Source organism: Streptomyces sp. CNQ329 (assembly GCF_000482585.1).
This window is the reverse complement of sequence record NZ_AXVU01000028.1, coordinates 57,004-98,831: the sequence shown is the minus strand read 5'-3', so window position 1 is coordinate 98,831 and position 41,828 is coordinate 57,004. Positions and strand designations below refer to the sequence as shown.

The following is a 41,828-nucleotide window of genomic DNA, read 5'->3' as shown; positions in this document are numbered from 1 at the left end:
TGGAGCCGGGCGCAGGCGTTCTTCACCAGCACCGGGATCACCATCGAACGAGTCCTGACCGACAACGGCGCCTGCTACAAGTCCCACGCCTGGCGCGACGCCCTGGCCCAGGCCGGGATCGCCCACAAGCGAACCCGGCCCTACCGACCCCAGACCAACGGCAAAGTCGAACGCCTGAACCGCACGATGCTGGACGAGTGGGCCTACGCCCGCCCCTACCACTCAGAACAAGAACGACGTGACACCTTCCCTGCCTGGCTACACACCTACAATCACCACCGCGGACACACCGCACTGAAAGGCCAGCCACCCGCCAGCCGCGTCCCCAACCTCACAGGGCAATACACCTAGGCCCCGGCGCCTCCGCCGTCACCGGCATCGCTGCCGCCTCCGCCGTCGCCGCCGTCGGCTCCGCCGTCACCGGATCCCTGTCCGGCTCCGTCGTCGCCGTTCGATCCGGCCTGCTGCTCGGCGTCCTCGATCCGCTGGAGGGCCTCCTCCAGCGCATCCTGCGCCTCGCCGTACGCCTCCCAGTCCTGGTCCTGGAGCGCCTGCTGACCGTCCTCGTAGGCCTTCTGGGCGTCCTCCACGGCGTCCTGGAGGCTGCCCCCGGCCGGCGGTTCCTCTTCCGGCGGTGGCTCTTCGCCCGTGTCCTCGGGCGGTGTCGCTTCCTCCACCCCGAAGACGACGTTCAGCGCCTTGGGCAACGTGTCCTCGAAGGCCGTCTGATCGCCGTAGGTGACCAGTACCTTGCGCAGCAAGGGGTAGCCGGTGCCGGTGCCTTGCACGTACACCGGCTCGATGTAGATCAGTCCGCCCTCCAGCGGCACCGTCAGCAGGTTGCCGTAGATGACTTCCGAATCGCCTCTCTGCAGGATGTTGATCTGGTCGGCGATCGCGGCGTTGGAGTTGAATCTGGACTGGACGAGCTTCGGTCCCGGCACGGGACTGTTGGGTGGCAGCTTCAGGATTCTGATCTGCCCGAAGTCGTCGGTGCGCGCGTCCGCGCCCACGGCCATGTACGCGCCCAGGTTGTTGCGGTTGCGCGGCGTGAACGTGGTCGTCAGCGAGAACGTCCGCGAGTCCTGGTCCGGCATCTTCATGCTGAGGTAGTAGGGCGGCACGGAGGACTCGACCTTGGTGGTCGGGTCGTCCGGGATCTCCCACTGCTCGCTGCCGGAGTAGAACTGCTTGGGGCTGGTGACGTGGTACTGCGTCAGCAGCTCGCGCTGGACCTTGAACAGGTCCTGCGGGTAGCGCAGATGGTCCATCAGCGCGTCGCTGATCTCCGCACGCGGCTTGACCGTGTCGGGGAACGCCTTCATCCAGGTCTTGAGGACCGGGTCCTCGGTGTCCCACTCGTAGAGGTTGACGCTGCCGTCATAGGCGTCGACGGTGGCCTTCACCGAGTTGCGGATGTAGTTGACCTGGTTCTGCTGCGCGATCACCGAACGCTGGTCGTCCGTCAGCGAGTCGGCCGTCGTGTCGCCCAGGGTGGTCCTGGTCGAGTACGGATAGCCGTTGCTGGTGGTGTAGGCGTCGACGATCCACTGGACGCGGCCGTCGACCACCGCCGGATACGGGTCGCCGTCGATGGTGAGCCAGGGCGCGACGGCCTCCACCCGCTCCTTCGGGGTGCGGTTGTAGATGATCTGCGAGCCGTCGCCGATCGCACCGGAGTACATGATCTGCGGCTCGCTGAACGTCAGCGCGTAGGCGGCCCTGTTGATCGGGTTGGACAGGTCGACGCCGCTGTCGCCCTTGTAGCGGTACGTCTTCTCGCCGGCGCCGTCGGCGTAGTCGACCTCGTCCTGCGGACCGCCCACGATCGCATAGTCCCGGGTCTGCTCGCCGTAGTAGACACGCGGCTCGTAGTCGCCCAGCTCACCCTCGGGCGGCAGGTCCTTCTCCGTGTAGGACGGGTCGCCGTCCTCGGTGACCTCGGTGCCCTTGGCCGCGACGACGCCGTAACCGTGGGTGTACCGGAAGTGACTGTTGATCCAGCCCTTCTCCGGGATGCCGGCCACGTTGATCTCACGCAGGCCGACCACGGTGTCCTGCGAGTTGCCGTCCTCGTCCTCGTACCGGTCGACGTCCAGGGTGCCCGGGAACTGGTAGTAGCCGCGCACCTGCTGTTGCTGCTGGTACGTCGGCGAGACCACGCTGGGGTCGAGCAGCCGGACGCTCGCCGTGCTGTCGACGGCGTTGCGCAACTGCTCGTTGGTGGTGTCCTTGGGGGCCTGGCCCGTGTACTCCGTCACCTGGGAATCGTCGATGTCGTACGCCTTGCGCGTCGCCTCGATGTTCTTCTTGATGAACGGCGTCTCCTTGGCCTGCTCGTTCGGCTGCACCTGGAACTTCTGCACGATCGCCGGGTAGAGCCCGCCGATCAGGATCGCCGAGAGGACCATGAGGCCGAGGCCGATGAGCGGCAACTGCCAGGTACGCCGCCACAGCGTGGCGAAGAACAGCACCGCGCAGATGATCGCGATGACGAAGAGGATCGTCTTCGCCGGCAGATAGGCGTTCGCGTCGACATAGCGCAGACCGGTCCAGCCGTCCGTGGTCTTCAGACCACTGGTCTTGGTCGCCAGGCTGTAGCGGTCGAACCAGTACGCCACCGCCTTGAGCGCCACAAAGGTGCCGAGCAGTACCGCGAGATGCCCGGTCGCCGCGGACGTGGCACGCGCTCCCGGGCTGGAGATCCGCAGGCCGCCGTAGAGGTAATGCGTGAGCGCGGCGGCGATCGTGCACAACACCACCGCCGCGAAGCCGAAGCCGAGCAGGAAGCGATACCACGGCAGGTCGAACGCGAAGAAGGAGATGTCCTTGTGGAACTGCGGGTCCTTCTCGCCGAACGACTGGCCGTTGACCCACAGCAGCCACGTGCGCCACTGCCCGGTCGCGGAGGCACCGGCGATCAGACCCACCAGCGTGGCGACACCGAGCAGGACCCACTTCTTGTAGGGCGCCAGGTTCATCCGGTAGCGGTCGAGGTTCTCCTGCTCCAGCGACATCGCGCTGAGCGGCGGGCGCAGCCGGTGGGCCAGCCACATGTTGAACCCCACGGCCACCGCCATCAGCAGGCCGAAGACGAAGAAGAGCCCCACCTTCGTCCACAACCGGGTGGTGAAGACCGACGAATATCCGACGGAGCGATACCACAGCCAGTCCGTCCAGAAGCCGGCGAACATGACGAAGACGATGCCCAGGACGGCGAGCGCGCCCAGGGTCATCAGCAGCGTCCGTACTCGCCGGGACGGGCGGCCCACACTGATCCGTGGCCCGGTGGGGCCTCCGCCGCGGTCCGGCATCTGGAAAGCCAAGGTGGCACCTCGATCGAGACGTGAACGTCATGTCATACGGCCCCCGCGGCACAGGGGCTCAATGTGGCAACTTACTAAAGCTTTACTCAGTTCCCGCCGGGGGGTGGCAGAGTGCGATGAGGCAGGATGACGAGCATGTCCAACTCTCCCACCGGCGGTCCACCCCTGGCAGCCGACCCGCTTACTCGCGCGGTCCTGGAACTTGACGAGTACGCGGCAGGCTTCGGCTGGGACCGGCCGCCGCGGCTCTTCGCCCTCGTCGACACCGCGCAGTTGCGCGCGCAGGAGCCGGGTCTCGCCCAGCGGCTGGAACTCGGCGCCGGAGACGACGGTGCCGGGCAGCCGGCAGGACCGGCCGCGCAGGTCTCGTACACGCCCATCGAGCAGCAGGAACTGCCCGACGGGCAGCCGCTCGACGAGTTCCTGGGCACCATCGCCTGGCCGGACGCGGTCGGCGGCTGCGCGCTCACCGTCGAGCGGCTGATGCTCCCGCCGGCGGCGGAGGCCGAGGTGCCCGACGGCCTCGACGAGGCGGGGCTCGCCGCCTGGGTCGCCGAGCACCCGCGGCGCGAGGAGGTCCGCATGACCGTGGGCGTCCTGCGCGACGGCAGCCGGGAGGCGGCGCTGCGGCTGCGCTCGAAGGACACCCCCACCGAGGTGCTCACCGGACCGGATCTGGTGCCGGGGCTCGCCCAGGCGCTGGCGGCGACGTTCGACTGATTGCGCCGTCACGGCCGGCCGCCCCCGCGGGAGTGGCCGGCCCGCGCCTGTCCCACGCGTACCGTGCCCGCGCGGCTACTCCGTGCACTCGTCGAGCTTGTCCACCTCGTTGTCGCGGATGTGCTTCAGCGCGTCCATGGCGTCGGACATCGTCCGGACCTTGATGAGCGTGAGCCCGTCGGGTACGTCCCGGGCGGCCGTGGCGCAGTTCGCCGCGGGGGTGAGGAAGAACTTCGCGCCCTGCTCGCGGGCGCCGATGGTCTTCATGTGAATGCCGCCGATCGGCCCGACCTGGCTCTCGGTGTTGATCGTGCCGGTACCGGCGACGAACTCGCCGCCGGTGAGGTCGCCCTTGGTGAGCTTGTCGACGATGCCGAGCGCGAACATCAGCCCGGCGCTGGGGCCACCGACGTCGGCGAGCTTGATGTCGATCTCGAACGGGAAGGTGTGCGCGGTGCCGGCCGTGATGCCGACCATCGCCTTGCCAGGCTCCTGGTCGGACTCCCGGGTGGTGACGGTGAGGTCCTCGCCCGGCAGCTCGCGAGGGTCCTCGCCGTTCTTCTCGGCCTTCTCCGCCTTGTCCGCGGGGACGATCCGGAACGTGACCTTCTCCCCCGGCTTGCGGCTGGTGACCAACTCGACCACGTCGCCGGGCCCGTCGACGGGGGTGCCGTCGACCGCCTTGATCACGTCACCGGCGTGCAGCGTGCCCTGCGCGGCGCCGCCCGCGACCACGGAGGCCACGATCACGCGGGTGGTGAAGTCGATGCCCAGTTCGTCGAGCGCGGCGACCTTGGCGCTCTCCTGCGAGGCGGTGAACTGCTCGGCGTTCTGCTGGTCGACTTCCTCGGCGGTGCTGCCGTCGGGGTACAGCGACTCGTGCGGCACCACCGCGTCATCGGGTGAGAGCCAGCCGTAGACGGCCTCGACGAGGTTCATCTTGTAGTCGGCGCCAGTGACGCGCACCGTCGTCATGTTGAGGTTGCCGCTCGTCGGATACGTCTTGCGGTCCTCGATCTGCAGCACGGGCTCGCCGTCGTGGTCCCCCAGGGTGTTCACCGTGGGCCCGGGCGACATCTCCGCGTAGGGCACGGGGATGAAGACCCCGGCGACGAGGATGGCGAGCAGCGTCACGGTGGAGGCGAGCAGCGTCGCCGTGCGGCGTGGCATAGAACGACAGTACGGGACGCTCAAGCGGCCCCGGAACGGGAGTGGCTACGCTCCATCGCTTCCCGGAATCGGGCGTACCCCGCCAGCTCCGTGCTGTCGCCCACCTTGCGGGTGCGCGTCGCCCAGCCCGCCCATATCGCGGCCGCCCCGGCCGACGCGAGGGGTATGACCAACCAGGCTATCGCTGCCATCCCGTGCTCCTAGCTGACGTGACTTCTTTCCGATAAGCCAACGCTCACGCGGGCCCGGAAGTTACGCAACTCGACAACCTCAGCCAGCGCCTACCCACTCCTCGGACCCGTCCGTGAATTTCTGGTGTTTCCAGATGGGAACGTCGCGCTTGAGGGTGTCGACCAGGCTACGGCAGGCGTCGAACGCCTCGGCGCGGTGGGGGCAGGAAACGGCGACGACGACGGCGAGATCCCCCACGGCCAGTTCGCCCACGCGGTGGACGGCGGCCAGGGCCCGCACCGGATAGCCGGCCGCGACCTTCTCCGCGATACGCCGCATTTCGGCCTCGGCGGTGGGATGACTCGAATACGCCAGCGCGGTCACGTCCTGCACGCGCTCGGACGCCGCCTGCCGGTCGTGGTCACGGACCGTGCCGACGAAGAGCGCCGTGCCGCCCGCGGCGGGGTCGCCGACGGCGGCGAAGACCTCGTCGAGCGACAGCGGCTCCTCGCGGACGGCGATGAGCCGCACGGGGTCGGCGGCGGCCTGCTCGCCCGGGTGCTGCGGGGTGTCTGCCATCCGTCCATCCTGCCGCACCGCGCCGACAGGGCCCCGGGCGGCCGCGCCTGCGGGCCGGGGTGCGGCCCGCGGGCGGCGCTCCGGCCCGCAGGCGGGGCGGCTCAGATCTTGCCGCGCCGCGCCTTGCGCACCCGGCGTACCACCGCGGCCGTACCCAGCAGGGCGACGGTCGCCCCGGCCGCGCCCGCGGCACCCGCGGCGGCGGCGTCCTTGCGGCCCAGCCGGCGGCCCGCGACCGTGTGCCGGCCGGAGACCTCCTCCAGCAGCTCGGCGAGCACTTCCTCGTTGGTGTGCTGCGGACGCCAGCCCGCGTCGTGCAGCCGGCTGCCGCTGACGACCCACGGGTACATGGTGTAGGCGAGGTCGCCGGCCGGCGACGGGGTGAGCCCGAGGCGGTGCAGCCGGGACGCGGCGCCGAGCGCGACGGCGGACGGCAGCTCCATGCGCCGGATGCCGGTCAGCTCCTCGACCTCCTCCTGCTCCAGCCAGCCGTCGCAGCCGACCGCCAGCTCCCCCTCGGCCTTCTCCAGCGCCGCGAACTCCAGCGCGGTGGCCAGGTCGTCGACGTGGCAGAACTGCCAGCACGGCCGGGTGCCCTTGACGACCAGCAGCCGGGGCGACTCGAAGTAACGGGTCAGCGGGGTGTCGACGCCCCCGACGACGGCCGCCGGGCGCACCACGGTGACGTTCAGCCCGGGGTGCGCGCGGGGCGCGCGGCGGCCCAGGCGCTCCATCTCCAGCAGGTCGCCGACCCCGGTGGCCTCCTCGGTGGCGCGCAGCTCGGCGTCCTCGGCCAGCGGGACGGGGTTGTCGGGCAGCGCCCCGTAGACCATGGCGGAGGTGCACAGGACGACGCGGCGCACTCCGGCCGCGGCGGCGGCGGTGAGCACCGTCTGCGTACCCCGTACGTTGTACGCCGTACGGGCCGTGGCGTCGGTCTCCAGGTCCAGGTCGAGGGCGAGGTGCACGACGACGTCCGTGCCGCGCAGCTTGTCGGCGATCGCGGGGTCCCGCACGTCCAGCACGTGCCAGTGGGCCTCGGGCAGCTCGCCGCGCCGCTCGTCGATGGCGACGACCTGCTTGACCTCGTCGGAGGCCGCCAGCCGCTCCGTGACCAGGGCGCCGATGCCGGCCGCCGCCCCGGTGACGGCGACGACGGGGCGCCACGCACCCGGGACGGGCTCGTCGGCCGCGGCCCCATCGGCGGCCTTTCGCGCTGCGCGAACGTTCGGTTCCGGGGAACTCACCGGGCGGCTCCAGCTGTTGTGTGCAGTAGTTCCATCCATCCTGCCCCAGCCGCACCCGCGGCGGTGGAGGCAGGCGCCAGGACATCGTGCACGCATACGAAGCGGCATAGGGTGGAGGTAGTGGAGGGCGTACGCCGCCGGCCCGGTGCAGGCGGCCCGACGAGCCGAGGAAACCGTGAGTGACACCCCATTCGGATTCGGCCCCCCGAAGGAGCCGGACGACGACGGCGAGGGCGACGACAAGGATGCCCGCAAGGGGGACGGCGGTCGGAGCGGCCGGGACCCGTTCGGCTTCGGAGGCGCCGGCGGCGACCCGCAGAACCCGTTCGCTGCCATCTTCGGATCTCTCGGGGGCCAGGGCGGCGCCATGGGCCCGCAGGACCTGGGCGCGGCCTTCCAGCAGCTCGGCCAGATGCTGAGTTACGAGGGCGGGCCGGTCAACTGGGACATGGCCAAGGACATCGCCCGGCAGACCGTGTCGCAGGGCGCGGCCGACAAGTCGAAGGACGCCAGCGTCGGGGACGCCGAGCGCAAGGCGGTCGAGGAGTCCGTACGGCTGGCGGACCTGTGGCTGGACGGGGCGACATCGCTGCCCTCCGGCTCGGGCGCCGCGCTCGCCTGGAGCCGCGCGGAGTGGGTCGAGGCGACGCTTCCGGTGTGGAAGGAGCTGGTCGACCCGGTCGCCGAGCGCGTGGGCTCCGCCATGGGCGGCGTGCTGCCGGAGGAGATGCAGGCCATGGCCGGCCCGCTCATCGGCATGATGCGCTCGATGGGCGGAGCCATGTTCGGCACCCAGATCGGGCACGCGGTGGGGGTACTGGCCGGCGAGGTCGTCGGCTCCACCGACATCGGGCTGCCGCTGGGCCCGGCGGGCAAGGCGGCGCTGCTGCCGGTGAACATCAAGCGGTTCAGCGAGGGCCTGGGCGTACCGCTGGACGAGGTCCGGCTGTACCTGGCGCTGCGGGAGGCGGCGCACCAGCGGCTCTTCGCCCACGTGCCGTGGCTGCGCTCGCACCTCTTCGGCGCCGTCGAGGGCTACGCGCGCGGCATCAAGGTGGACACGTCCAAGCTGGAGGACCTGGTCGGCCAGGTCGACATCGAGCGCCCCGAGCAGTTGCAGGAGGCGCTGCAGCAGGGCATGTTCCAGCCGGAGGACACCCCGGAGCAGAAGGCCGCGCTGGCCCGGCTGGAGACGGCGCTGGCGCTGGTCGAGGGCTGGGTGGACGCGGTCGTGCACGCCGCCGCGGAGCCCCACCTGGACGCCCCCTCGCTGAACTCGCTGCGCGAGGCGCTGCGCCGCAGGCGCGCCACCGGCGGTCCGGCGGAGCAGACGTTCGCGACCCTCATCGGGCTGGAGCTGCGCCCGCGGCGGCTGCGGGACGCCTCGCGGCTGTGGGCGTCGCTGGCGGATGCGCGCGGGGTCGACGGACGGGACGCGCTGTGGGCGCACCCCGACATGCTGCCGACCGCGGGCGACCTGGACGACCCCGACGGGTTCGTGCACAGCGAGCAGGCGGACTTCTCGGAGCTGGAGAAGCTGCTGGGCTCGGCGGGCGACGGGAAGGCCGCGCCGGAGGAGAAGGGCGGCCCGGAGGAGAAGGGCGGCCCGGAGGAGAAGGGCGAGCAGGACGGCCGGGACGGCGGCGAGGGCGACACGGAGAAGTGACGCTGCGGGACGACGCCGAGCGGGTGCTGAGGCACTGGAGCGCGCCGGACGGCGGTCAGGACGCGCTCCGGACCGCGTATCTGGAGCATCTGGCGGCCCATCCCGACGCGATGTACAAACCGTGCGGGGCCGGGCATGTGACGGCCAGCGCACTGATCGTCGACGTGGCGCGTGAGCGGGTGCTGCTGACCCTCCACCGCAAGATGGGCATGTGGCTGCAGACCGGCGGCCACTGCGAGCCGGAGGACGCGACGCTGGCCGCGGCGGCACTGCGGGAGGCGGGCGAGGAGTCCGGTATGACGGGCCTGACGCTCCTGCCCGGCGGGCCGATCGGCCTCGACCGGCACCACACGCCGTGCGCCTGGCACCTGGACGTGCAGTACGCGGCGCTGGCCCCCGACGGTGCGGTGCCGTCGATCAGCGAGGAGTCGCTGGATCTGCGCTGGTACGGGTACGAGCAGGTGGCCGGCGTCGCCGACGCGTCCGTGGCGATGCTGATGGAACGTACGCGGGCACGCCTGGCCTGAGGGCCGGCCGGGGCGCCGGAGCAGCTAGTCGTCCGCGGACGGCGGGCTGGCCGGCGCCGGGCGCGGGATGAACGGCAGGCTCTCACCGGCGACCACGCCCTCCAGGTAGCCCCGGGCGCGCTCGGTGCGGGGGTAGGCGCCGACGAGGTCCCAGAAGCCGGGGCCGTGGCCCGGCACGAGCAGGTGCGCCAGCTCGTGGATCAGCACGTAGTCGATGACGTACTCGGGCATGCCCTTCAGCCGGTGCGAAAGGCGGATCGTGCCCTCGGCGGGGGTGCAGGAGCCCCAGCGGGTGTTCTGGTTGGTGACCCAGCGCACGCTGCTGGGCCGGGCCCGGCCGTCGAGGTACTGCGCGGACAGCCGCTGGGCGCGGTCGGCCAGCTCGGCGTCGCCCGGCATCCGCCGGTTCTCCTGGGCCTGCAGCTTGTCGAGCATGACCGTCACCCAGCGCTGCTCCTCCGCCTCGCTCATGCGGGCGGGGATCAGCACGACGGTGCGGTCGCCCTCGCGATATGCGGAAACGGTCCTGCGTCTGCGCGCACTGCGTCTGACCTCCACCGCTCGCGACGGTTTCGGCCGTCCTGGGCTGTGCTCCGGGTCAGCCTGCACGGCTCGACGTTACCTGCTCAGGGTGAGGAAAGTCCCGGCCAGGAGCAGGTGTACGACGCCATCGCGGGCGTCGCGGCCAATTCGTAATACTTTTTCCGGCACCTGTGGATAACTCATGACGCGAGGCGGGAGCAGGCTGGCAGGGTGGCGGAGGAACAAGGGGGGCGCGATGCATCCGATGATCAAGCCGGCGCTGCGGCGGAGCTGGCGCGGCAGGCACACCATGCAGATGGGCGTGACCAGGGCACATGCGGTGTCGATCCAGCCGGTGGACGACGCGACGGGGTTGTTCCTGCGCCGGCTGGACGGCACTCGCGGGCTGGATGCGCTGCGCCGGGAGGCGCATGCGTTCGGCCTCTCCCCCCGGGCCGTGGACGTGCTCGTCGCCCGATTGACGCGAGCCGGGCTGATCGACGAGGGGCCGCCCCCGCCGAATGACACCGGAACTCCCCGGGACGGCCACCCGACCTCCACCGCTCTTCCACGCCGTATCCACCGTTGTCCACGCCCCGGTCCACCGGCGCCGCACCGCCCGGCGCCGTCCGATGCCGCGCCGTCCGAACCGCCGCCGTCCCCCGCAGCGCGGGCCGGGGCAGGGCGGGCCGGGGCAGGGCGGGCCGATGCGGCGGCGTCCCCTTCACCACCGGCGGGGGCCGGGCGGCGGGGCGGGGCGATACCGGCGCGGCTGCGGGGTGACCAGGCTTCGCTGTCCGTCGTCCACCCCGAGCCCGGGGCCGCCGCGGACCGGCTGAGGGCGCGAAGGGGGCTGCGGGTGGTGGTGCGCGGCGCCGGGCGCGTGGGCGCCCCGGTGGCGGCGCTTCTCTCCGCCGCTGGGGTCGGCGGAGTGGAGGTCCTCGACGGCGGCTGCGTCGAGCCGTGGGACGTGGCGCCCGGCGGCGTGGCCGCGGCGGACGTGGGCCGGCGGCGCAAGGACGCCGCCCTGGGCGCCGTGCGGCGGGCCCGGCCGTGGCCGGTGGCGCGTGGCGGGTGCCCGGACGGTGCGGTGGCGCTTGTGGTGCTGGCGCCGCGCGACGGCCTGGGTGCGTACGCGCCGGACCCGGAGGTCGCGCGCCCTTACCGCGAAGCGGGCATTCCGCACGTGTACGCGGGAGTGCTGGAGGGCACGGGGGTGGTGGGACCGCTCGTGCTGCCGGGTGGTTCGGCCTGTGCGGGCTGCCTCGCGGCGGCCCGGGCGGAGCAGGAGCCGGAGTGGCCGCGGATGCTCGCCCAGTGGCGGGCCGGAGATGATCGGGAGGGGGTCGCCGCATGCGATGTGGCGTTGGCGACAATGGTGGCGGGGCTGACGGCCGCCCACGCGCTGACTTTTCTCGACGGACGGCTGCCGGCCTGCACGGGGGCCCGGCTGGAGTGTGCGTTGCCGGGCCTGGCCTGGGAGTTGACGAAGCTCGATCCACACCCGAGGTGCGGGTGCGGTGCGGCGGCAGCCGCTGACCGGGATACGGGAGTGGCCCATGTCTGACCTTCCGCGCAAGGCGATCACGCGTACCGCCAGGCTGGCCTCGCTGCCGGTGGGCTTCGCCGGGCGGGCCACCTGGGGGCTCGGCAAGCGTCTCGGCGGCCGGCCGGCGGAGCTGGTCGCCCGCGAGCTCCAGCAGCGCACCGCCGAGCAGTTGTTCAGGACGCTGGGCGAGCTGAAGGGCGGGGCGATGAAGTTCGGGCAGGCGCTGTCCGTCTTCGAATCCGCGCTGCCGGAGGAGATCGCGGGTCCCTATCGCGCCGCCCTGACCAAGCTGCAGGAGGCGGCGCCGCCGATGCCGGTGCGCACGGTGCACGGCGCGCTGGCGGAGCGGCTGGGCCCGGACTGGCGCGATCTCTTCCTGGAGTTCGAGGACACGCCCGCGGCGGCGGCGTCGATCGGGCAGGTCCACCGGGCGGTGTGGCACGACGGCCGGCAGGTGGCGGTCAAGGTGCAGTACCCGGGCGCGGGCAAGGCACTACTGTCCGACCTGGCGCAGTTGGGCAGGTTCGCGCGGCTGCTGGGGCCGCTGGTGCCGGGGCTGGACATCAAGCCGCTGATCGAGGAGCTGCGGGACCGGGTCTCGGAGGAACTGGACTACGAGCTGGAGGCCGAGTCCCAGAGCACATACGCGGAGGAGTTCGCGGACGACCCGGATGTGCTCGTGCCGGACGTGGTGCACCAGGCGGACCAGGTGCTGGTCACCGAGTGGCTGGACGGGGTGCCGGTCTCGGAGCTGATAGCGAACGGCTCGCGGACGGAACGGGACCGGGTGGGTCAGTTGCTGGCGCGGTTCCTCTTCGCCGGCACGGCGCGCACGGGCCTGCTGCACGCCGATCCGCACCCGGGCAACTTCCGGCTGGTGAAGGAGGGAGAGCCGGAGGAGTGGCGGCTCGGGGTGATGGACTTCGGCACGGTGGACCGGCTGCCGGGCGGGCTGCCGGAGGAGATCGGCGTCGCGCTCGGGATGACGCTCGACGGCCAGGCGGACGACGTCTACGAGCTGCTGCGTGAGCAGGGCTTCGTCAAGCCGGACGTCGAGCTGGACCCGGAGGCGGTGATGGACTATCTGCTGCCGATCATCGAACCGGCGGCGGTGCCGGAGTTCGCCTTCAGCCGGGAGTGGATGCGCACACAGGCGGCCCGGATCGCCGACCCCCGCAACCCCGCGCACCAGTTGGGCCGGCAGCTCAACCTGCCGCCGTCGTACCTGCTGATACACCGGGTGACGCTCAGCACCATCGGGGTGCTCTGCCAGCTCGGCGCCCAGGTGCGGATGCGCGAGGAACTGACGGAGTGGCTGCCGGGCTTCGCCGGGTACGCCGAAGGGGGCCGTCCGGAGGACGACCCCCACGAGGGTTCGGCGACGGAGGACCCGGCGCCGGCGCCGGCCTGACCGGCGCCTTCCGGTGGCGACCGGCTGAGGCCGCCGCCACCGGCAGCCGGTCACCGCGCACCGAGGGCGGCGTGACCGGCCGCCGGCGGCCGGAGCCGTGGCCGCCGCCGGCCGATCACCAGCGGTGCCGGCCCGGGACCGTTACTGCATGACGGCCATGGCCAGCGCGCGCCGGGCGCGCATGTGCGCGCGCTCGGCCCGTCGCTGCATCCGTCGCGCAGCGATGAGGCGCATGGCCCTGCGTTCCTGTTCCGCGGCCTCCACCCGGTCCCGATACTGGGCCCGGGCGAGGGCTTCTGGCATGAGTTGCATCTGGAGGTTCCTGTTCTGGCGCTCGTCGTAGGCGCCTGCTTCGTGACGTGCTGCGGGGTAGTCGGTGGACGGGCTCATCGTCGTTTCCTGCTCTGCCGGTGCGTGCGCGCGTGGACGGTCGATCGTGCCGTGGGCGTTCATGCCACGACCGGGTTCTTCCGCGGGCGCCCACGCGGCCGCTTGCGCGGCACGACCACGCCCTGGACGAACAGCTCGCCGCCCCAGACGCCCCAGGGCTCGCGGCGCTCCTTCGCCCCCGCGAGGCAGGCCTCACGGACGGGACAGGTCTGGCAGAGGGACTTGGCGTACTCGACGTCCGCCGGAGTCTCCGCGAAGAACACCTCGGGGTCGTAGCTCCGGCAGGGCACGAGGTCGCCGAGCGCGTCGATGCGCTCGTCGAGCTCGGTGAGAGCGGTCAACTGGGTCAAGGGGACCTCCAGGTCGGTGGTGCCGGGCACGGGGTCGGGCGTGGGCCTGTGCGGGGTGTGCACGGGGAGGGACACGGTTCCGTCCTTGCTCGTCGTCTTGATCAACTTCTGCGTTGGGCAAATCAAAAGGGCCGCGGATCCCGGTTCGGGTTCCGCGGCCCTGGAAGGTGCCGTCTCGATCTTGTCGATCAAGATGGTTCTTTCCAGGGATCAGGCCCGCGGAAGGCCCGCATGTGCTGCGTCGTGGCCGCAATGCCGCCTGCGAAGGCGCCATTGGCCCACTCCTGCTGGAGGTCGGCACCCGCTGCCGCCGCCGCATAGGCCGGAGCCTGCGCCGCTGCTACCAGGAGTGCCTTGGTCGGTCGCTCGTCACGGATGTCGGCACCAAGACCGCCACGGACACCGGACACACCGGTGGCGGGGACCTGGAGCCGGGAGACCGCGAGCAGGCAGGAGGAGACGACCTCGTGACCGTCGGCAGCACGAGCTTCGAGTTTCGTGATGCTGATCATGGTTTTCTCCTCCTCTCTGGTCTCGTCGGACCGGCGGACCGGTCCAAGGTCTCCTAGTACAACACGGAATCACCGGCTCCGTGAAGAGCTGTTCTTCCGTGCCGGAAGGCTATGAGGCTACTCCCGGCGATCGCAAACCATTTTTCGGGGACTTTTTTTCGCGGCCCCGTCACGACTCCCCGGCGGACCCCCCGGACGGCTCGCGGCCCGCGCACAGATCCAGGACATCGGCGCCGAATCGGTCGAGCTTGCGCTTACCCACACCCGAAATGACCGACAGCTCCTGCTCGTTGCCCGGCATGGCCTCCGCAATGGCGATCAGCGTCTTGTCGGTGAAGACGCAGTACGCGGGCTGCCCCAGATGCCGTGCCTGGACCGCGCGCCAATCCCGCAGCCGCTCGTACACGCCCTCGTCCATGTCCGACGGACAGTCCTCGCAGCGCATCAGTTTGATCTCGCCGGCGTCCGTGAGCGTCCGCCCGCAGACCCGGCAGCGCACGGGACCGCGCCGCCGGCGCCGGGCGGCCACGCCCCGTTCCGCACCCCCGCGCTCCACTCCGCCCTGCGACACCACCCCGGCGCCGCCCACGCGCCCGGACCCCGGCCGCAGCCCGGTCAGGAAGCGGCTCGGGCTCCGCGAGGCCCGCCCGCCCGGCGACCGGGACAGCGCCCAGGACAGCGACAGGTGCACCCTGGCCCGGGTGATGCCGACGTAGAGCAGCCGGCGCTCCTCCTCGATCTGCTCGGGCGACTTGGCGTACGTGATCGGCAGCATGCCCTCGGTGAGCCCCACCAGGAACACCGCGTCCCACTCCAGGCCCTTCGCCGCGTGCACCGAGGCGAGCGTCACACCCTCGACCGTCGGCGCGTGCTGCGCCGCAGCGCGCTCCGCCAGCTCCGCGACCAGGTCCCCCAGCGCCGCTCCCGGACGGGCCCGCGCGAAGTCCCCGGCCAGCCGCACCAGGGCGGCCAGCGACTCCCAGCGGTCCCGCACCGCGCCCGAGCCGGCCGGCGCCTCCGGGGACCAGCCCATCGTGCCCAGCACGGCCCGCACCTGTGCCGCCAGGTCGCCGTCCCGCCCGGCCTCGTCCAGCATCGCGTCGTTCTTGCCGGCCACCGCCGCACCGCGCAGCTTGACCCCCGCCTCGCGCACCTCGGGCCGCTCGAAGAACCTCTCGGCACCACGCATCTGGTACGGCACGGAGCGGTCGGCGAGGGCCTGCTCGTAGACCTCCGACTGGGCGTTGATGCGGTAGAGCACGGCGATGGAGCTGGGCGCCACCCCCGCGTCGATGAGCCGGCGGATGTGCCGGGCGGTGCCCTCGGCCTCGGCGGGCTCGTCCCCGTACTCCGTGAAGACGGGCTCCGGTCCCGTCTCGCGCTGGGCGACCAGCTCCAGCCGGGCGGCGGCTGCCCGTCCGGTGGCCTGGGCCAGGACACCGTTGGCCAGGTGGACGACCTGGGGGGTGGACCGGTAGTCCCGGACGAGCTTGACGACCGTGGCGCCGGGATACCGGGTGCGGAAGTCCAGCAGGTGGTCGGGGGTGGCCCCGGTGAAGGAGTAGATCGTCTGGCTGGCGTCGCCGACGACGCACAGGCTGTCCCGGCCGCCGAGCCACAGCTCCAGCAGCCGCTGCTGGAGCGGGCTGACGTCCTGGTACTCGTCGACGACGAAGTGCTGATACTGCCGGTGCACCTGCTCGGCGATGTCCGGCCGGTCCTGGAGCACTCCGACGGTGAGCAGCAGCACGTCCTCGAAGTCGATGACGCCGCGGTCGCGCTTGAGCTGCTCGTACCCCCGGTAGATGCCGGTGATCTCCGCCGGGTCACGCGGGGCGTCACGGCCGGCCTTGGCCAGGGCCGCGGCGTAGTCCTCGGGGACGGTCTGCGTGACCTTCGCCCACTCCAGCTCGCCGGTGACGTCCCGCAACTCGTTGCGGTCGAGCCGGACTCCGGAACGCGCCGCGGCCTCCGCGACCACCTGGACCTTGCGCTCCAGCAGCCGCGGCAGCTCGCCGCCGACGGCCCGCGGCCAGAAATACTGCAACTGCCGCAGCGCGGCCGAGTGGAACGTCCGCGCCTGCACGCCGGGGGCGCCGAGCTGGCGAAGCCGGCCGCGCATCTCACCGGCCGCCCGATTGGTGAACGTGACGGCCAGCACGCTCGCGGGCTGGAGCACGCCGGCCCGCACGCCGTACGCGATGCGGTGCGTGATGGCGCGCGTCTTGCCCGTGCCCGCGCCGGCCAGCACGCACACCGGGCCCCGCAGCGCCGTCGCCACCTCGCGCTGCTCCGGGTCGAGCCCGGCCAGCACCTCGTCCGCGGAGCCCGGGACGGCGGGGAACTCCGTGGGCTCCGTGGACAGGGAGGGCTGCGAGGACGGCGGGGGCTGCGGTGCTGCTGTCACACCGCCATGCTGCCAGGTCCCCCGTGACCGGTGTGCCGGTTGTCCACAGGCCCCGCGAGAGCGCCCGGTTGTCCACAGACAGCGGACGGGGCTTCGGGAATGGCCGCGTCCCCCGGTACGTTCACCCTCCGGAACAGACCACGCCGCGACCCGGCCGACCCCCAAAGGAGCGCAGCGACATGGCGGGCACCGTCACGATGTACAGCACCACCTGGTGCGGCTACTGCCGTCGGCTCAAGAGCCAGATGGACCGCGAGGGCATTCCGTTCGAGGAGGTCAACATCGAGCAGGACCCCGAGTCCGCCGCCTACGTCGAGAGCGTGAACAACGGCAACCAGCTCGTGCCCACCGTGGTCGTGGTGCCGCGGCAGGGCGGCGAGTCCGTCGCCATGCCGAACCCCTCCCTGGCCCAGGTCAAGGCCGCCCTCGGCGCCTGACCGCAGCCCCCGGCGCCGGCCCGCGTCCGGCGCCCCGGCAGCGGTCCGCGGGACCCGCGGCGGCCGTCACCCCGGCCGCCGCGGCAGGTCCGAGCCGTACCACAGCTCGATCAGCCGTCCCGCGATGGAGATCCCGAACGGCGGCAGCACCTCGCCCGTCTCGTACGCCGCACCCAGCTCCTCGCGCGAGAACCAGCGCGCCTCGTGCAGCTCCTCGCCGTCCACCTTGATCCGCGCGCCCTCGGCGTCCCTCGTGCGCGCGAGGAAGCCCACCATCAGGCTCGACGGGAAGGGCCACGGCTGGCTGCCCATGTACTCCACATCGCCGACGACCACCCCGGCCTCCTCGAAGACCTCGCGCCGCACCGCGTGCTCCAGCGACTCGCCGGGCTCGACGAAGCCCGCGAGCGTCGAGAAGCGCCCCTCCGGCCAGTGCACCTGGCGGCCCAGCAGGATCCGGTCCTCCGGGTCCGTCACGGCCATGATCACGGCGGGGTCGGTACGCGGGTAGTGCTCGGCGCCGCACGCCGGGCAGCGGCGGATGTGACCCGCGGCGGCGATCACCGTACGTTCACCGCAGCGCGAGCAGAAGCGGTGCAGCCGCTGCCAGTTCTCCAGCGCCACGGCGTGCACCATGAGCCCGGCGTCCCGGTCGGACAGCAGCAGCCCCGCCTCACGCAGTCCTGCCGGGCGCGCGGTGTCGTCCATGCGGCCGGGCAGTGAGTCCTTCTGCAGCGCGAAGTACCGCACGCCGGCGGAGTCGGTGCCGAGGAAGTAGCGGTGCTGCTCGGTCGGCGGGGCCTCGAAGGCCGGTGTGGTGACCAGCTCGGTGCCGCCGTCGGCGGTGTCGTCGATGAGCACCTGCCCCTCGCAGACCACGAAGACGCGGGTGGTCGGATGGCTCCAGGCCGCCGCCAGCCACGCCTCGTCGATGCGGTGGTGGGCGGCGCGGTCGACGCCGCTGTCCGCCGTGAAGGAGACCGGCCGAGAGGCCGCCCGGTCGATGCCCGTGGTCACTGCTGCTCCCCTTCCGCCGCGCCGCACACGGCCCCCGCGCGCTCGTCCCGCAGGTACGCCGAAGGGTCGGCGACGCTGCCGGGGGTGGTCCTCATGCCCCCGAGCCTAATCCGTCCGGCCGGACAGCAGTGCCTCGAGCTCCTCTCTGCCCGGCAGTGTGGCCGGACGCACGATCTCCCCGGTGCGTACGTAGAGGAAGGCGGCGGTGACGTCGGACGGCGGCAGCCGCTCCTGCTCGGCCCAGGCGAGGCGGTAGACGGCGAGCTGCAGGGGGTCGGCGCTGCCGCTGCGGCCGGTCTTCCAGTCGACGATCTCGTAGCCTCCGCCGGGTTCGCGGTACACGGCGTCGATGCGGCCGCGGATGAGGCGGCCGGCGAGGCTGAGCTGGAAGGGGGCCTCCAGGCGGTACGGGGTGCGCTGGGCGTACGCGGACCGCTCGAACGCCTCCTTGAGGGCGGCCAGGTCACGCTCATCGGCGATCTCCGGTTCGTCCTCCTCACCGCCGGGCAGCTCGTCGGGGCCGAGCATGGGGAGCGGCAGCGCCTCGAACCGCGATTCGACCCAGGCGTGGAACCGCGTCCCGCGCCGTGCGGCGGGCATCGGCGGGCGGGGCATGGGCCGGGCCAGCTCCCGCGTGAACTCCTCCTCGTCGGCGGCGAGCCGGAGGAGCTGCGAGGCGGTGAGGGAGGCGGGCAGCGTGACGTCGCGGACGGGCTGCCGGGCGGCGAGCAGTTCCGCTTCGAGGGCGTCGATGTCCCGGTCCCAGGACTCGACGACCCGCACGTCCGCGGGCCCGAGGGCACCCGGGTGCCCTGCCCGGGGGGCCGGGTTCCCTTCCGGGGTGCGCAGGTGCCCGGTGACGGGGTGGGCGGCCCCGGTGGCGGCGTGACCGGCCGCCGCCCCGGCGGCCGGGCCGGTGTCCGCAGCGCCCGCGGGCGCGCCCGGCCCCTCCGGCGCGGGCCTGGAGGCACCGGTCGGCTGTGGCCCGGCCGTCTCCGCGGCGGCAGGCGGCCCGCTTCCGGCGGCGGTCGCCGTCCTCTCGGCCGACGGGCCGGTACGGACCCGTGGCTCGGCCGGGCCCGGGGTCGTGGGTGCAGCTCCGCCTGCGCCCGCGTCCTCGGCGGCGTTCGCCGCCCGGCGGTCCAGGGCCGCCCTCACCGCCGCCGCCGCCTCGCGGCGGCGGGCCGTTGCCGCCGGGTCCAGGGGAAGCGGCCACGTGCGTTCCGCCGCGTGCTCCGCGAGGGCGGGGTTCTCCGCCTCCTTCGGGGGTTCCGGGGCCCATGCCTCGACCTCCCCGCCGCCGCGTTCGCAGTGCTCCCGCAGCGCGTGCAGGAACGCCGACGGGCCCCGCGTGTCCTTCTGGGTCGGGCCCCACCAGTGCCCCGAGCCCAGGAGCAGCGAGCGGGGGCGCGTCACGGTGACGTAGCCGAGGCGCAGCTCCTCCACCTCCTGGTGCTCCCGCATCGCCGTCTTGAAGTCCTTCAGCCCCCGCGCCGTCCACTCCCCCACGTCCGGCAGCGTCTTCGCGTCGCCCCGGAGCGCGTGCGGCAGCACCTTGCCCTGGGTGACCCACGACTCGCGCGGCTGCCGGCTCGGGAAGTGCTTCTCCACCAGCCCCGGCACCACGACGACGTCCCACTCCAGGCCCTTCGCCTTGTGCGCCGTGAGCACTTTGACCGTGTCCCGCCCGTCGCCCGGCAGCGAGCTGTCGAGCCCTTTCTCGTACTGCGCCGCGGTCCGCAGGAAGCCCAGGAACGCCAGCAGCGTGGCCTCACCGTCGAGCGCGGCCGACGAGGCGTAGTCGGCGGCGACGTCGAGGAAGCGCGCCAGCGTCTCGCGCCTCCGCGCCGCCAGCGCGTGCGGCGACGCGGACAGCTCGACCTCCAGGCCCGTCACCCCGAGCACCCGGTGCAGCACGTCCATCAGCGGGTCCGCCAGCGACCGCCGCAGCTCCCGCAGCTCCGTCGCCAGCCGGGCGAACCGCTGCTGCGCCGCCGCGCTGAACGGCAGTCCGTCGGCGGGCTGCCGGGCCTCCAGGAACGTGTCCAGCGCATCGGCCAGCGACGCGACCTCCGCCGGGTCGACGCCCTCGACGGCCTGCGCGAGCCGCTCGTCGGCGTCCGGCTCGCCGTCCGTGCGCGCCGTGGCCACCAGCATCCGCGCGCGCCTGCCCAGGAGGGCCAGGTCGCGGGCGCCGACGCGCCACCGCGGGCCGGTCAGGAGGCGTACGAGTGCGGCGTTGGCGGTCGGGTCCTGGAGCACCTCGCACATCGCCACCAGGTCCGCGACCTCCGGCAGGTCCAGCAGCCCGGCCAGACCCACGACCTCCACGGGGACGTCCCGGGCGACCAGCGCCGCCTGGATGTCGCCGAAGTCGCCCGCGGTGCGGCACAGGACGGCGATGTCGCCGGGGGCCGTGCCCGTGCGCACCAGATGGGCCACCGAGTCCGCCAGCCACTCCAGCTCCGCCCCGTACGTCGGCAGCAGCGCGCAACGCACCGTGCCGTGCCGCTCGGCACCGGCGGCGGGGCGCAGCGCCTCGACGCCGACGTGGCGCTCCCGCAGGGGGGCGGCGAGGCCGTTGGCGAGCGCGAGCAGGCGCCCGCCGCTGCGCCTGTTCTCGCTGAGCGCCTGGCGGCGCGCGGGAGTGCCGTCGGCGTGCGGGAAGTGGGCGGGGAAGTCGTCGAGGTTGGCGACGGACGCGCCGCGCCAGCCGTAGATCGCCTGGCAGGGGTCGCCGACGGCGGTCACCGCGTGACCCGTGCCACCGCCGAACAGCCCGGCCAGCAGCCGCCGCTGGGCCACGGAGGTGTCCTGGTACTCGTCGAGGAGCACCACCCGGAACTCCTCGCGCAGCAGCCGCCCCACCGCCGGGTGGTTCTCGGCCAGCCGCGCGGAGTGGGCGATCTGGTCGCCGAAGTCGAGCAGGTCGCGGCGCCGCTTCTCACGCCGGTAGGCCCGTACGAGGTCCAGCAGCTCCAGCCGGGCCCGCGCCGCCCTGGGGGCCTTGCGCAGCTCGTCGTTGGTCAGCCGGACCCGCTCCAGCCCGGCGAGCTGCGCGGCGCCGAAGTCCGCCAGCGCGTCGGGCTCGACGAGGTGTTCCGCCAGCTCGGCGTCGAGCGCGAGGAGTTCACTGACGAGCGTCGGCAGGGACTTCGTCAGCGCGGGATACGGGCCGGGGGCGGTGCGCAGGACGTGGGCGGCGAGCTGGTAGCGCGTGGCGTCGGCGAGGAGGCGGGCGGACGGTTCGAGGCCGACGCGCAGGCCGTGGTCCTTGAGCAGTTGGCCGGCGAAGGCGTGGTACGTGGAGATCCGCGGCTCGCCGGGCTCGGCGGAGCCGTCGCCGGGCACCGCGTCGCCGAACGGCCCTTCGCCGTACGCCTCGTCCGCCGGCGTGACGCCCGCTTCCGCCAGGGCCCGGCGCACCCGCTCCGCCAGCTCCGCCGCCGCCTTGTTCGTGAACGTCAGCCCCAGCACCTGCTCCGGCGCCACCTGCCCGGTACCGACCAGCCACACCACCCGGGCCGCCATCACCGTCGTCTTGCCGGACCCCGCCCCCGCCACGATGACCTGCGGGGCGGGCGGTGCGGTGATGCACGCCGTCTGCTCCGCGGTGAAGGGGATCCCCAGGAGCTCCCTGAGCTGATCGGGGTGGGTGATACGGGCCGGCATTCCAGCGAGCGTAGCGGCGCCCGCCGACAGCCGGGGTAGACGGCTGCCGGCGGGCACAGGGGACGGCGGGCTCAGCCGCCCAGTTCGTCGAGGCTGACCGCGTCGGCGGGCGCCGTGACGTCCACCTTCTCGTTGAAGTCCGAGAACTCGGCCGCGCCCGGCTCGTCCCCGCCCTCGATGTCCATCTTGAGGATGTACGGCTCGCCCTCCGTGGCGATGTGGACGGTCGTGGTCTCGCCGTCCTCCTTCGTGATCAGCGTGATGGTCGGGGTGCCCCGCACCTCGCCCTCGTCACCCTTCTCGGTGTTGTCCTTCTTGTCGCCCTTGTCCTCGTCCATGCCCTTGAGGACCGTGTCGAGGTCGCAGAAGGACGCGAAGTCGTCCTGCCCGGTACCCGTCTGCACCCAGCGGTCACCCACCGTCGCCTCGATGAGCTGCGCCTGCTCCGGGCTGCCGGCGTTCATCTCCCAGAACTTCGTGTCCGGCTTCATGTACGACGTGCCGTCGACGCGGCGGATCTCCGCGGTGGCGCCCTCGGTGGTGACGGTGCCGGTGCACTCGCCGCCCTTGGTCACCGACAGCTTCATCGCCGTATCCGCGGCCCCGGTCTGCCGGAAGTCCAGGGTCATGGACTTGGCGGAGCGCATGGCCGCCACCGTCTCGTCCTGGATCTCCTCGGCCGACTTGCCGGCGAGACCACTGTCCTCGCTGCCGCAGGCCGACAGGGCCGTCACACCCAGGGCCGAGACCAGGGCCGCCGCCACCACGCTTTTCCGCACAGTACATCCTTACTTGTTGCTTACACCTGACCGGCTGGTCATACGACCACATACAAGGCCGCGGTGTCACACCGGGGTCTCACACTGTGGGCTCACTCCACGACGTGCCGCCCCTCCGGGCGGGCGCTGCACGAGCTGCGGAACGCGCACGGGGCGCAGTGGTCACCGGGCGTCGGACCGAAGCGCTCGTCCAGGACCCGGGCGGCGGCGGTGGCCAGCAGCCGGGGCACCCAGTCGCCCTCCGGCGGCGGCTGCCTCTGCACCTTCGGGAGCGCGTCGCCACCCTCCCGGGCGGGCGCCCCGATCCGCAGGTGGACCAGTTCGGCGCCGCCGGACACCGTGCGCTCCGCACCGGCCGCCCCTTCGGCGACGGCTGCCTGGTAGACGGCGAGCTGCGCGTGCTCGGCGACCTCGGGGCCGGTCGGCCGCGACTTGCCGGTCTTGAAGTCGACGACGTACGCGCGGCCTTCCGCGTCCTCCTCGATCCGGTCCATGGTGCCCCTGATCTGCACCTCGTACGTACCGGCCTTCACGGTGACGTCGAAGTCCCGCTCGCTGGCCACCGGGCGGCGGCCCCGCTCCAGCACGTGCCAGCGCAGAAAGCGCTCCAGGGCGGCGCGGGCGTTCTCCTTCTCCTGCGCGGACTTCCACGGGGCGTCGAACGCCAGGCCGTCCCACACGCCGTCGAGGCGCTCCATGAGCGCGTCGAGGTCGGCGGGGGTACGGCCGGAGGCGACCTCGTCGGCTAGCGCGTGGACGACGAGACCGAAGCCCTGGGCGGCGGAGGCCGGTGCGTCCGCGCGTACCTCGCGGCCGAGGAACCACTGCAGCGCGCAGGTGTCGGCCAACTGCCCCACGGCGCTGCCGGAGAGCGCGACGGGCTGGTCGCGGTCGCGCAGCGGCACCGCGTTCTCCGTCGGCTCCTCCAGGCCCCACCAGCGGTCCGGGTGCGCGGCGGGCGCCAGCGGCCGGCCGTCCTCCGCCGGCGCCGCCAGCCGGGCCAGCCGCTCGGCGGCGGCGGCGCGCAGGGCGTCGGACGCGTCCGGGTCGACGGTCGTCGCACGCAGCTCGGCGACCATCGCGGCGACGGACAGCGGGCGGCGGGGACGGCCGGTGACGTCCTTGGGCTCGACGCCGAGTTCGGAGAGGAACCGCGAGGGCTGGTCGCCGTCCTCCGCCGGCGCCTTCACGGCGGTGACGACGAGCCGTTCGCGGGCGCGGGTGGCGGCGACGTAGAACAGCCGGCGCTCCTCGGCGAGGATCGCACCGGGCGGCAGCGGTTCGGCGAGACCGTCGGGGCCGATGCGGTCCGCCTCCAGCAGGGAGCCGCGGCGGCGCAGGTCGGGCCAGAGGCCCTCCTGGACCTGGGCGACGACGACGAGCCGCCACTCCAGCCCTTTGGCGCGGTGGGCGGTCATGAGGCGTACGGCGTCGGGTCCCGCGGGGCCGTCGGCGCGGCGGGTGAGGACGTCGGCGGCGATGTCCTGGGCCTCCAGCTCCTCCAGGAAGTTGAGGGCGCCGCGGCCTCCGGTGCGCTCCTCCGCGCGTGCCGCGGTCTCGAAGAGGGCGCAGACGGCGTCGAGATCGCGGTCGGCGTTGCGCCCCGCGGGACCGCCGCGGGCGGCGGCGCGCTGCAGCCGGGCGGGCCAGGGGGTGCCGTCCCACAGCTCCCACAGGGCGGCTTCGGCGGTGCCGCCGCGGGTGAGGAGGTCGCGGGCCCGGCGCAGGAGTACGCCGAGGCGGTGGGCGTTGCCGGCGTAGGCGCGGTCGTGGACGACGAGGCGCCGGGGCTCGGCGAGCGCCTCGGCGAGGAGCACGTCGGAGGGACGCGGGACGGACCGCCCGGCGGCGCGCTCCTCCTCGCGGAGCGCGCGGCCCAGGCGGCGCAGGTCGGCGGCGTCCATGCCGCCGAGGGGGGAGGAGAGGAGGGAGAGGGCGACGTCGGGTGTGATCCAGGGGCCGGGGTCGGCGCCGTCGGGGCCGGGGCTGCCGGGTTCGGGTGTGCCCGTGGGCACGGGGTCGCCGGAGCGCCCCGCGGGGCTCATCCCCGGGCCGGGTGCCGTGACCTCCGGTGCGTCGGCCGGCGGCGCCTGCGGCGCCGGGTCTCCCGCCCGTCCGCCCGCTGCCTCCCGGCCCGCGCCCGACGCCGCCACCCGCAGGGCCGTCAGCAGGGGCTGCACCGCCGGTTCGTGGCGCAGCGCCAGGTCGTCGCCCGCTATGCGCAGGGGCACACCCGCCGAGGTCAGCGCGCGGCGGACCGACGGGATCGTACGGGCGCCCGCGCGGACCAGGACCGCCATCTCGCGCCAGGGGACGCCGTCTTCGAGATGCGCCCGGCGCAGGATGTCCGCGATGTTGTCCAGTTCGGCACTGGCCGTCGGGTACGTGTACGCCTCCACCCGTCCCCCGTCGCTCACCGGCGTCAGCAGCCGGTGCGCCCGTACCGCCTCCGACGGCAGCCGCGGCAGCGGCATCCGGCGGGTGAGCAGCCGCGTCGCCGCCAGCAGCCGGGCGCCCGAGCGCCGCGAGGTACCCAGCACCGCGACCGGCGCGGGCCTGCCGTCCCGGCGCCTGAAGACCTCGGGGAACGTCAGGATCCCGCCGACGTCCGCACCCCGGAACGCGTAGATCGACTGGTCCGGGTCGCCGAAGGCGACCAGCGTCCGGCCGCCGCCCGCGAGCGCCCGCAGCAGCCGCACCTGCGCCGCGTCGGTGTCCTGGTACTCGTCGACGAACACCGCGTCGTACCGCCCCGTCAGCTCCGCCGCCACGTGCTCCGTCTCGGCCAGCAGCACCGCCCGGTGCACCAGTTCCGCGTAGTCCAGCACCCCCTGCATGTCGAGCACGTCCAGGTACTCCGCCAGGAACTCCCCCGCCGCCGCCCAGTCCGGCCGCCCCGCCGCCGCCGCGAACCGGTCCAGCGCCGCCGCCCCGAGCCCCAGCTCCCGGCTGCGCGCCAGCACCGCCCGGACCTCGTCGGCGAACCCGCGCGTCGTCAGGCAGGCCCGCAGTTCGGCCGGCCAGGACACCCGCGCCCGCGCGCCGTCCTCCTCGTGGCCGGCGAGGAGTTCGCGTACGACGACGTCCTGTTCCGGCCCGGACAGCAGCCGCAGCGGCTCGACGAACATCGCGGCGTCCTGGTGCGCCCGCACCAGCGCGTAGCAGTACGAGTGGAAGGTGCTCGCCTGCGGCGCCGGCGCGCCGTCCAGCCGGGCGGTCATCCGGTCGCGCAGCTCGACCGCCGCCTTGCGGCTGAACGTCAGCACGAGGATCCGCTCGGGGTCCGTACCGCGCCTGATCCGCTCGGTGACGGCCTCCACCAGAGTCGTGGTCTTGCCCGTCCCCGGCCCGGCGAGCACGAGAAGCGGTCCGTCCCCGCACTGAACCACCGCGCGCTGCGCTGCGTCCGGCACAGGGGGGACCGGCCGCACGGGTGCGGTGCGGACGAGTCGGTAGGCCGGGGAGGAGACGGACAAGGTGCTCACATGCATCGCCGGTGACAGGGGACGGGGTTCAGGTGCCGGTTGCCGAACCGTACTCCGTACGGGGGGCGGCCCGGGCCGTTTGGTGCGGGGTGTCGGAAGCTGTCAGATATGACCCTCGACACCGTCGCGGCTGCCGTCCCAGCGGGCCCGGCGGATGTCGATGCGCTGCTCACCCGACGTGGTGGCACGCAGCGGCGTGCCCTCCACGCGGTACTGCTCCAGGGCGTCGCGCTCGTGGCCGGGCAGCAGCCGGCCGTCCGCGCGCACCACGCGCCACCAGGGCACGGCGCTCCCGTAGAGCGCCATCACGCGGCCCACCTGGCGCGGCCCGCCGCGGTCTATGAACTCCGCCACATCCCCGTACGTCATCACCCGGCCCGGCGGGATGTCCTCCGCCACGGAGAGCACCCGGTCCGCATACTCGTCGAGAAGGTCCGCCTCCGGGCCCGGGGCGCCGGCGGAGGGTGTCGCGTCGTTCATCCGACCCATCCTGCCGCAGAGGGCCGACAGTCCGGCGCGGCGGCGGGAGGCGGGCACACCGTTGCCGGGCACACCCGGATGCGACCATCGGAGACACGCTCGTGCCACCATCGTGCGGGCGGTGACTGGTGATACGAGACGAAGACGGGACAACCCAGGGCATGCGGCGCGACTCCGCGGCCGAGCCTCCGCCGGCGGAGCCGGCCACGGAGGCGCAGAGCCCTGCCCGCAGGGAGGGTGAGGAGGGGGACGGCGGAAGTACGCGCCGCGGCCACGACTCCCGCCGCCGCTCCGCTCCCGGCCCTCTCGAGGGCGATGACCCGCTCCTGCCCGCCCGGGTGCACCGCCCCTCCGACCTCATGCGGCTGCTCCTCGGCATCCTCGGCATCGCCGCCGTCCTGGGCCTGGCCGCCGTCGCGCACGCCACCACCGAGGGCCTGGAGGAGGACATCACCAAGGGCGCCGAGTACACGCCCTCGTTCGTCGTCACCCTCGGCGGCCTGACCTCCAGCATCGCCGTCCTCATCGTCCCGGTGGCCTTCGCGGTCGAACGCCTCGTCAAGCGCGACGGCCTGCGCATCGCCGACGGCGTGCTCGCCGCCGTGCTCGCGCACGGCGCCGGGCTCGCCGTCTCCCTGTGGGTCTCCGAGGCCGCCCCCGGCTCCGTCCAGGGGGCGCTGACGCAGATCGCCCGGGACGGCGGGCGCACCGATCCCGTACACGGGTATCTCGCCCCCGTCATCGCCTACATGACCGCCGTCGGCATGTCCCGGCACGCCCGCTGGCGCGTGCTGATGTGGACGGTTCTGGTGCTCGACGGCCTCGCGGTGCTCGTCGGCGGCTACACCACCCCGTTCGCCATCCTGCTCACCGTCCTCATCGGCTGGACCGTCGCCTACGGCACGATGTACGCGGTCGGCTCCCCCAACGTCCGTCCCACCGGCCGCAACCTCCTCGCCGGCCTGCGCCGCGTCGGCTTCCGCCCGGTCAGCGCGCTGGTGCCGGAGGAACAGCCGGATCTGGACGGCGACGGCCGCGGGCGGCGGTTCGTCGTCACGCTGGAGGACGGCCCGCCGCTGGACGTCACCGTGGTCGACCGCGAGCAGCAGGCCCAGGGCTTCTTCTACCGCGCCTGGCGCCGCCTGTCGCTGCGCGGCGTCTACCAGCGGCGCAGCATGCAGTCGCTGCGCCAGGCGCTGGAGCAGGAGGCGCTGCTGTCGTACGCCGCGATCGCGGCCGGCGCCAACGCCCCGAAGCTCATCGCCACCTCCGACCTCGGCCCCGACGCGGTCATGCTCGTCTACGAGCACACCGGCGGGCGGCCGCTGGACACCGTCCCCGACGAGGCCCTCACCGACCGGCTGATGCGCGAGAGCTGGCGGCAGGTCAGGGCGCTGCAGTCGCGCCGCATCGCGCACCGCCGGCTGGACGCGAACGCGGTGCTGGTGACGCGCTCGGGCGAGGTGATCCTCACCGACCTCAGTAACGGCGACATCGCGGCGGGCGACCTCGTGCTGCGCATGGACATCGCCCAGTTGCTCACCACGTTCGCACTGCGCGTCGGCGCCGAGCGGGCGGTCGCGGCGGCGGTGGAGGTCCTCGGCCCGGACGCCGTCGCCGACGCGCTGCCGCTGCTCCAGCCGATCGCGCTGACCCGCGACACCCGCGCGGAGCTGCGCCGGCTCTCCCGCGAACGGGCGGCGCGCGAGCGCGAGGCGGTCATCGAGGCGTCGCGGTCGCGCAAGTACCAGACGGCCGGGGACCGCAAGAGCAAGCGGGCCGCCAAGCAGGCCGAGAAGCGGGCGATCGAGGGCGCGCTGGACGAGGCGCGCGAGGAGGACGTGCTGACGCAGATCCGCCACCACGTGCTGCTGATCCGGCCGCAGGCGCCGGTGGAGCCGGTACGGATCGAGCGGATCCGGCCGCGCACGCTCGTGAGCATCATCGCGGGCGTCTTCGCCGCCTACTTCCTGCTGACGCAGCTCACCCACGTCAAGATCGACGACGTGCTGTCGCAGGCGAACTGGCGCTGGGCGGCGCTGGCCGCGGTCTTCTCCGCGGCCACGTACCTGGCCGCCGCGCTGTCGCTGCTGGGCTTCGTCCCCGAGCGGGTGCCGTACGGGCGCACGGTGCTGGCGCAGGTCGCCGCGTCGTTCGTCAAGCTGGTCGCGCCGGCGGCGGTCGGCGGGGTCGCGCTCAACACCCGCTTCCTGCAGAAGTCGGGCGTGCGGCCGGGCCTGGCGGTCGCCAGCGTCGGCGCCTCGCAGCTCTTCGGGCTCGGCAGCCACATCCTGCTGCTGCTCACCTTCGGCTATCTGACGGGGACCGAGCGGACGCCGTCGCTGTCCCCGTCCCGTACGGTCATCGCCGGGCTGCTGGCGGCGGCGGTGCTGATCCTGATCATCACCGCCGTGCCGTTCCTGCGGAAGGCCGTGTCGTCGCGGATCCGCTCGCTCTTCGCGGGCGTGGTGCCGCGCATGCTGGACGTGCTGCAGCGCCCGCAGAAGCTCGCGGCGGGCATCGGCGGCATGGTGCTGATGACGCTGTCGTTCGTGCTCTGTCTGGACGCCTCGGTACGGGCCTTCGGCGGCGACCTCAGCTTCGCGAGCGTCGCGGTCGTCTTCCTCGCCGGCAACGCGCTGGGCTCGGCGGCGCCCACGCCCGGCGGCGTGGGCGCGGTGGAGCTGGCTCTCACCGCGGGTCTGACCGCGGCGGGGATGCCCAGCGACACGGCGCTGTCGGCGGTGCTGCTGTTCCGGCTGCTGACGTTCTGGATGCCGGTGCTGCCGGGATGGCTGTCGTTCACGCACCTGACCCGCAAGGGCGCGCTGTAGCCGGCGCGGGTGGCGTGCCGCCCCGGCCCCGGGGCCCCGGGAGACGGTCAGAGGTCGACGACGTGCCAGGGCCGGATGCTCCACTCGCCCACCAGCCCGTTCGCCACGTACGGGTCCTTCCTGACGAACTCCTCGGCGGGACCCGGGCCGTCGGTCCGCCAGATGATCAGGGCGCGCGGCGGGGCCTCCGTCATGGCACCCGCCATGACGAGGTCGCCGCGCCGGTGGCACTCGCGAATGAGATCGAGGTGCGCCTGCCGGTAGGAGTCCCGCCGCTCCAGGTAGTCGTCGACGTACGAGTAGTCGAGGACGTAATAGGACACGGACACGCGGCCTCCCTGGTGGCGGGGCGAACGGTAGGGGGACCACGGTACTCACCCGGACGCCCCGCGCAGCGCGCGGCGGTCCGCGCCCCGCCGGACGATGGCAGTCCGCCACCGCCGAGACCGGGAGCCGTCGTGCGGGTCACCAAGCCGACCACCGCCGCCACCGCCACCACCGCCGTCCTGCTGACCTTCCTGGCCGCGGGCGCCTGCGGCATCGCGTCGTCGTCCGAGCGCGCCGACGGCCGCGAGGACGGCGTGGCGGCGGCCGGGATCCAGTGGGGTGCGTGCAAGAACCTCCCCGCGCCCGAGCCCGGGGCACCGGCCGCGGAGGCCGACTGGCAGTGCAGCACGCTCGACGTGCCGCTCGACCACGGCAAGCCGGACGGCGAGAAGATCGGCATCGCCATGATCCGCGCCGAGGCCACCGGGCCGCGGGCGGAGCGCCTCGGCTCGCTGGTGTTCAACTTCGGCGGCCCCGGCGGCTCCGGCATCGAGACCCTCCCGGGGCTCGCCGGCCAGTACAAGACGCTGCACAAGCGCTACGACCTCGTCAGCTTCGACCCGCGCGGCGTCGGCCGCAGCGACGGTGTGCACTGCCTCGGCGACCGCGCGCTCGACAAGTACTTCGCCGCCGACAACACCCCCGACGACACGGCGGAGGAGAAGGCGTACCTCGACCGGATCCACCGCTTCGCCGACGCCTGCGAGAAGAAGTCCGGCACGATCCTGCCGCACGTCGGCACCGAGAACGCCGCCCGCGACATGGACCTCATGCGCGCCGCGCTCGGAGACGACGAACTGCACTACTTCGGCATCTCCTACGGCACCGAACTGGGCGCCGTCTACGCCCATCTCTTCCCCAGGAAGGTCGGCCGGGCCGTGCTCGACAGCCCCGTGGACCCGACGCAGGACAGCGCGCAGCGCTCACTGGCACAGGCGAAGGGCTTCCAGCAGGCGCTGGAGAACTACGCCGAGGACTGCGCGCGGCAGGGCAAGCAGTGCCCGCTCGGCGACGCCTCCTCCGGCGAACCCGCGGTCGCCACCGACGACGTCACCGACCTGCTGAAGCGGCTGGACGGCAAGCCCATCCCGGGCACCTCCGGGCGCGACCTCACCGAGTCGCTGGCGACCGGGGGGATCGCGCAGTCGCTGTACTCCAAACAGCTCTGGCCGCTGCTCACGCAGGGTCTCGAACAGGCGCGGGACGACGACGGCGCGACCCTGCTGCTGCTGTCCGACGCGCTCAACGGCCGCAAGCCGGACGGGCACTACACCACGCTCCAGGCGTCCTTCCTGGCGATCAACTGCGCGGACACCAAGAACCGCTACTCCACGGCCGGCATCCGCGACCGGCTGCCGGAGTTCCGCAAGGCGTCACCGGTCTTCGGCGACTTCATGGCCTGGGGCCTGGCGTCCTGCGACGGCTGGCCGGTGACGGGCAAGCGCTCCACGCCGCGGGTGAGCGCGCCCGGCGCCGGCAAGATCCTGGTCGTCGGCACCACCGGCGACCCGGCGACGCCGTACGAGGGCACCCAGCGGATGGTCGACGCGCTCGGCGGAGACGTGGCGGTGAAGCTGACCCGCGTCGGCGAGGGCCACGGGGCGTACGGCAGCGGCAACCGCTGCACGCAGGAGGCGGTCGACACGTACCTGCTCGACGGACGGCCCCCGCAGAACGACACGACCTGCCGGAAGTAGTCCTCTCGCACATGCGTGTGCCGCCGCCGGATACTCGCCGGCGGCGGCACACCGCGTCCTGCGCCGTACGTCAGTAGACGGGCTTCTCCGGCTCGATCTGGTTCACCCAGCCGACCACGCCGCCGCCCACGTGCACCGCGTCCGCGAAGCCCGCAGACTTCAGCACCGCCAGGACTTCCGCGGACCGGACACCCGTCTTGCAATGCAAGACGATCTTCTTGTCCTGAGGCAGCCCCTCCAGGGCGTTGCCCATCAGGAACTCGTCCTTCGGCACGAGCCGGGCGCCGGGGATCGAGACGATCTCGTACTCGTTGGGCTCCCGGACGTCGATGATGTCGATGTTCTCGCCGTCGTCGATCCACTCCTTGAGCTGCTTCGGAGTGATCGTCGAGCCGGCCGCGGCCTCCTGGGCCTCGTCGGAGACGACGCCGCAGAACGCCTCGTAGTCGATCAGCTCGGTGACGGTCGGGTTCTCGCCGCAGACCGCGCAGTCGGGATCCTTGCGGACCTTGACCTGGCGGTACTGCATCTCCAGGGCGTCGTAGATCATCAGCCGGCCGACCAGCGGGTCGCCGATGCCGGCGAGCAGCTTGATGGCCTCGTTGACCTGGATCGACCCGATCGACGCGCAGAGCACGCCCAGCACGCCGCCCTCGGCGCAGCTCGGCACCATGCCGGGCGGCGGGGGCTCGGGGTACAGGCAGCGGTAGCACGGTCCGTGCTCGGCCCAGAAGACCGACGCCTGGCCGTCGAAGCGGTAGATGGAGCCCCACACGTACGGCTTGCCGAGCAGCACACAGGCGTCGTTGACGAGGTAGCGGGTGGCGAAGTTGTCCGTGCCGTCCACGATCAGGTCGTACTGCGCGAACATCTCCATCACGTTGGAGGAGTCCAGCCGCTCCTGGTGGAGCTGCACCGTCACGTACGGGTTGATGCCCAGCACCGTGTCGCGGGCGGACTCGGCCTTGGAACGGCCGATGTCCGCCTGGCTGTGGATGATCTGGCGCTGCAGGTTCGACTCGTCGACCTCGTCGAACTCGACGATGCCGAGCGTGCCCACACCCGCCGCGGCCAGGTACATCAGCGCGGGGGAGCCGAGACCGCCCGCGCCCACACAGAGCACCTTGGCGTTCTTCAGCCGCTTCTGACCGGACATCCCGACGTCCGGGATGATCAGGTGGCGTGAGTACCTGCAGACCTCGTCGACGGAGAGCTCGGGGGCGGGCTCGACCAGCGGTGGCAACGACACGGGGACTCCGTAAGCGTGTGAGAGCACAGTGGGTCTTCCCGTAACACTGCCACGCACCTTCTCATTCCGAGACACCCTGTCCGAGACGCGAGACGAGGTCGTCCCAGTAGCCGGGCAGCGCCTCCCATCCGGGCCGGTCGGTAAGGAACACCGAGGCCGCGCCCTGCCAGCGGGCGACCCGCAGAGCCTCGTCCAGATGGGTCGGCGGTACGCCGTGGACCAGGTGGCAGAACCGCTCGGCGGGCTGCTCCGCGGTCCATTCGGCGACCTGCGACCAGCGGTAGTCCGCCCACGGGCCCGCGAAGGTGACGAGCTGGTCGGCGGCCTCGGCGTAGCCGGGGTACGGGTGGGTGCCGATGCCGAGGACGACGTGGGTGCGCGGGGAGAGCGCGCCGAGGGTCGTCGTGACGCGCCGGACCTCCGGCAACCGGTCGCGGTCGGCGGGGCAGCCGCCGAGGTAGAAACCGTCGACCCGGTACCACTCCAGGAACCGGTGGGCGTCCGTGATCAGCTCGCCGAAAGGGCGCCGGCCGTGGCGCAGATCGAGCCGGCCGAGGGTGCGCACCCGCGCCGACTTCAGCCGGCCCGCCGCCTCCAGGCAGTGCGGATCCGGTCGGACGCCGGGCCCGCCGGCGACGTCGAGCACCGTCCAGTGGACGGCGCCGGCCGCGGCGGGCCGGGTCAGCTCCCCCCACTCGACGGGGGCGACGAGGGGGTGCGCGTAGCCGGGGACGGCGAGGCGGAGGGGCGTCTCGGCCGGCTGCGGCGGGGGCTGCCACCCGCCCGCGGGCGCGGGCAGGGCACCGCGCAGGTCACGCAGCACCGCGGCCGGGACCGGTCTGCCGGTCCCGTCAGCTCTCAGATGCGGCATGCCGCCTCCATCCAGATATCCGCAAGGCTCTCCTCGATTCCGATCCGGGGCCGCCAGCCGAGGCGGTCCCGCGCCGTCCTGATGTCCGCCTGCTGCCAGGCCCCGCACCCGTCCGGATACGGATACGCCGCGGTGACGGCCGCCGGTTCCGTGCCGGGGCCGCCGTTCGTCCCGTGGCCGTGTCCGTGGCCGTGTCCCGGGCCGTGCCCCAAGCCGTGGCCCGGCCCGTGACCCGGGCCGTGTCCGCCGTGCCCGAGGCCGTGGCCGGCGCCCGCGGGCTGCGGGATCCGGCCGGCCGGTGTCGTGTCGTACTCGTGCAACTGGCCGCCGTATCCCGCGATCCGCGCCAGCGCCACCGCCGCGTCCCGCAGCCGCACCGCGCGCCCGCCGCCGATGTTCACCACCCCCTGCGCGGCCGACAGCGACGCGGCGTGCACCGCCCGCGCCACGTCCCGTACGTCCACGAAGTCGCGCTGCGCGCCGAGCCCGCCGAGCTTCAGCTCGCCGTCGCCCTGCTGCATCGCCCGCCGCAGCGCCTCCGCCAGCCGGCCGAGCGGGGAGCCCGCCGGGGTGCCGGGGCCCGCGGGCGAGAAGACCCGCAGCACGATCGCGTCCAGACCGGAGCCGAGCACCAGCTCGGTCGCGGCCAGCTTGCTCACCCCGTACGGGCCGCCGGGACGCGGCAGTGCGTCCTCGGCCGTCGACGAGCCGGCCGGCGAGGGCCCGTACTCCGAGGCGCAGCCGACGTGCACCAGCCGCGCCGAGCAACTGCTGCGCCGCATCGCCTCGCAGAGGGTGGCGACGGCGACGGTGTTGTGCCGGGTCAGGTCGCGGGCGCCGCCGCGGGTGGTACCGGCGCAGTTGACGACGACGCCCGGGTGCACGGCGTCGAGGAACCGGGTCAGCGCGCCGGGGCTGCCGGACGACAGGTCGAACCGCACGTCGGCGTCGTCGCCGCGGCCGAGCGCGGTGAGCTGGACGGCGGGGTCGGCGAGCAGGCGGTCGGCGACGTAGCGGCCGACGAAGCCGGTGCCGCCGATGAGCAACACCCTCATCGCGCACCCCCGTGGTTCGAGGAGGGCGTGGGCAGTGGTGGTGCGGTCATCTCGTTGTGCTCCTTGCGATGAGCTGAGGCTCGGGTGAGTACGCCGCCGGCGTACGCCAGCAGCGCGAGCGCGGCGACGCCGCAGGCGACCGCAGGCACGGCGGCCATACGGAAGCCGGCGGAGCCGGCGACCAGCAGTTCGACCGGACGGCCGAGCGCGGCCAGCCCGGGGACCCGGGCGGCCAGGACCAGCAGCAGCGCCGTGACCTGCGCGGCGCAGGCGGCGGCGACGCCGTACGCGGCGGCCCGGGGGAAGCCGTGCACGGCGAGCAGCCGGGCGAGGAAGAGCAGGGTGCCGAGCGCGCAGGCGGCGACGGGGGCGCCGGGGGCGGCGGGCTGATGCGCCGGGCCCGCGAGGAGACGGTCCGCGGCCACGGCGCCGAGCTGCAACGCGACGAGGACGGTCAGCACCGCGGCGACGGCCGCGACGGGCAGCAGGCGGACGCGGGCGCGGAACTCGGCGAGATCCCGGCTGTCCCGCAGGCTGCCGCGGGCGCGCGCGGCGAACCACCGCGCGACGGCCGCGGCGGGCAGCACGGCGGCGGTGAGCGCGGCGAGGGCGGCGGCGGTGGCGTAGGGCACGACGGGCGCGCGGGTGACGCCGGTGGCGCCGCCGAGCAACTCGCCGAGAAGCCAGTCCCCGTACACCGCATACGCCAGCAGCCACCCCACGGCGAGCCCGGCCCCGGCGGGCAGCCCCGCTCCGGCCCGCAGGGGCCCCCGCTGCAACCCGAGCACCAGCGCGACCACGGCCCAGGCGACGCCCCCCGCGGTCAGGGCGGCCTGCGCGGTGCCGTGCAGCCCGGCGGCGACGAGCACGAGCAGCCCGCCGCCGAGCGGGAGGAGGTGCGCGAGAGGGGCGAGGGGTGCGAGAGGGACACGGGGGCCGGCGGGCGGCGGAGGTTCGGTGCCGGGCCGGCGGGTCCGTACGTACATCTCCTCGGCGAGGGAGAACACGTTCCGGTGCCGGTACCGCACGGCGGTCCGGTCGGTGACGCCGTGCGCCTCCAGCCCGGCGGCGATCTCCAGCGGGTCGACGGCCCGCCGGCACAGCTCCCGGTGCCGGTACATGAGCCCGCGCACGGGATCGGCGGACCCGCGCCGCGGCCGTGCGGCCGGAGCCGCGGTGCCGGCCGGAGCCGCGGACGACGGGGATCCGGAGCCGGGGCGCGGGCCGGAAGGACCGGTGGCCGCCGCGGCGTCTTCGCCGAACCGCGGGGCGGAGCCGCCGGAGGCCGCCGCCGGGCCTGCGGCAGGCGGTGCCGTCTCCGGCCCCGCGGGCTCCGGTGCCCCGTCGGTTCCCGCGTCCGGCCGCGGAGCGGCGGCGGGGGGTCCTGCCCCGGATCCGGCGGGTGGCGCCGTATCGCGCCCCACCGGGTCCGCCGCGTCCGGCGGGGGGTGGAGTGACGTTACGCCGGGAGGAGCCGGCTGCGGGCCGAAAGCTTCCTCCAGGGCTTCCGCCAGGTCTTCGGCGGGGGTCGGCGCGGCCGGCTCGCCCGCTTCCGGCCCGGGTGAGTGCGTCCGCGGCCCCGAGGCCGCTCTCGGACCGTCTGTCATCGGCCGGCCCTCTCCCACGTGGGCCGTGCCCCCGGGGCCGCCCGGTCCGGTGCCGGCGCAGCCGCCAGGTGTGCCTCCGGCGGGTGCGCGAACGGATGCGGCGCGGCGGCGGTCGCCGGGGTGGGCGCCCGGCCGCGTGCGGCCAGCTCCAGGTAGATCCGCCCGAACGCCGCCACGTTCTGCTCCGCCGTGAACAGCTCCACCGCCCGCGCCCGCGCGACCGCGCCCAGGCGCGCCCGGCGGGCCGGGTCGCGGAGCAGCGCCAGGCAGGCATCGGCCAGCGCCCGCGGGTTCCGGGGCGGGACCACGAGCCCCGTGCCGCCGATGACCTCCCGGACGGCGCCCACGTCGGTCGACACCGTCGCCCGGCCGCAGAACATCGCCTCGACCAGGCCGACCGGGAAGCCCGCCACGACGCTGGAGGACACCGTGACCCCGCCCGCCGCGTACGCCGCCGCCCGGTCCGGCAGCTCCGGGTCGCCGACCTCCGCGAACGACACCGGGCCGGCGCCCCCCGCGTGCATGTCGGCGGCTCCGCCGGGGAAGAGCCGGGCCGCCAGGGCACGGCAGCGGTCCCGGTAGCCCGCGTGGGCGGCGGCGGGCGGGCCGGTCTCGGCCACGACGAGGCGGGCGGCCGGCTCCGCCCCGCGGATCTCCGCGAACGCGTGCAGCAGGGAGACGAGGTCGCCCGCGGGCTCCATCCGGCCGGCCCAGACCAGGGTCCCGCCGCCCTCCCCGTCGGCCGCCGAGTCCCCCGCCGCCACGAAACGCGCCTCGTCCATGCCCGGGTACACCGTGCGCAGCCTGCTCGTCTCCGCGCCCAGCCGCAGCGCCCAGCGCCGGGCGTGCGCGTTGCCCGGGGTGACGAGCTCCGCCTTGTCGTACGCCTCGGCCGCCAGCCGGCGGTGGAAGGCCGCCGTCAGCGCCCGTACGGACACGGGCCCGCCGGCGTACGCCCCCCGGCCGCTCTCCAGGTAGTGCCGCCGCAGCCGCACCCCGTACTCCGTCACCAGCAGCGGCGTGCCGAAGAACCGCCGCGCCAGCAGCCCCGGCAGCACCGCGGGGCCGCCGGACAGCGCGTGGCACAGGTCGGCGTCCGCCAGCCCCGGGCCGTCCTCCCCGTACCACCCCGCCCCCAGCGGCCGCAGCACCCGGTCCAGATGCGCCGCCACCGCCAGCAACTCCGAGACGCGCGCCCCCCGCACCACCGCGAGTGCGCCCGGCGCCCGGCAGGCCCGCTCCAGGATCCGCACCGCCTGCTCCGCGCGCAGCGCACGCCCCGGCCCGCCCGCGTCCCTGGCCAGCTCCGCCAGCCCGTACAGCGCGGAAGCGAAACGGTCCTGCCCGGACCTCCCCCCGTCGCCCCCGGCGGCAAGCGCGCAGGCCAGCTCCGTGAAGTGCGCGGCGAAGCGGCACCGGTCGGCGCGCCCGTAGCGGCGTTCGCCCGGCGCCGGGCGCCACAGCGACGCGACGTGCACCCGGCGCACCTGCGGCGGCAGCGGCACGAGCCCCGACGCCTCCTGCGCCGCGTCCGGTGCGCACGCGAAAACGTCGAACTCATGGTGGGCAAGCCCGCGTACGAGCCGGTCGCACCACCCCGGCGGCTCGTCCGCGGCAAACGGGAATCCGCCCTCCGCGAGAAGGCCGATGCGCAACGCGAACACCCCCGAAACTGCTGTGGCTCCATCCGGTGGGAGGACGGTACGCACGCAGAGGGGCAGTGATGGACGGTTGTCCGTCGCACCACCGGAAAGGGTGAATACCCGTGACTATTCGGGGTCTGGGGCGTTTTGACCCCCGACGCCGGCCTCCGAGGTCAGTCGCGCGGGAACGGCCAGGGGTTGGGCTTGCAGGTGACGCCGTCCGTCGACAGGTACTTCGTCTGCTGCATCATCACCGGTGCGAGCGCGCCGTCCCGCTCGCATCCGACGTGCCCGTTCCCGAGCCGGTGGCCGACCTCGTGGTTGATGAGCATCCGCCGGTACGCGTGGATGTCGTCGCCGTAGGTCTTCGAACCCTGTGCCCACCGGAAGGCGTTGATCATCACGCGCTCGGTGGCCGCGGAGTCGCAGGACACGTCCTGGTCGCTGGTGTCGAGGCCCGACTTGGCACACCACTCGTCCGTGGTCCCCGGGCTGGCCAGGGTGATGACGAACGCGGACTCCTCGCCGGGTCCCACGCGCTCGAAGGTGCGGTCGCCCTGGCCGCCCCAACTGCGCTCGTCGTTGAGCGTCTTGTGCACCGCGGACGCGAACAGCTCGCCGTCCAGCGGTAGTCCCTCCTCGACGTCCACGCGGTACGCGACGACCTGGCCCCGGCCGGGCGCCTTGTCGCCGCCGGGGACCGCGGTGAGCTTGCCGGAACCGGTGAGGCTGCGGCTGAGGGGGTAGGTGGCCGCCATCTTCTCGCCGTACGTGGCGGGGGCGGCCTGCGCGTTCCGGCCGGCGCCCGGGCCGGCCCGGTCGCCCGAGCCCGCCGGGTCGTCGCGGTCGCCGGAGCGGGAGGCGGAGCCGTCGGCGGCGCCGCGCTGCTTGCGCGCGTCGGCGGCGGCGGCGTCCGCGCGTTTGGCGCGGCCGTCGGAGACCTGGCCGGCGATCGCGGCGGCGAGCGCGCACGTCACGAACGCGGCGGCGACGCCGGTGACGACCCGGCCGCGGTTGGCCGGGCGCTGCCGGCGGCGGTGGCCGCCGCCGGTGGACTGCAGGGCGGCGGCGAAGTCGTCGGGCGGTCCGTCGCCGTCGCCGCCGGGCGGCCACCCCTGGTCGTCCGCGGCGGGAGCCGGTCCGGGCACGTCGCCGCGAGGGCGCTCGGCGGGATCGGCGGTGCGGCCGGGCCCGGGCCCGTCGAAGGCGTCGAGGTACTCCTGTCGTACGGGCGTGGGCGTGGCCGCGACGGTGGCGGTACCGAGCCCGCGCACGGGCTGCTCGTACGGCGGCGAGCCCCACCCGCCGCCGGGCTCCCGGTGCTCGGGGTGGCCGAGGGGGTGCTCGCCGGTGTCGTCCATCGGGGCCATGGGCGCCGTGCGGGACGTACGGGGCGGGCGGGGCATGCCGTGCCCGGAGGGCGGTCCCCCGGGGCCGGCGACGCGCCGCATCGACCCGGTGTCGGTCACCCGGGGCACCGGGCCGGTGTCCGTGACCCGCGGCACCGGGCCCGTTCCGCGGACCCGCGGCAGCGGACCCGTATCGGTCACCCGGGGCGTCGGGCCCGTGTCCGTGACCCGCGGCACCGGACCCGTCCCGCCGTGCCGCGGCGCCGGACCCGTATCACCGAAACGCGGCATCTCGCCCGTCCCCGTGACCGTCCGCGCACCCCCCGGCACCCGCGGCACCGGACCCGTATCCGTCACCCGCGGGATCGGGCCGGTGTCGCTGATACGCGGGATCGGACCCGTGTCACCGCGTCGCGGCAGCGGCGGACGCGCCCCGGACTCCTGTCCGGTCCCGCCGCCCTTTCGCGCCTGCTTCTTGCCCTTGCCGGCCGCGCTGTGCCTGCCCACCGTGTGCGTCAGCTCCTGCCGGGGCTCGCGTCGGCTGCCCCTGTCTCGTACTCGTCCAACAGCTCGGTGAACGCCCTGGCCACCATTTCCGGGTACTCCATCATGGCCACGTGCCCCGCCGCCGGCAGGGCCAGCAGCCGCGAGTTGCGGAATGCCGTCTTCGCCCGCCGCGCCATCCTGAACGATACGAGTTGGTCGCGGCAGCCGTAGATCAGCAGCGTAGGCGCCAGCACCCGCTCCGCCAGCCGCCACAGCGAATGCTGCCCGCCCAGGGTGTACGCGCCGACGACCCCCCGCGCGGAACGCCCCATGGCGTCCCAGTGGTACGGCAGCCTCATGCGTCGGGCGTACTCGCGCGCGTGCTCGGCGAAGCCCTCCGGGCTGACCCTGCGGGGGTCGCCGTAGCAGAGGCCCAGCACCGCGCGGGTGCGCTGCTCCGCGGTCCAGTCCCGGGTGAGCCGGGCGAAGAGCGCGGTGACGCCGGGCACGGCCAGCAGCGCCGTGGGCATCGCGGTGCGCTGCGGGCGCAGCTCGGGCAGGGCCGGGGAGACGAGGGTGAGGGTGCGCACCAGATCGGGGCGGAGGGCCGCGACGCGGGTGACGATGGTGCCGCCCAGCGAGTTGCCGACGAGATGGACGGGCCCGCGGTCGCCGGCGTCGAGGTAGCGGATGACGGCGCGGGCGTGGCCGGAGAGGGAGTAGTCGCCGTCGTCGGGGGGCGGGGAGTCGCCGAAGCCGGGGAGGTCGAGGGCGCCGGCGTCGACGCGGCCGGCGAGCAGGGGGCCGAGGCCGGCCCAGTTCAGCGCGGAGCCGCCGAGCCCGTGCACGTACACCGCGGGCGGCAGTCCCGCGCGTGCCGGCGGATGCTCGCGGACGGCGAGGGTGAGCCCCGGAAGCGTCACCCGCCGTCGCGTGGCACCGCCCCCGCCTCCGGTGGGAGCGGGGGGCACGGTCCCCGGCGGGCCTGTCGCCGGGGTTGCTTCGTCGCCCGCCAGAGAGGGCTCTGTCGACGGCATGGGGCAATGTTACGAGACAGTCACGCTGTGGTTCATGTGTTCGCGCTCACAAGCCGCCTCGCGGGCGAAAGCGGCCTCTCCTACGCTCGTATGGAGGACAACATCCGAAACCGTGCCCGAAGTCCGGGCGGCGAACGACGCGGAGAGGGGGACGATGCCATGACCGTCGACCCGCAGGATCCGGACACCTTCGACGAGCCCGCCCGCCGCACCCCCGGGCGGCCGGGCGTCGAGACCCCGGAGGCCGACGCCGCTGAGCAGCACACGGAGGTGGAGCAGCACGACGAGGAGGTCACCCCGCGGGAGAGCCGCGGCGCCGAGGTGGACCCCGCGGACGCCGCCGAGCAGGCCCGTATCGTCGAGGAGAACGAGGACGAATACCGGTGACGTGCTCGGTATTGCCCCGGTTCGGCCGAGGTCGGGGGCGATGAAATTTCGCGCAGCGACGGAGCGCCGGACGATTACCCGCACGTACGATGGCACCTGCGGTCGGCCCGCCGGACAGGCCCGGCGTCCCGGGGGCGATCACCTGAGGAACCAGGAGGCGCAGTGACAGCCATGGAGCAGGCCGAGACGCGTCCACGCAGTACGCGGCTTCCCCGCCGCGCGCGCCGCAACCAGCTCCTCGGCGCGGCCCAGGAGGTCTTCGTCGCCCAGGGGTACCACTCCGCCGCCATGGACGACATCGCGGACCGCGCCGGCGTCAGCAAGCCGGTGCTCTACCAGCACTTCCCCGGCAAGCTGGAGCTCTACCTCGCCCTGCTCGACCAGCACTGCGAGGCGCTGCTCAAGGCAGTGCGCGCGGCGCTCGCGTCCACGTCGGACAACAAGCAGCGCGTCGCGGCCACGATGGACGCGTACTTCGCCTTCGTCGAGGACGAGGGCGGCGCCTTCCGGCTGGTCTTCGAATCCGATCTGACCAACGAGCCCGCGGTGCGCGAGCGCGTCGACAAGGTCAGCCTGGACTGCGCGCAGGCGGTCAGCGAGGTCATCGCCGAGGACACCGACCTGCCGGTCGAGCAGGCGATGCTGCTGGCGGTGGGGCTGTGCGGGATGGCGCAGATCACCGCGCGGTACTGGCTGGGCTCCGGCCAGTCCATCCCGCGGGACGCCGCCGCCCGGCTGATCGCCTCGCTCTCCTGGCGCGGCATCGCCGGGTTCCCCATGCACGGCGGCCCGGACCAGCCGTAGGACCGGCCCCTCCGTGACCGTCCCGCCGCGGTGTTCGCTGCGGGCGTGCAGGCATCGGTCCCGCG

Annotated in this window: 33 protein-coding genes; 11 read left to right on the top strand and 22 right to left on the bottom strand. The window is 73.9% G+C overall.

Annotated elements, in window-relative coordinates; genetic code table 11:
• The coding region (locus I003_RS34970; protein ID WP_027773100.1) for an integrase core domain-containing protein at positions 1-351 on the top strand (351 nt) is incomplete at its 5' end.
• Here I003_RS34970 and I003_RS0119815 read toward each other — a convergent pair.
• The gene (locus I003_RS0119815; protein ID WP_027773099.1) at positions 348-3,236 is read right to left on the bottom strand and encodes a UPF0182 family protein; all 2,889 of its coding nucleotides are present in this window, start codon (positions 3,234-3,236) and stop codon (positions 348-350) included. The genes I003_RS34970 and I003_RS0119815 overlap by 4 nt on opposite strands.
• Positions 3,237-3,461: 225 nt before the next feature.
• On the opposite strand from I003_RS0119815, the gene I003_RS0119810 reads away from it, so the two are divergent.
• A complete protein-coding gene (locus tag I003_RS0119810) occupies positions 3,462-4,046 on the top strand; it encodes a PPA1309 family protein (RefSeq protein WP_027773098.1) in 585 nt (194 codons plus the stop codon).
• A gap of 75 nt (positions 4,047-4,121) precedes the next feature.
• On the opposite strand, the gene I003_RS0119805 is transcribed toward I003_RS0119810, so the two are convergent.
• From I003_RS0119805 to I003_RS0119790, 3 genes are all read right to left on the bottom strand, one after another.
• Positions 4,122-5,216, bottom strand: a complete 1,095-nt coding sequence (locus I003_RS0119805) for a YlbL family protein (RefSeq protein ID WP_027773097.1) — start codon at positions 5,214-5,216, stop codon at positions 4,122-4,124.
• 270 nt (positions 5,217-5,486) lie between these two features.
• Complete coding sequence (locus I003_RS0119795) at positions 5,487-5,966, bottom strand: molybdopterin synthase catalytic subunit (protein WP_027773096.1); 480 nt, start codon at positions 5,964-5,966, stop codon at positions 5,487-5,489.
• Between the two features lie 101 nt (positions 5,967-6,067).
• Positions 6,068-7,213: an SDR family oxidoreductase gene (locus I003_RS0119790; protein ID WP_027773095.1), complete on the bottom strand. Its 1,146-nt coding sequence runs from the start codon at positions 7,211-7,213 to the stop codon at positions 6,068-6,070.
• A gap of 175 nt (positions 7,214-7,388) precedes the next feature.
• Here I003_RS0119790 and I003_RS0119785 point away from each other — a divergent pair, with 175 nt between their 5' ends.
• Positions 7,389-8,879, top strand: coding sequence for a zinc-dependent metalloprotease (locus tag I003_RS0119785; RefSeq protein WP_027773094.1), 1,491 nt, complete (start codon positions 7,389-7,391; stop codon positions 8,877-8,879).
• A complete protein-coding gene (locus I003_RS0119780) occupies positions 8,876-9,406 on the top strand; it encodes an NUDIX hydrolase (RefSeq protein WP_027773093.1) in 531 nt (176 codons plus the stop codon). Before I003_RS0119785 ends, I003_RS0119780 begins: the two co-directional genes overlap by 4 nt.
• 24 nt (positions 9,407-9,430) lie before the next feature.
• Here I003_RS0119780 and I003_RS32685 read toward each other — a convergent pair whose 3' ends face one another.
• The gene (locus I003_RS32685) at positions 9,431-10,015 is read right to left on the bottom strand and encodes a M48 metallopeptidase family protein (protein ID WP_078564193.1); all 585 of its coding nucleotides are present in this window, start codon (positions 10,013-10,015) and stop codon (positions 9,431-9,433) included.
• A 169-nt stretch (positions 10,016-10,184) separates the two neighbouring features.
• Here I003_RS32685 and I003_RS0119770 point away from each other — a divergent pair, with 169 nt between their 5' ends.
• Both I003_RS0119770 and I003_RS0119765 read left to right on the top strand, forming a co-directional pair.
• Complete coding sequence (locus I003_RS0119770; RefSeq protein ID WP_027773092.1) at positions 10,185-11,495, top strand: ThiF family adenylyltransferase; 1,311 nt, start codon at positions 10,185-10,187, stop codon at positions 11,493-11,495.
• Entirely contained in the window at positions 11,488-12,888 is a 1,401-nt protein-coding gene (locus I003_RS0119765; protein ID WP_027773091.1) for an AarF/UbiB family protein, read from the top strand. The genes I003_RS0119770 and I003_RS0119765 overlap by 8 nt, the downstream gene beginning before the upstream one ends.
• 141 nt (positions 12,889-13,029) lie before the next feature.
• Here I003_RS0119765 and I003_RS0119760 read toward each other — a convergent pair whose 3' ends face one another.
• The 4 genes from I003_RS0119760 to I003_RS0119745 all read right to left on the bottom strand — a co-directional run bounded on the left by I003_RS0119760 (position 13,030) and on the right by I003_RS0119745 (position 16,454).
• A complete protein-coding gene (locus tag I003_RS0119760) occupies positions 13,030-13,341 on the bottom strand; it encodes a hypothetical protein (RefSeq protein WP_027773090.1) in 312 nt (103 codons plus the stop codon).
• The gene (locus I003_RS0119755; RefSeq protein ID WP_106966315.1) at positions 13,338-13,703 is read right to left on the bottom strand and encodes a WhiB family transcriptional regulator; all 366 of its coding nucleotides are present in this window, start codon (positions 13,701-13,703) and stop codon (positions 13,338-13,340) included. Before I003_RS0119755 ends, I003_RS0119760 begins: the two co-directional genes overlap by 4 nt.
• 113 nt (positions 13,704-13,816) lie before the next feature.
• Positions 13,817-14,140, bottom strand: a complete 324-nt coding sequence (locus tag I003_RS34965; RefSeq protein WP_078564189.1) for a hypothetical protein — start codon at positions 14,138-14,140, stop codon at positions 13,817-13,819.
• Between the two features lie 169 nt (positions 14,141-14,309).
• Entirely contained in the window at positions 14,310-16,454 is a 2,145-nt protein-coding gene (locus tag I003_RS0119745; RefSeq protein WP_027773087.1) for an ATP-dependent DNA helicase UvrD2, read from the bottom strand.
• Positions 16,455-16,726: 272 nt separating this feature from the next.
• On the opposite strand from I003_RS0119745, the gene I003_RS0119740 reads away from it, so the two are divergent.
• Positions 16,727-16,984, top strand: a complete 258-nt coding sequence (locus I003_RS0119740) for a mycoredoxin (RefSeq protein ID WP_027773086.1) — start codon at positions 16,727-16,729, stop codon at positions 16,982-16,984.
• Between the two features lie 66 nt (positions 16,985-17,050).
• On the opposite strand, the gene nudC is transcribed toward I003_RS0119740, so the two are convergent.
• From nudC to I003_RS0119710, 5 genes are all read right to left on the bottom strand, one after another.
• A complete protein-coding gene (nudC, locus tag I003_RS0119735; RefSeq protein ID WP_027773085.1) occupies positions 17,051-18,001 on the bottom strand; it encodes an NAD(+) diphosphatase in 951 nt (316 codons plus the stop codon).
• A gap of 105 nt (positions 18,002-18,106) precedes the next feature.
• Positions 18,107-21,673: an ATP-dependent DNA helicase gene (locus I003_RS0119725; protein WP_027773084.1), complete on the bottom strand. Its 3,567-nt coding sequence runs from the start codon at positions 21,671-21,673 to the stop codon at positions 18,107-18,109.
• Positions 21,674-21,744: 71 nt separating this feature from the next.
• On the bottom strand, positions 21,745-22,452 hold the full coding sequence (locus I003_RS0119720) for a hypothetical protein (RefSeq protein WP_027773083.1): 708 nt from the start codon (positions 22,450-22,452) through the stop codon (positions 21,745-21,747).
• Positions 22,453-22,544: 92 nt separating this feature from the next.
• The gene (locus I003_RS0119715) at positions 22,545-25,943 is read right to left on the bottom strand and encodes an ATP-dependent helicase (protein ID WP_486584298.1); all 3,399 of its coding nucleotides are present in this window, start codon (positions 25,941-25,943) and stop codon (positions 22,545-22,547) included.
• Positions 25,944-26,039: 96 nt separating this feature from the next.
• Positions 26,040-26,417, bottom strand: a complete 378-nt coding sequence (locus I003_RS0119710) for an MGMT family protein (RefSeq protein WP_027773081.1) — start codon at positions 26,415-26,417, stop codon at positions 26,040-26,042.
• 161 nt (positions 26,418-26,578) lie between these two features.
• Between I003_RS0119710 and I003_RS0119705 the strand changes: the two genes are divergently transcribed.
• On the top strand, positions 26,579-29,251 hold the full coding sequence (locus I003_RS0119705; RefSeq protein ID WP_027773080.1) for a lysylphosphatidylglycerol synthase transmembrane domain-containing protein: 2,673 nt from the start codon (positions 26,579-26,581) through the stop codon (positions 29,249-29,251).
• 47 nt (positions 29,252-29,298) lie between these two features.
• Here I003_RS0119705 and I003_RS0119700 read toward each other — a convergent pair whose 3' ends face one another.
• Complete coding sequence (locus I003_RS0119700; protein ID WP_486584297.1) at positions 29,299-29,580, bottom strand: YciI family protein; 282 nt, start codon at positions 29,578-29,580, stop codon at positions 29,299-29,301.
• Between the two features lie 129 nt (positions 29,581-29,709).
• Here I003_RS0119700 and I003_RS0119695 point away from each other — a divergent pair, with 129 nt between their 5' ends.
• Positions 29,710-31,275, top strand: coding sequence for an alpha/beta hydrolase (locus I003_RS0119695; RefSeq protein ID WP_027773078.1), 1,566 nt, complete (start codon positions 29,710-29,712; stop codon positions 31,273-31,275).
• A gap of 70 nt (positions 31,276-31,345) precedes the next feature.
• On the opposite strand, the gene moeZ is transcribed toward I003_RS0119695, so the two are convergent.
• From moeZ to I003_RS0119660, 7 genes are all read right to left on the bottom strand, one after another.
• Positions 31,346-32,524 carry an adenylyltransferase/sulfurtransferase MoeZ gene (gene moeZ, locus I003_RS0119690; RefSeq protein ID WP_027773077.1) on the bottom strand — a complete coding sequence of 393 codons (1,179 nt, stop codon included), beginning with the start codon at positions 32,522-32,524 and terminating at the stop codon, positions 31,346-31,348.
• A 61-nt stretch (positions 32,525-32,585) separates the two neighbouring features.
• Positions 32,586-33,395: a spherulation-specific family 4 protein gene (locus I003_RS0119685; RefSeq protein ID WP_027773076.1), complete on the bottom strand. Its 810-nt coding sequence runs from the start codon at positions 33,393-33,395 to the stop codon at positions 32,586-32,588.
• Entirely contained in the window at positions 33,383-34,450 is a 1,068-nt protein-coding gene (locus tag I003_RS0119680; RefSeq protein WP_027773075.1) for an SDR family oxidoreductase, read from the bottom strand. Before I003_RS0119680 ends, I003_RS0119685 begins: the two co-directional genes overlap by 13 nt.
• Positions 34,447-35,583, bottom strand: coding sequence for a hypothetical protein (locus I003_RS0119675; RefSeq protein WP_486584296.1), 1,137 nt, complete (start codon positions 35,581-35,583; stop codon positions 34,447-34,449). Before I003_RS0119675 ends, I003_RS0119680 begins: the two co-directional genes overlap by 4 nt.
• Positions 35,584-36,053: 470 nt before the next feature.
• On the bottom strand, positions 36,054-37,721 hold the full coding sequence (locus I003_RS0119670; RefSeq protein WP_037721206.1) for a DUF3492 domain-containing protein: 1,668 nt from the start codon (positions 37,719-37,721) through the stop codon (positions 36,054-36,056).
• Positions 37,722-37,873: 152 nt separating this feature from the next.
• Positions 37,874-39,286, bottom strand: coding sequence for a DUF3152 domain-containing protein (locus I003_RS0119665; RefSeq protein WP_027773072.1), 1,413 nt, complete (start codon positions 39,284-39,286; stop codon positions 37,874-37,876).
• A 278-nt stretch (positions 39,287-39,564) separates the two neighbouring features.
• Positions 39,565-40,458 (bottom strand): alpha/beta hydrolase, encoded by an 894-nt coding sequence (locus I003_RS0119660; protein ID WP_027773071.1) that lies wholly within the window; start codon positions 40,456-40,458, stop codon positions 39,565-39,567.
• A 273-nt stretch (positions 40,459-40,731) separates the two neighbouring features.
• Between I003_RS0119660 and I003_RS0119655 the strand changes: the two genes are divergently transcribed.
• Together I003_RS0119655 and I003_RS0119650 are read left to right on the top strand one after the other, a co-directional pair.
• Positions 40,732-40,959 carry a hypothetical protein gene (locus I003_RS0119655; RefSeq protein WP_027773070.1) on the top strand — a complete coding sequence of 76 codons (228 nt, stop codon included), beginning with the start codon at positions 40,732-40,734 and terminating at the stop codon, positions 40,957-40,959.
• 162 nt (positions 40,960-41,121) lie between these two features.
• On the top strand, positions 41,122-41,763 hold the full coding sequence (locus I003_RS0119650) for a TetR/AcrR family transcriptional regulator (RefSeq protein WP_027773069.1): 642 nt from the start codon (positions 41,122-41,124) through the stop codon (positions 41,761-41,763).
• The last annotated feature ends 65 nt before the right edge of the window (positions 41,764-41,828 follow it).

Coding starts and splice junctions, on each gene's coding strand:
- I003_RS0119740 (WP_027773086.1), top strand. CDS start 16,727: ATGGCGGGCACCGTCACGATGTACAGCACCACCTGGTGCGGCTACTGC.
- I003_RS34965 (WP_078564189.1), bottom strand. CDS start 14,140: ATGATCAGCATCACGAAACTCGAAGCTCGTGCTGCCGACGGTCACGAG.
- I003_RS0119770 (WP_027773092.1), top strand. CDS start 10,185: ATGCATCCGATGATCAAGCCGGCGCTGCGGCGGAGCTGGCGCGGCAGG.
- I003_RS0119710 (WP_027773081.1), bottom strand. CDS start 26,417: ATGAACGACGCGACACCCTCCGCCGGCGCCCCGGGCCCGGAGGCGGAC.
- I003_RS0119795 (WP_027773096.1), bottom strand. CDS start 5,966: ATGGCAGACACCCCGCAGCACCCGGGCGAGCAGGCCGCCGCCGACCCC.
- I003_RS0119810 (WP_027773098.1), top strand. CDS start 3,462: ATGTCCAACTCTCCCACCGGCGGTCCACCCCTGGCAGCCGACCCGCTT.
- I003_RS0119680 (WP_027773075.1), bottom strand. CDS start 34,450: ATGAGGGTGTTGCTCATCGGCGGCACCGGCTTCGTCGGCCGCTACGTC.
- I003_RS0119705 (WP_027773080.1), top strand. CDS start 26,579: ATGCGGCGCGACTCCGCGGCCGAGCCTCCGCCGGCGGAGCCGGCCACG.
- I003_RS0119655 (WP_027773070.1), top strand. CDS start 40,732: ATGACCGTCGACCCGCAGGATCCGGACACCTTCGACGAGCCCGCCCGC.
- I003_RS0119805 (WP_027773097.1), bottom strand. CDS start 5,216: ATGCCACGCCGCACGGCGACGCTGCTCGCCTCCACCGTGACGCTGCTC.
- I003_RS0119765 (WP_027773091.1), top strand. CDS start 11,488: ATGTCTGACCTTCCGCGCAAGGCGATCACGCGTACCGCCAGGCTGGCC.
- I003_RS0119685 (WP_027773076.1), bottom strand. CDS start 33,395: ATGCCGCATCTGAGAGCTGACGGGACCGGCAGACCGGTCCCGGCCGCG.
- I003_RS0119715 (WP_486584298.1), bottom strand. CDS start 25,943: ATGCATGTGAGCACCTTGTCCGTCTCCTCCCCGGCCTACCGACTCGTC.
- I003_RS0119760 (WP_027773090.1), bottom strand. CDS start 13,341: ATGAACGCCCACGGCACGATCGACCGTCCACGCGCGCACGCACCGGCA.
- I003_RS0119815 (WP_027773099.1), bottom strand. CDS start 3,236: ATGACCCTGGGCGCGCTCGCCGTCCTGGGCATCGTCTTCGTCATGTTC.
- I003_RS0119725 (WP_027773084.1), bottom strand. CDS start 21,673: ATGCCGGCCCGTATCACCCACCCCGATCAGCTCAGGGAGCTCCTGGGG.